At 46.8% G+C, this 57,671-nt stretch carries 53 protein-coding genes; 43 read left to right on the forward strand and 10 right to left on the reverse strand.

Going from position 1 to position 57,671, the window contains the following annotated elements; all coding sequences use genetic code 11:
- The 3 genes from ACWP87_RS08200 to ACWP87_RS08210 all read left to right on the forward strand — a co-directional run.
- On the forward strand, positions 1 to 201 hold a 201-nt coding region (locus tag ACWP87_RS08200), incomplete at its 5' end, for a 5-oxoproline transporter, DUF979 family subunit (RefSeq protein WP_031541766.1).
- 15 nt (positions 202 to 216) lie between these two features.
- Complete coding sequence (pcp, locus tag ACWP87_RS08205) at positions 217 to 864, forward strand: pyroglutamyl-peptidase I (protein ID WP_014568983.1); 648 nt, start codon at positions 217 to 219, stop codon at positions 862 to 864.
- Between the two features lie 154 nt (positions 865 to 1,018).
- The gene (locus ACWP87_RS08210; protein ID WP_014568984.1) at positions 1,019 to 1,639 is read left to right on the forward strand and encodes an NADPH-dependent F420 reductase; all 621 of its coding nucleotides are present in this window, start codon (positions 1,019 to 1,021) and stop codon (positions 1,637 to 1,639) included.
- A gap of 327 nt (positions 1,640 to 1,966) precedes the next feature.
- Here ACWP87_RS08210 and ACWP87_RS08215 read toward each other — a convergent pair whose 3' ends face one another.
- Both ACWP87_RS08215 and ACWP87_RS08220 read right to left on the reverse strand, forming a co-directional pair.
- Positions 1,967 to 2,641 (reverse strand): type 1 glutamine amidotransferase, encoded by a 675-nt coding sequence (locus ACWP87_RS08215; RefSeq protein ID WP_005685307.1) that lies wholly within the window; start codon positions 2,639 to 2,641, stop codon positions 1,967 to 1,969.
- A gap of 179 nt (positions 2,642 to 2,820) precedes the next feature.
- Positions 2,821 to 3,201 carry a hypothetical protein gene (locus ACWP87_RS08220; RefSeq protein WP_014568986.1) on the reverse strand — a complete coding sequence of 127 codons (381 nt, stop codon included), beginning with the start codon at positions 3,199 to 3,201 and terminating at the stop codon, positions 2,821 to 2,823.
- A 631-nt stretch (positions 3,202 to 3,832) separates the two neighbouring features.
- On the opposite strand from ACWP87_RS08220, the gene rsmG reads away from it, so the two are divergent.
- From rsmG to guaB, 8 genes are all read left to right on the forward strand, one after another.
- Positions 3,833 to 4,564, forward strand: a complete 732-nt coding sequence (rsmG, locus tag ACWP87_RS08225) for a 16S rRNA (guanine(527)-N(7))-methyltransferase RsmG (RefSeq protein WP_014568987.1) — start codon at positions 3,833 to 3,835, stop codon at positions 4,562 to 4,564.
- Between the two features lie 3 nt (positions 4,565 to 4,567).
- On the forward strand, positions 4,568 to 5,395 hold the full coding sequence (noc, locus tag ACWP87_RS08230) for a nucleoid occlusion protein (RefSeq protein WP_005685310.1): 828 nt from the start codon (positions 4,568 to 4,570) through the stop codon (positions 5,393 to 5,395).
- Between the two features lie 9 nt (positions 5,396 to 5,404).
- The gene (locus tag ACWP87_RS08235; protein ID WP_005685311.1) at positions 5,405 to 6,172 is read left to right on the forward strand and encodes a ParA family protein; all 768 of its coding nucleotides are present in this window, start codon (positions 5,405 to 5,407) and stop codon (positions 6,170 to 6,172) included.
- Positions 6,162 to 7,034, forward strand: coding sequence for a ParB/RepB/Spo0J family partition protein (locus ACWP87_RS08240; protein WP_014568988.1), 873 nt, complete (start codon positions 6,162 to 6,164; stop codon positions 7,032 to 7,034). Before ACWP87_RS08235 ends, ACWP87_RS08240 begins: the two co-directional genes overlap by 11 nt.
- A gap of 26 nt (positions 7,035 to 7,060) precedes the next feature.
- On the forward strand, positions 7,061 to 7,252 hold the full coding sequence (locus ACWP87_RS08245) for a DUF951 domain-containing protein (RefSeq protein ID WP_005685313.1): 192 nt from the start codon (positions 7,061 to 7,063) through the stop codon (positions 7,250 to 7,252).
- Positions 7,253 to 7,274: 22 nt separating this feature from the next.
- Complete coding sequence (ychF, locus tag ACWP87_RS08250) at positions 7,275 to 8,381, forward strand: redox-regulated ATPase YchF (RefSeq protein ID WP_014568989.1); 1,107 nt, start codon at positions 7,275 to 7,277, stop codon at positions 8,379 to 8,381.
- Positions 8,382 to 8,438: 57 nt separating this feature from the next.
- Positions 8,439 to 9,227 carry a DUF1129 domain-containing protein gene (locus ACWP87_RS08255; RefSeq protein ID WP_005685315.1) on the forward strand — a complete coding sequence of 263 codons (789 nt, stop codon included), beginning with the start codon at positions 8,439 to 8,441 and terminating at the stop codon, positions 9,225 to 9,227.
- Between the two features lie 392 nt (positions 9,228 to 9,619).
- A complete protein-coding gene (gene guaB / locus ACWP87_RS08260; RefSeq protein ID WP_005690053.1) occupies positions 9,620 to 11,107 on the forward strand; it encodes an IMP dehydrogenase in 1,488 nt (495 codons plus the stop codon).
- Positions 11,108 to 11,577: 470 nt separating this feature from the next.
- On the opposite strand, the gene ACWP87_RS08265 is transcribed toward guaB, so the two are convergent.
- Positions 11,578 to 12,267, reverse strand: a complete 690-nt coding sequence (locus ACWP87_RS08265; protein ID WP_014568991.1) for a hypothetical protein — start codon at positions 12,265 to 12,267, stop codon at positions 11,578 to 11,580.
- Positions 12,268 to 12,410: 143 nt separating this feature from the next.
- Between ACWP87_RS08265 and croR the strand changes: the two genes are divergently transcribed.
- From croR to ACWP87_RS08300, 7 genes are all read left to right on the forward strand, one after another.
- A complete protein-coding gene (gene croR, locus ACWP87_RS08270) occupies positions 12,411 to 13,097 on the forward strand; it encodes a response regulator transcription factor CroR (protein ID WP_005685318.1) in 687 nt (228 codons plus the stop codon).
- A gap of 3 nt (positions 13,098 to 13,100) precedes the next feature.
- On the forward strand, positions 13,101 to 14,291 hold the full coding sequence (locus tag ACWP87_RS08275; protein WP_005685320.1) for a sensor histidine kinase: 1,191 nt from the start codon (positions 13,101 to 13,103) through the stop codon (positions 14,289 to 14,291).
- Positions 14,288 to 15,598, forward strand: a complete 1,311-nt coding sequence (locus ACWP87_RS08280) for a D-alanyl-D-alanine carboxypeptidase family protein (protein ID WP_005685321.1) — start codon at positions 14,288 to 14,290, stop codon at positions 15,596 to 15,598. Before ACWP87_RS08275 ends, ACWP87_RS08280 begins: the two co-directional genes overlap by 4 nt.
- A 365-nt stretch (positions 15,599 to 15,963) precedes the next feature.
- Positions 15,964 to 16,461, forward strand: coding sequence for a transcription elongation factor GreA (gene greA, locus ACWP87_RS08285; protein ID WP_005685322.1), 498 nt, complete (start codon positions 15,964 to 15,966; stop codon positions 16,459 to 16,461).
- Positions 16,462 to 16,658: 197 nt separating this feature from the next.
- Positions 16,659 to 18,212, forward strand: a complete 1,554-nt coding sequence (locus ACWP87_RS08290) for a UDP-N-acetylmuramoyl-L-alanyl-D-glutamate--2,6-diaminopimelate ligase (protein ID WP_005685323.1) — start codon at positions 16,659 to 16,661, stop codon at positions 18,210 to 18,212.
- A gap of 5 nt (positions 18,213 to 18,217) precedes the next feature.
- Positions 18,218 to 18,970, forward strand: a complete 753-nt coding sequence (locus ACWP87_RS08295) for an aspartate/glutamate racemase family protein (RefSeq protein WP_005685324.1) — start codon at positions 18,218 to 18,220, stop codon at positions 18,968 to 18,970.
- A gap of 145 nt (positions 18,971 to 19,115) precedes the next feature.
- Entirely contained in the window at positions 19,116 to 19,976 is an 861-nt protein-coding gene (locus ACWP87_RS08300; RefSeq protein WP_014568993.1) for an aldo/keto reductase, read from the forward strand.
- Between the two features lie 156 nt (positions 19,977 to 20,132).
- Here ACWP87_RS08300 and ACWP87_RS08305 read toward each other — a convergent pair whose 3' ends face one another.
- Positions 20,133 to 20,927: a DeoR/GlpR family DNA-binding transcription regulator gene (locus ACWP87_RS08305; RefSeq protein WP_005685326.1), complete on the reverse strand. Its 795-nt coding sequence runs from the start codon at positions 20,925 to 20,927 to the stop codon at positions 20,133 to 20,135.
- Between the two features lie 422 nt (positions 20,928 to 21,349).
- On the opposite strand from ACWP87_RS08305, the gene ACWP87_RS08310 reads away from it, so the two are divergent.
- From ACWP87_RS08310 to ACWP87_RS08365, 12 genes are all read left to right on the forward strand, one after another.
- Positions 21,350 to 22,837, forward strand: coding sequence for a sugar porter family MFS transporter (locus tag ACWP87_RS08310; RefSeq protein WP_015764821.1), 1,488 nt, complete (start codon positions 21,350 to 21,352; stop codon positions 22,835 to 22,837).
- Positions 22,838 to 23,158: 321 nt separating this feature from the next.
- Positions 23,159 to 24,634 (forward strand): CoA-acylating methylmalonate-semialdehyde dehydrogenase, encoded by a 1,476-nt coding sequence (locus ACWP87_RS08315; RefSeq protein ID WP_005690034.1) that lies wholly within the window; start codon positions 23,159 to 23,161, stop codon positions 24,632 to 24,634.
- A gap of 33 nt (positions 24,635 to 24,667) precedes the next feature.
- The gene (gene iolB / locus ACWP87_RS08320; RefSeq protein WP_005685331.1) at positions 24,668 to 25,483 is read left to right on the forward strand and encodes a 5-deoxy-glucuronate isomerase; all 816 of its coding nucleotides are present in this window, start codon (positions 24,668 to 24,670) and stop codon (positions 25,481 to 25,483) included.
- A gap of 48 nt (positions 25,484 to 25,531) precedes the next feature.
- Positions 25,532 to 26,506, forward strand: coding sequence for a 5-dehydro-2-deoxygluconokinase (gene iolC, locus ACWP87_RS08325; protein WP_005685332.1), 975 nt, complete (start codon positions 25,532 to 25,534; stop codon positions 26,504 to 26,506).
- Position 26,507: 1 nt separating this feature from the next.
- Positions 26,508 to 28,469, forward strand: a complete 1,962-nt coding sequence (gene iolD / locus ACWP87_RS08330; RefSeq protein ID WP_005685334.1) for a 3D-(3,5/4)-trihydroxycyclohexane-1,2-dione acylhydrolase (decyclizing) — start codon at positions 26,508 to 26,510, stop codon at positions 28,467 to 28,469.
- A gap of 30 nt (positions 28,470 to 28,499) precedes the next feature.
- Entirely contained in the window at positions 28,500 to 29,540 is a 1,041-nt protein-coding gene (locus ACWP87_RS08335; protein ID WP_005685335.1) for a Gfo/Idh/MocA family protein, read from the forward strand.
- A 40-nt stretch (positions 29,541 to 29,580) separates the two neighbouring features.
- Complete coding sequence (iolG, locus tag ACWP87_RS08340) at positions 29,581 to 30,633, forward strand: inositol 2-dehydrogenase (RefSeq protein WP_005690025.1); 1,053 nt, start codon at positions 29,581 to 29,583, stop codon at positions 30,631 to 30,633.
- 1 nt (position 30,634) lies between these two features.
- Positions 30,635 to 31,531: a myo-inosose-2 dehydratase gene (gene iolE, locus ACWP87_RS08345; protein ID WP_005685337.1), complete on the forward strand. Its 897-nt coding sequence runs from the start codon at positions 30,635 to 30,637 to the stop codon at positions 31,529 to 31,531.
- A 29-nt stretch (positions 31,532 to 31,560) separates the two neighbouring features.
- Entirely contained in the window at positions 31,561 to 32,433 is an 873-nt protein-coding gene (locus ACWP87_RS08350; RefSeq protein WP_005685339.1) for a class II fructose-bisphosphate aldolase, read from the forward strand.
- Between the two features lie 96 nt (positions 32,434 to 32,529).
- A complete protein-coding gene (locus tag ACWP87_RS08355; protein WP_005685340.1) occupies positions 32,530 to 32,919 on the forward strand; it encodes a tautomerase family protein in 390 nt (129 codons plus the stop codon).
- 269 nt (positions 32,920 to 33,188) lie between these two features.
- A complete protein-coding gene (locus ACWP87_RS08360) occupies positions 33,189 to 34,076 on the forward strand; it encodes a TIM barrel protein (protein ID WP_005685341.1) in 888 nt (295 codons plus the stop codon).
- Positions 34,073 to 34,945 (forward strand): sugar phosphate isomerase/epimerase family protein, encoded by an 873-nt coding sequence (locus ACWP87_RS08365; RefSeq protein WP_014568995.1) that lies wholly within the window; start codon positions 34,073 to 34,075, stop codon positions 34,943 to 34,945. The genes ACWP87_RS08360 and ACWP87_RS08365 overlap by 4 nt, the downstream gene beginning before the upstream one ends.
- Before the next feature lie 128 nt (positions 34,946 to 35,073).
- Here the strand turns inward: ACWP87_RS08365 and ACWP87_RS08370 are convergent, their stop codons facing one another.
- Entirely contained in the window at positions 35,074 to 35,916 is an 843-nt protein-coding gene (locus ACWP87_RS08370) for a MurR/RpiR family transcriptional regulator (RefSeq protein WP_005685343.1), read from the reverse strand.
- A gap of 282 nt (positions 35,917 to 36,198) precedes the next feature.
- Between ACWP87_RS08370 and gnd the strand changes: the two genes are divergently transcribed.
- The 12 genes from gnd (at position 36,199) to ACWP87_RS08430 (ending at position 49,877) form a co-directional block, all read left to right on the forward strand.
- Positions 36,199 to 37,107 carry a phosphogluconate dehydrogenase (NAD(+)-dependent, decarboxylating) gene (gene gnd / locus ACWP87_RS08375; protein ID WP_005685344.1) on the forward strand — a complete coding sequence of 303 codons (909 nt, stop codon included), beginning with the start codon at positions 36,199 to 36,201 and terminating at the stop codon, positions 37,105 to 37,107.
- Positions 37,108 to 37,276: 169 nt separating this feature from the next.
- Positions 37,277 to 38,845, forward strand: coding sequence for a gluconokinase (gene gntK, locus ACWP87_RS08380; protein WP_014568996.1), 1,569 nt, complete (start codon positions 37,277 to 37,279; stop codon positions 38,843 to 38,845).
- A 335-nt stretch (positions 38,846 to 39,180) separates the two neighbouring features.
- Positions 39,181 to 40,533, forward strand: coding sequence for a gluconate:H+ symporter (locus tag ACWP87_RS08385; RefSeq protein ID WP_005685347.1), 1,353 nt, complete (start codon positions 39,181 to 39,183; stop codon positions 40,531 to 40,533).
- 450 nt (positions 40,534 to 40,983) lie between these two features.
- Positions 40,984 to 42,354, forward strand: a complete 1,371-nt coding sequence (locus ACWP87_RS08390) for an O-antigen ligase family protein (protein ID WP_005685348.1) — start codon at positions 40,984 to 40,986, stop codon at positions 42,352 to 42,354.
- 45 nt (positions 42,355 to 42,399) lie between these two features.
- Positions 42,400 to 43,221 carry a glycosyltransferase gene (locus ACWP87_RS08395; protein WP_005685349.1) on the forward strand — a complete coding sequence of 274 codons (822 nt, stop codon included), beginning with the start codon at positions 42,400 to 42,402 and terminating at the stop codon, positions 43,219 to 43,221.
- On the forward strand, positions 43,218 to 43,913 hold the full coding sequence (locus ACWP87_RS08400) for a glycosyltransferase family 2 protein (protein ID WP_005685350.1): 696 nt from the start codon (positions 43,218 to 43,220) through the stop codon (positions 43,911 to 43,913). The genes ACWP87_RS08395 and ACWP87_RS08400 overlap by 4 nt, the downstream gene beginning before the upstream one ends.
- A gap of 37 nt (positions 43,914 to 43,950) precedes the next feature.
- Complete coding sequence (locus ACWP87_RS08405; RefSeq protein ID WP_005685352.1) at positions 43,951 to 44,970, forward strand: glycosyltransferase family 2 protein; 1,020 nt, start codon at positions 43,951 to 43,953, stop codon at positions 44,968 to 44,970.
- A gap of 258 nt (positions 44,971 to 45,228) precedes the next feature.
- Positions 45,229 to 46,671 carry an oligosaccharide flippase family protein gene (locus ACWP87_RS08410; RefSeq protein WP_005685353.1) on the forward strand — a complete coding sequence of 481 codons (1,443 nt, stop codon included), beginning with the start codon at positions 45,229 to 45,231 and terminating at the stop codon, positions 46,669 to 46,671.
- A gap of 50 nt (positions 46,672 to 46,721) precedes the next feature.
- On the forward strand, positions 46,722 to 47,753 hold the full coding sequence (locus ACWP87_RS08415) for a WaaS/CpsH family glycosyltransferase (RefSeq protein WP_005685355.1): 1,032 nt from the start codon (positions 46,722 to 46,724) through the stop codon (positions 47,751 to 47,753).
- Positions 47,754 to 47,854: 101 nt separating this feature from the next.
- A complete protein-coding gene (locus ACWP87_RS08420; protein WP_005685356.1) occupies positions 47,855 to 48,199 on the forward strand; it encodes a hypothetical protein in 345 nt (114 codons plus the stop codon).
- A 164-nt stretch (positions 48,200 to 48,363) separates the two neighbouring features.
- Positions 48,364 to 49,083 carry a metal ABC transporter ATP-binding protein gene (locus ACWP87_RS08425; RefSeq protein ID WP_005685357.1) on the forward strand — a complete coding sequence of 240 codons (720 nt, stop codon included), beginning with the start codon at positions 48,364 to 48,366 and terminating at the stop codon, positions 49,081 to 49,083.
- Positions 49,080 to 49,877, forward strand: coding sequence for a metal ABC transporter permease (locus ACWP87_RS08430; RefSeq protein WP_005685358.1), 798 nt, complete (start codon positions 49,080 to 49,082; stop codon positions 49,875 to 49,877). Before ACWP87_RS08425 ends, ACWP87_RS08430 begins: the two co-directional genes overlap by 4 nt.
- Positions 49,878 to 49,989: 112 nt before the next feature.
- On the opposite strand, the gene ACWP87_RS08435 is transcribed toward ACWP87_RS08430, so the two are convergent.
- The 3 genes from ACWP87_RS08435 to pepF are packed head-to-tail and all read right to left on the reverse strand — an operon-like array spanning position 49,990 to position 53,512.
- Entirely contained in the window at positions 49,990 to 50,838 is an 849-nt protein-coding gene (locus ACWP87_RS08435) for a metallophosphoesterase family protein (protein ID WP_014568998.1), read from the reverse strand.
- Positions 50,835 to 51,716 (reverse strand): NAD(P)-dependent oxidoreductase, encoded by an 882-nt coding sequence (locus ACWP87_RS08440; protein ID WP_014568999.1) that lies wholly within the window; start codon positions 51,714 to 51,716, stop codon positions 50,835 to 50,837. Before ACWP87_RS08440 ends, ACWP87_RS08435 begins: the two co-directional genes overlap by 4 nt.
- Positions 51,713 to 53,512, reverse strand: a complete 1,800-nt coding sequence (gene pepF / locus ACWP87_RS08445; protein WP_005685361.1) for an oligoendopeptidase F — start codon at positions 53,510 to 53,512, stop codon at positions 51,713 to 51,715. Before pepF ends, ACWP87_RS08440 begins: the two co-directional genes overlap by 4 nt.
- A 128-nt stretch (positions 53,513 to 53,640) precedes the next feature.
- Here pepF and ACWP87_RS08450 point away from each other — a divergent pair, with 128 nt between their 5' ends.
- Positions 53,641 to 54,735, forward strand: coding sequence for an LCP family glycopolymer transferase (locus ACWP87_RS08450; protein ID WP_005685362.1), 1,095 nt, complete (start codon positions 53,641 to 53,643; stop codon positions 54,733 to 54,735).
- Positions 54,736 to 54,843: 108 nt separating this feature from the next.
- Here the strand turns inward: ACWP87_RS08450 and brnQ are convergent, their stop codons facing one another.
- Positions 54,844 to 56,223 carry a branched-chain amino acid transport system II carrier protein gene (brnQ, locus tag ACWP87_RS08455; protein ID WP_005685364.1) on the reverse strand — a complete coding sequence of 460 codons (1,380 nt, stop codon included), beginning with the start codon at positions 56,221 to 56,223 and terminating at the stop codon, positions 54,844 to 54,846.
- 652 nt (positions 56,224 to 56,875) lie between these two features.
- Complete coding sequence (locus ACWP87_RS08460) at positions 56,876 to 57,556, reverse strand: hypothetical protein (protein ID WP_005685365.1); 681 nt, start codon at positions 57,554 to 57,556, stop codon at positions 56,876 to 56,878.
- Between the last annotated feature and the right edge of the window lie 115 nt (positions 57,557 to 57,671).

The raw sequence follows: 57,671 nt of genomic DNA on the forward strand, positions 1-57,671 counted from the left end.
AATCCTGCGATCGTTGCGGCCATTGGGATGACTTCCGGTTATTGCGGCACCTTATTGACCCCTATGGCAGCGAATTTCAATAGTTTACCGGTTGCGTTGCTGGAAATGGAAGATCCATTGGGCGTCATTAAGCAGCAGGCACCCATCGCGATCCTGCTTTTGGTGATTCAAATCGGACTGATGTATTTCCTGGCGTTTTAGAAAGGACGATTAAGCATGAAGATTCTTGTGACAGGTTTTGATCCTTTTGGTGATGACAAGATTAATCCGGCGATTGAAGCGGTTAAACGTTTGCCAGATGAAATCGGCGGGGCCAAAATTGTGAAGTTAGAAATTCCCACTAAATTCAATGTTTCGGCAGAAGTGGTGCATGATGCGATTGTTAAAGAAAAGCCTGATTACGTTCTGAGTATTGGTCAGGCTGGCGGACGTTATGAACTGACGCCGGAGCGAGTGGCCATTAACTTGGATGACGGCCGCATTAAAGATAACGCTGGCTATCAGCCGTTAAACCATACGATCCATGAAGACGGCGAAAACGCCTATTTTACGCAATTACCAATTAAAGCGATGGCTAAGGCAATCAGAGAAGCCGGTGTTCCCGCGGCGGTTTCAAATACAGCCGGCACCTATGTCTGCAACCATATTTTCTATCAAGTGCAGTACATGCGGGACAAGGAATTCCCAACGATTAAAGCGGGCTTCATGCATATCCCGTTCTTGCCTGAACAAGTTGTTGCACGGCCAGAGACTCCGGCCTTGTCGCTTGAAGATGACATTAAAGGCATTACCGCAGCCATTGCCGCCATCGTCGCACATGATGGCAAAGGCGACCTTGAAACCGTTGAAGGCAAAAATCATTAATTGAAGATTCACGTTGATATTTTCCGCAAGCTCACTAGGGCGTGCGGATTTTTTAATGGCCGATTTTTCCGTTTTCTCCGGGTGGGCGATATAATAAAGGCAGAGATAAGGACACGGATACATCCTCAGTTTGGCAAAGGGAGGTTGTGACAACATGAGTATCGGAATTATTGGATCAGGTAATGTTGGACGCGCGTTGGGACAGCTTTTTAGTCATGTTGGCGAGCAAGTTATTTTGTCGCATCGACATGGGGTGGCATCACTGGCTCCGGTGATTGCGGAGATGCGATCAACAGTTGAAGCGGGTACAGTTGCCGAGGCGGCCAATCAGGATATTGTCGTTTTGGCAGTACCGTTCAATGCGTTAGACGAGCTGCCGGCGCAAGTGAAAGCTGATGCCGTGGTGATTGATGCTACGAATTATTTTCCTAGCCGTGACGGCGAACGAGCTGACTTGACGAGCCATCAAATCGCTTCATCGCAACTTGTGGCGCAACACTTTGGGACTAAGAAAGTCGTCAAGGCGTTCAATACGATTGCGATGACGAAAATTCGCAGCCTGGCTAAGCCGAATCAACCAGCCGGGCGGATTGCGATCCCTATTGCCGGGGATGATGCAACGGCGAAACAAACGGTGGCCGCATTGATTGAAAAGATCGGGTTTGATGTTGTTGATCTTGGTGATTTGGCCAACAGCTACCCGGCTCAAGCAGATGGCCCGTTATTCCTGTTCACCGGTAATGCTGATCAAGTTCGGGCGCAGGCAAATAAGTGACTGCAGCATGGTAGTTCACTTTGCACACAGGAGAAAAAATTGATGATTTTCTTTTATGGTATTTTGTTCATCATCGCGGTGACTTTCTTGTGGGTGATTAGCACCAATGAGTACGCGCAATTGGTTCAGAAAAAAAGTCGCGGCCAAGGGCGTTTGTTTCGGCCTTGTTGCTGGGCTGGATGAGTATTTTTGAAAAGCCGCTCGCTGCAATTGAAGACATGATAATCAAAAATCGGCCTTAGTGGAGAAGGTCTCTCACACTAAGGCCGATTTGTTTGGGGTTATTTTGTTACTGGCATTAACGCTGTCTCTAATTTTGATATGTGCTCATTGTACCGGCTGACCGATACGCTTTTTGTGATTTGCCACAATCATTTTGGCAATGGCTTTGGCGATGTTTTGGTTCTTAAGGACTGGACCGTGTGAATAACTGCCGATCGTATTCTTATAGCGCATGCCTTCAACACCGTCTTCCGGATTGTTACCGTAGCCTTCGATCATCTTTCCTAGAGGTTTTAGCTTATTTTTGTCGTCAAAATAAGTTCGGCCGCTATGGTTTTCAAATGCCTTGACGGTACCGAACTCGGTTTCGTATTTGGTGTCGCCGATCATACGACTGTCCGGTTTGAAGACGGTATGCAGCGGCAAAATACCGAGCCCTTTAATGACCGTCCCTTCACTAGTCTTGTAATAGTCACCGAGTAGTTGGTAGCCGCCACAGATAGCCAGCATCGGTTTGCCATTTTCGATGTAGCGGCCCAAGGTTTGGGCATAGCGCAGTAAATCCTTGGCGACAACGGTTTGTTCATAATCCTGACCGCCGCCAAAGAAAATGAAGTCGTAGTCATCGGCATTGAAGTCGTCACCAAGACTGATGTTATCGACTTGTACTTGATAGCCTTGTTGATTCAGCAAGTAACGCAGAATTTTAACATCCCCGCTGTCGCCATAAGTGTTCATGAGATCCTCATACAAATAAGCGATTTTGATCGTATCAGCCATGGACCGAGCGCCTCCGTTTTTTTGATTGGCAACAGCTTACCACAAGTGAAGGGAAAAAGAGAAGTGAGCTGATTGATTGGTGCTGAACAATTAAAGAAGGCGGGTAAAGTATCAGCTGGAACAACGCCAGACTGGTGCTTTATCCGCACTTAGTTGCCCTGCCATATGAATAGCAGGATTTAACGTTTATGTGCCTTGATCCAAGGTTGAGCCTTTTCCTCAATCGCTTGATAAATTGCATCCATATCCGAGTAGTCACTGATCTCAAACACGAATTCATCTGGCTGATCGTGAAAAGTCGGCTTGTTGTTTAAAATGATGTTCAGCTGGTCAAATTGGTTGTCACCAGTATCTTTGCGAATTTGGTATGTGAAAAACGCTGCTTCATAATCTTGAATATTGTCAGGCTCTTCGTACAACACTTCCATAAACTGGTGGTCAGTCTTGTAGTTGTCCTTTTTTAGCTTATCCCACAGCGCCTGATACTGCTGATGAAGTTCAGTTAACTGAGCATCCGTTAATTGTTCGTTTTCTTTAATTTCTTTACCGTCTAATTCCATTTTTTTCGCCTCTGAGTTGAATTACTTCCTTATTATCGAACTGTGTGGGGGGATTGTCAAAAGTAAGCGCGAGCCGGCGCGGTTAGAAGCCGGAGCATAAGTGGCCTTGGGCGTGATGGCCGGGCTTTGGCCATTGCGTCCAAGGTCCTTATGTGCAGGCTTCTGCGCCGGGGAGCGCGTTATGGGAGTATAGGCCAACTCTTTCTCAATTCTAGTATAATTAAGTGATTTCCGTTACTCCGAGCTGGCTACGCGGTGGCAGGCTGGCGACCGCGTAGCTAAAGTGGTGGGCACGACTTTGAACTCGCAAAGTGCGGTTTTCAAAGCTCGGCCTTGGTCTAAAGCGGAGAAGCCCACTCCGCTTAAGACCAATTTCACCACTGAGTCCGCCACCGCTCCGCCAGTTCTTGCTTTCCATCCAATTATCCAAACAAGATACTCAACATTTGTCAGGTAATATCCAAGATGGCTCGACTTCTTTAACGCCAGTGAAAACTAATTGTCTTGTTTCAAGTCGACACTTACCTCACTAAGAATACAGTTGAGCAGACGGCGCTTTTACGTTACACTTGACGGGTACGTGAAACCCTGTTTGTTCCACAAAATCAAACCCAAAAAAACGGAGGCAGACATGGATCCAACAGCTTTTGTCCACGCCTTGGCTGATCACGGTATCGTGTTGAATGACCACCAACAGGATCAGTTTGCGGCTTACTATCAGTATCTGATCAGTGAGAACGAGAAAATGAATCTGACTGGTATCACTGCTGAAGGGGACGTCTACCTCAAGCACTTTTATGATTCCCTAACATTAGGCTTGGTGGTGCCAAAATTGCAAAGCCAGCCATTGTCGCTGTGTGATGTTGGCGCCGGGGCGGGTTTTCCATCAATCCCCTTAAAAATTGCGTTTCCTCAGTTGAAGATCACCATTGTCGATTCGCTGCAGAAGCGGATTGGCTTTTTGGAACGTTTAACGGCGCGGTTAGAGTTGACCGATGTGCAGCTCTTTCATGATCGGGCCGAGACTTTTGGTGCCAAAAAATCGCCGCACCGTGGCCAGTATGATCTGGTGACAGCACGCGCGGTGGCGGCGCTGAACGTCTTAGCAGAACTCTGTTTACCACTCGCCAAGCAGCACGGGCAGTTTGTAGCGATGAAGGCCGCCGCAACTCCTGAAGAATTAATAGCGGCCAAACCGGCAATCAACCTACTTGGCGGTAAACTCGTTCAGGATGCAGCGCTGACCTTGCCGGAAACCGGGGATACGCGCCATTTGTTAGTGATTGAAAAAGTTAAACCGACACCGAATAAATATCCCCGAAAACCGGGCATGCCGAATAAACAACCATTGGGAGGTGCATAGCGCGTGGCATTATCATTTTTTGGCCATAAAAAGTCAGATGACGAGACGGTCGTGCAACAATTACCGCTTAAAGCTATTGTCCCCAATCAATTTCAGCCGCGAAAAGTTTTTACTTCCGAATCCATTCAGGAATTAGCTGCTACGATCAAAGAACACGGCTTGTTGCAGCCCATTATTGTGCGTGAATACGCGCCAGATCAGTACGAAATTATTGCCGGAGAACGACGCTACCGGGCAATGCAACTGCTGGGGTGGGAAAAAGCACCAGCCATTGTGCAAAAGATGGATGATGATGAAAGTGCGTCAATGGCTTTAGTTGAAAACCTGCAACGTGAAGGTTTAAGTGCGATTGAAGAAGGACAGGCTTATGTTGCGCTGATGAAACTGAATCACCTAACCCAAGGCGCATTAGCCCAACAATTAGGTAAAAGTCAGGCTTTTGTTGCCAATAAGATCCGGCTGCTGAAGCTTAGTGCGCCGGTGCAAGAAGCCATTATGAATGGTCAAATCAGCGAGCGTCATGGCCGTGAGTTGTTAAAACTCGATGAATCCGAACAAGTACCAGCCTTACAACAGGTTTTTGCGGAAAAACTGACAGTCAAGGAAACGGCTGCGTTAGTAAATGAACGGTTGCGCCCAAAGAAGCCCACACCAAAGCCTAAGCCAAAAGTTCGGCGATCAGCGGTGAGTCATGATACCCGCATCGCTTGGAACACGTTGAAACGTTCGGTTAAGATGATTCGGGATACGGGAATGACAGTCACGGCCAAAGAAGAAGATACCGATGACGCATACCGTATGATCATCGAGATTCCAAAAGAGAAGAGATAGGAGGAACTCATGACACATATCATTGCTGTTGCCAACCAAAAAGGCGGTGTTGGGAAAACAACAACGACCATTAATCTGGGAGCGTGTTTGGCTAACCTTGGTAAGAAAATTCTGATTGTAGATGCTGATGCTCAAGGCAATGCGACGAGCGGTGTCGGGATTCAAAAGGCCCAAGTCGAAAAAGATATCTATGACGTGTTAGTCAATGAGGATCCGATTACTGAAGCCATTTTACCGACAAAGCACAAGAATCTTTTTATTGTTCCGGCAACGATTCAATTAGCAGGAGCAGAAATCGAATTAACCAGTCAGATGGCGCGGGAGATGCGGCTAAAGTTAGGCTTACACCCGGTGGCGGATCAGTACGACTATATCTTGATTGATTGTCCACCATCTTTAGGCCAGCTTTCCATCAACGCGTTTACTGCAAGCGATTCGATTTTGATTCCGGTACAAAGCGAATATTACGCGTTGGAAGGATTGAGCCAACTGCTTAATACGGTGCGCCTTGTTCAAAAGCATTTCAATCCAAGCCTGGCAATTGAAGGCGTTTTGTTAACCATGTATGATGCGCGAACCAATTTAGGGGCGCAAGTGATTGATGAAGTGCGCAAATATTTTGGTGATAAAGTCTATACAACCGTGATTCCGCGGATTACCCGGCTGGCTGAAGCGCCAAGTTATGGCCTGCCGATCGTGGATTTTGATCCGAAATCACGGGGATCCGAAGTTTACGAGGCATTAGCCAAGGAGGTGCTGGCTGCTCATGGCGAATAAGAATAGTAAAGGACTAGGTCGGGGGATCGATGCGATCTTCAAGGATTTTGAAAGTCCCGATCTAAGTGCCAACAATACCGTTGAGGAACTGCCGCTGGTCGATATCCGTCCCAATCCCTACCAACCGCGTAAAACCTTTGATCAGGAAGGCTTAAAAGAACTAGCTGATTCGATCAAGCAAACCGGGGTTTTTCAGCCGATTATTGTGCGCAAAAGTGTTTCGGGTTACGAAATCATCACAGGTGAACGGCGCTTTCGGGCGTCAAAACTGGCCGGCAAGGAAACCATTCCCACCATTGTTCGCGATTTTAACGATCCGGAAATGATGGAAATTGCCGTGTTGGAAAACCTGCAGCGAGAAGATTTAACCCCGTTGGATGAAGCACAGGCATATGATACGTTGATCAAACGCTTAAATCTGACGCAAGCAGAGGTCTCAGCCCGGCTAGGCAAAAGTCGGCCCTACATCGCTAACTATCTGCGGCTGTTGACGTTGCCACAGCCGGTTAAGCAGATGTTGAGCGCCAATCAGCTGTCGATGGGGCAAGCCCGAACGCTGCTGAGTCTTAAAGATAAGACCAAGATGGTGGCAGTTGCTAAAAAGACAATCAGCGAAAATCTAACGGTTCGTCAACTTGAGCGGCTCATTAATCAAATGAATGCCGGTACCAATCGGCCAGCGACCAAGGAAAAACCGAAGTCGCCGTATGTACGCGCAACCGAAAATCAGTTAGGTGAGCGCTTCGGAACCAAGGTCAATATTAATGAAGGCAGTAAAGGCAAGGGCAAGATCGAAATTGATTTTAGCTCTGAAAAAGACCTGAACCGTATCTTAGCCATGCTTGACGTCAATATTGATTAACTGGCAAAACAGTTGGAGGTGGGCGCATGTATCAACTACATGATCTGGTGCAAATGAAGAAACCGCATGCGTGCGGCACAAATCGTTGGGAGATCATCCGCTTAGGGGCAGATATCAAAGTACGTTGCACCGGTTGCGGACATATCGTGATGATGTCGCGCCGTGATTTTGAGAAGCGACTCAAAAAAGTGTTGGGTCAGGCAGAACAAACAGACTAAATAGAAAGTGTGAAATAACCAAATGGCTTTAACAGCAGGTATTGTCGGACTTCCCAATGTTGGCAAGTCCACGCTTTTTAATGCAATTACTAAGGCGGGTGCGGAGATGGCAAATTATCCGTTTGCCACCATTGACCCGAATGTTGGGATGGTTGAAGTGCCGGATAACCGACTGGCACGCATCGATGAACTGATTCCCGCTAAAAAAATCATTCATACGACTTTTGAATTCACCGATATTGCCGGAATTGTCAAAGGTGCTTCTAAAGGGGAAGGACTGGGCAACAAGTTCCTGGAAAATATTCGGCAAGTGGATGCGATTGTTCATGTTGTCCGTGCGTTTGATGATGACAACATTACCAGCGTCACCGGTAAAGTCGATCCGCTAGAAGATATGGCCACCATTAATATGGAACTGGCCATTGCGGATTTGGATTCAGTTAACAAACGCTATGCCAAGGTCGAAAAAGTGGCGCGGACACAAACAAACGATAAAGAAGCTCAGGCTGAGTTTAAAGTGTTGCAAAAAATCAAGCCAGTGCTCGAAAACGGCGGCATGGTACGCAGCATCGACTTTGATAAAGACGAGCAAAAAATTGTCAAAGGCCTTTTTCTGCTCACGAGTAAGCCAGTTTTATATGTCGCTAATATTGCCGAAGAAGCGATGGCTGATCCGGATTCAGTCGACTATGTTAAGCAAATTAAAGCCGAAGCCGCTAAAGAAGGTGCCGAAGTTATCGCCATTTCCGCCAAGACTGAAGAAGAAATTGCGGAGTTGGACGATGACGAAAAAGCTGACTTTTTGGCAGCGGAAGGCGTGGATGAATCTGGCCTCGATAAGCTGATCAAAGCGAGCTATCATCTTTTGGGGTTGGCGACCTTCTTTACAGCCGGTGGCAAGGAGACTCGTGCGTGGACATTCCGTCGCGGCATGAAGGCGCCTCAAGTAGCCGGTATCATTCATTCAGACTTCGAGCGTGGGTTTATTCGGGCAGAAACCATGTCTTTTGCCGATTTGGATAAATACGGTTCCGTTCAGGCGGTTAAAGAAGCCGGACGTTATCGCTCCGAGGGTAAAGAATACGAAGTGCAAGATGGGGATATCATTGAATTCCGGTTCAATGTTTAAGCTGACTGGTCAAATAAGGCCCGCAGTGATGATGATTTTTTAAGATAGGAGTTTCAAATGGCAGAAAAGCATGAAGCAGACACGAGTCAAGCGGTAGACAGTGCTGCAGTTGATCAACAGCAAGCAGCAGGCGGTACTTCTGAAGCTTCGTCCGCAACCGATGCGGCAAGTAAGAATGCCCATGTTAAACAGGTGCGGCCGGCTTCAACAGTTCCGGAAATGATTGAACAACTCACCAAAAAGAATGATGAGTACGTGTTCAAGTTGCGGCGTGAATTGAAAGATGGCGGCATGTCTGCAACTGATGAAGAGACCTTACTTAAGACGATGTTGCCGGAAATGATTACGGCGCAACGTCAAGGCAAGCCCGCTACCCAGCTATACGGGCCGGTAACGGTGAAGGCAAACGAAATTTTGCATACGCCCAAGCCTGAACCCAAGAAGCCAATGTGGTTACTGATTGTCGATCAAAGCCTGTTCTTTATGGCGATTTTGGCGGTTATGTACGGTGCTTTGGCCTACTTCAATCCCAAGACCCAGAACACGGCTACTAGCGGTTTTCTTAGCCTCTTGCTGCTGAGTTTTATGGCCGGAATTTTCTTCGTGTACTACGCCGACTGGATGCAAAAAGACAAGAAAGAACGCCGCAGTGCCTGGTTGGTTCTTGGAGGCGGCGTCTTATTGGTCGTTGCGGTTACCTTCCTCAGCAGTGCGCTTGCGTTGCTCAATACGCCGCTGACTCAGCCGATGCCATGGTTTGCCAACATTATCGTTGGGGTTGTTGCTTACGGCATTCACTGGGTGTTGCAGCATCGGTATCATCTCAAGAGCTTTTTCCAACGGTAGACTTGGGAAATCAAAGGTTGTGGTTCTTGAACAACTAGGCTCAATAAACTCAACGGGTGCTAGAAGACAGGATGCATATGTCTTCTAGTGTCCGTTTTTTCTTTGCTGCCAAAGGAAATTAAGCGTGAGTAGCTTGAAAACTAAACGCCTCGGAGCTAATGCCGAATAATAACAGGTGATTTTATGAGCATGATTGCAAAAGACGAACATTAATTTCGCAAACTGGCAACCGTTTTTATTTTGTTCGGGTCTTAATGAACAATTATGAGATTTTCTTTCATTTTTAAGCCTATGATACCGGTCTTTTCAAAAAAATTAACGTCTACGTTTGACGAGGCCAATTTCCGGTAGTACATTAGTCAACAACTAAAATTGAAAGAGGGATTTACGCAATGAGTAATTGGGATACAAAGTTTGCCCGGCGTGGTTTTACATTTGATGATGTGTTGTTGATACCTGCAGAAAGTCATGTTTTGCCTCACGATGTCGATCTGTCTGTACAACTTGCGGACAATCTAAAGTTGAATATCCCAATCATCTCAGCGGGGATGGATACGGTGACCGAAAGTGCCATGGCAATTGCAATGGCGCGTCAAGGCGGTTTAGGTGTTATCCATAAGAACATGAGCATTGAGGCTCAGGCTGATGAAGTGCTTAAGGTTAAGCGCAGTGAAAACGGGGTCATCGTTGATCCGTTCTTCCTCACTGCTGACAAGCCAGTTAGTGATGCGGAAGCGTTGATGAAGAAGTATCGCATCAGCGGCGTTCCGATCGTTAATAATACAACCGATCGTAAACTGACCGGGATCATTACGAACCGTGACTTGCGGTATGTTGATGATAAGAGCGTTCTGATCGATACCGTGATGACCAAGGAAGGTTTGGTCACTGCTCCGGCTGGCACTTCAATTGAAGACGCTGAAGCCATCCTGCAAGCCCGTAAGATTGAAAAGTTACCACTGATTGATAAGCAAGGCCGGCTCAGCGGACTCATCACGATTAAGGATATCGAAAAAGTGGTAGAATTCCCGCATGCCGCTAAAGATGCACATGGTCGGTTGTTAGTCGCTGCCGCAGTCGGGGTTACCTCGGATACGTTTGAACGGGCCCAGGCGCTGTTGGATGCAGGGGTTGATGCGATTGTCATTGATACTGCTCACGGTCATAGCGCCGGTGTTATTCGTAAGATCAAAGAAATTCGCGAACATTTTCCATTAGCAACCTTAATTGCCGGAAATGTTGCAACGGCAGAAGCAACGGAGGCGTTGTATGACGCTGGCGTTGATGTTGTGAAAGTCGGCATCGGCCCTGGTTCGATTTGCACGACCCGAATTGTTGCCGGCGTTGGGGTTCCCCAGTTGACCGCCGTTTATGACGCTGCCAGTGTTGCTCGCAAGCGTGGTAAAACCATTATTGCCGATGGTGGGATCAAGTATTCCGGCGATATTGTCAAAGCGCTTGCTGCCGGTGGTAACGCCGTCATGCTTGGCTCACTCTTGGCTGGTACCGATGAAGCACCAGGCCAGTTTGAGATTTATCAAGGCCGGCGCTTTAAGACGTATCGCGGCATGGGTTCCTTGGGCGCGATGGCACAGGCTCATGGATCAAGTGATCGTTACTTCCAAAGCGGTGTCAATGAAGCTAACAAGCTCGTTCCTGAAGGGATTGAAGGCCGGGTTGCTTACAAAGGCAGCCTTGGCGATGTGATCTTCCAGATGCTTGGCGGCATTGAATCCGGTATGGGTTATGTTGGCGCACCGAACTTACAAGAACTACAGGATAATGCGCAGTTCATTCAAATTACCGGCGCCGGATTACGTGAAAGCCATCCACATGACGTCCAAATCACCCGGGAAGCACCAAACTACTCCGTTCAATAATCAAGATATTCAGTTTAAGAGCTTGCAGTTACCCACTTGAGGCAGCTGCAGGCTCTTTTTTAGTGAGCGCGAGCCGGCGCGGTTAGCAATCGGAGTGTAAGTGGCCTTAAGCGTGATGGCCGGGCTTTGGCCATTGCGCTTAAGGTCCTTACACGCAGATTGCTGCGCCGGGGAGCGCGTTATAGAAAGCGAGCGTGAACCAGCGCGGTTAGGGATCGGAGTGTAAGTGGCCTCAGGCGTGATGGCCGGTCTTTGGCCATTGCGCCTGAGGTCCTTACACGCAGATCCCTGCGCCGGGGAGCGCGTTATAGAAAGCGAGCGTGAACCAGCGCGGTTAGCAATCGGAGTGTAAGTGGCCTCAGGCGTGAAGGCCGGTCTTTGGCCATTGCGCCCAAGGTTCTTACACGCAGACTTCTGCGCCGGGGAGCGCGTTATGGTAATCGCGAGCAAGACAGTTTTAACGTGCGAGCTTACCGTTTTTGATAACGTGCCCGATGAAAAGCGGTCAGTATCGGTGTGCCAAAAGTGGTGGCTATTGCTAACGGCCAAGGAACGGGGCGCTCCGTGGTCGCCAACAATGTTTGCAGCCATTGCGCAGTCGGCAGTAGTTTTATCAACCGATGACTGGAAAACTGGGTGAATAACAGATTTTCACTATAAAAATGGATCAGATACCGCTGTAGAAGCGGGTCATGGATTGGCAACAGCAGATCGTTGCTATTATTGCGATTACCCAAAAACAGTGGCAGTCCCGCGAAGTCGCGTTGTAAATCAGATGTCCGGCTTTTATGAGCACTGGCCATTGCCGGCGTGAGTCGTAACATGAAAACCAGTTTATGTGCTGCTGCCCACAACAACATATTGGCAATAGCAGCATCGGTTGCCGTGAAATTGAAAGCAAGCTGCTGTGCTGCAGGACTGGCGAATGCTTGGCGTAGCTGTGACTGGAGCTCAGTAGCGGTTTGTTTATCTGAATAAAGCACCTGCAGCTGCCGAACACCGCGCAGCCAATGAAGGTGGGTTGCCAAGCGTAGGGTCAGCCATTCGTCTTGGTGGTGAAGCAGCCAATAGGTACTACCGCTTGAATGGGCAATGTTAATACCGGCAATTTGCATCGTTTGCGGCAAACTGGCAGCTACGAGGGTTGTTAATTTTGGCAAAAGAACACCTCCCACCTGAAATGCAAAGCACGCATGGCGCTCGTTTTCTTAGGGTTTTCGTAAAGAATTCCCGGTTCAATTTTGGTACAATGGACAGTGATGTTACAGTCCCTAACGATTGCCGTATAAATGGAGTCAAAATTATGAAGATATTAATTGTAGACGATGATAAAGAAATCGTCGAACTATTGAGCATTTATGTTAAAAACGAAGGCTATGAACCTATTCAAGCATACTCGGGCAAAGAAGCGATTACCAAGCTTGTGACCAATCCCGATATTGCGTTAATGATTTTGGATATTATGATGCCGAATATGTCAGGCATGGATGTGGTTAAGGAAGTACGCAAGGATTCGCAAATTCCGATTATCATTGTGTCAGCCAAAACAGCAGATATGGATAAGATTCAAGGATTGATCACCGGTGCTGACGATTACGTCACGAAGCCATTTAATCCACTTGAGGTGATGGCGCGAGTCAAGAGTCTTTTGCGTCGGAGTCAAAATGAGGTGACCAATTCGGAGCCGGATGTGCTGGAAGTCGGTCCTTTGACGATCAAAAAGGATAGCCACGAGGTCACAACTTTGACCGGCAAACAGATTCAGTTAACGGCTTTGGAGTTTGGAATTCTCTACTTGCTTGCCAGTCACCCGAATCGCGTCTTTTCCGCTGACGAGATTTTTGAGCGGGTTTGGCAACAGGAGTCAATTGTATCCGCCAAGACCGTGATGGTGCATGTTTCACACCTGCGTGACAAGATTGAAGAGGCAACAGATGGTGAGAAAGTCATCGAAACTGTCTGGGGCGTTGGCTACAAGGTCGAGGCCTAGTTCATGAGCGAAAAGGTCAAACTCACTGGTAAGGAAAAGTCCGAGTTGTGGATTGAAGGCATTGTGACAGTTATTTTGTTACTGATGCTGAACTTTGCGTTGTTAGTGCTGATTAATCAGATGATTGCGCATAATCCCGGGTTGGAGAATGCAATCTGGGGTGTGAAGACGAATTTGACTTTTGGCCGCGGCGGTTTTCATCTGTGGAGCTGGTCGAATCTTTTCCTTACCTTGATGGGCATTGCAGACGTCATTGTGGTGTACTGGCGATTGGCACGGCGATATCGGCAGATGCAGATGCGCCACGTGATTGCAGAGTTGCATTATATTGCGGATGGCCACTTGGATCACCGAATTAAATTTGAGGTGAATACCGAGCTGCAAAAAGTGGTTAGCAGCATTAATGCGCTGGTTGATTCTACCGTGAACTCTATGGAAGAGGAACGACGAATCGAACAGAGTAAAGATGAGCTGATTACCAATGTCAGTCATGATATCCGCACACCGTTGACCTCGATCATTGGCTACTTAGGCTTGATTGAGGATCATCAATACCGAAGTGAAGCAGAGCTACTCAAGTACACGCACACAGCGTATTTGAAAGCAAAGCAGATGAAGGTTTTGGTTGAAGATTTGTTTGAGTATACCAAGGTTAAATCAACCACGACCAAGCTGAATCCGGTCCGGTTCAATATGATTGCGATGTTGGAACAGCTTGCCGCGAGCTTTGAGTTGGAAGCCCATAAGAAACACATGCGGATCCTGGTCAGCGGCGAACCGAACCCATTAATGATGGAAGCTGACACTGAAAAGCTGGGTCGCGTTTTCAATAATCTGATCGTCAATGCGTTGAAATATGGGCAAGGCGGACGGCACATTTTCCTTGACGCCCAGCGGATTGGCAGCGAAGTCGTCGTGAAGGTTTCAAATGATGGGGCTCAGATTCCCAACGATGCCTTAAGCCAGTTGTTTGATCGCTTTTACCGGGTAGAAGAAAGCCGCTCCCAAGAAACCGGGGGCACAGGACTAGGGTTGGCCATTGCGCAAAGCATCATTGCGTTGCATGGCGGGTATATTTACGCAGATTCAAGTCCTGAATTAACCAGTTTTGTGATTCATTTACCATTAAAAGTTGGCGCTTCGCTGACGGATAAACAAACTAAATCTAATGAGGAAGCAGGAAAGACGAAATGAAGAAGTTGTTACGTGGGTTGGTTGCCGCAATGGTCGCGGTATTAATGATAGGCGGTGCTGCTCCAGCGGTGTCCGTTGCAGCTGCCGAAAGCAGTGATACAAATCTGGTTAATGCCAAAGCCGCGGTTGCAATTGAGCCCACAACTGGCAAGGTTTTGTATGCTAAGAATGCAAGCACGGTTTTGCCGATTGCATCCATGACCAAGATGATCAGTATTGAGTTAGTTCTCGATGCCATTAAATCAGGCAAGATCAAGTGGGACGACAAGGTGACGTTGGATCAGTCGATATGGACAATTAGTCAAGACCGTGATCTCAGCAATGTGCCGCTGCGACGTGATGGCTCATACTCAGTGCGCGAGTTATATGATGCCTCGCTCATCTACTCAGCCAATGCAGCCATGATGTTGCTTGCAAAGGCAGTAGCCGGCAGCCAGGAGAAGTTTGTTAATCAAATGGATGCCAAGCTCAAGAGCTGGGGCATTACAGACGCTAAAATTGTCAATGTGACAGGACTGAATAATAGTCAGCTGAAAGATGCCAAAGTACCAGGTACTGGCGACAATGCGGAAAACGAAATGTCAGCCAAAGATATGGCACAAGTCGCGCAACACTTAATTAAGGATCATCCGGAAGTTTTAAAAACAACCAGTATTGCCAGGCAGACCTTCCGTAAAGGGACCGATGATGCGATCAATATGGAAAACTGGGATTGGATGCTCAAAGGTTTGGTTTCCTACGATAAGAACCTGCCAGTTGACGGGCTAAAAACCGGGACTTCCGATGCGGCTGGCGACTGCTTTACCGGGACGGTTGAAAAGAATGGCATGCGGATCATCACCGTGGTGTTACACGCAAATGGCGATGCCAAGACACGGCGGTTTGATGAAACCAAAAAGCTGATGACCCATGTTCTGGAAAACTGGAAGACCATAACGCTTGCGAATGCCGGCCAAAGTATTAAGGGCTACAGTAAGGTCAATGTCAACCGTGGCGCATCACGGACAACACCGATTGCACCAAGCGCAAAAGCCGTTGCCGTTGTTCCCACTGATGCAAGTAAAAAGACACTTAAGTATACTTACACACCGGCTAAGGGTGTCAAAAAGAACACAATTGAAGCCCCCGTCAAGAAAGGTACCACGATCGGTAATTTGAAGGTAACCGCAAAAGACGATCAACTTGGCTTTGTGGGTGATAACGCACAAGAAGGCATTACCCTTAAAACGACCAAGTCCAATCAGAAAGCTAATTTCTTTGTCCTGATTTTCCGTGGTATTGGTGATTTCTTCAGTCACATTTTTTAGTCGGTACTGCTGACATCATGAGGTGAATGTTTTGGACTCCCGGTTGGAGGTCAACGCGTTCGCCTTTTTTGTGAGCGCGAGCCAGCCCGTTTAGAAACCGGAGTGTAAGTGGCCTTAGCCGTGATGGCCGGGCTTTGGCCATTGCGGCTAAGGTCCTTACACGCAGGTTTCTGGGCTGGGGAGCGCGTTATGGTAAGCTGAGCGCGAGCCGGCGCGCTTAGAAGTCGGAGTGTAAGTGGCCTCAACCGTGATGGCCGGGCTTTGGCCATTGCGGCTAAGGTCCTTACACGCAGGTTTCTGGGCTGGCAATCGCGTTATGATGGAACAGGATCACGAAGCACTGAATTTCATGGGAGGCTTGTAACATGGTAACGTATCATGAAATTACCCCGGCTGGTTTGGCTAATCTTAAACAAGAAGTTGCGGATCTCAAGGCGATTCGGCCAGCTAAGATTAAGAACCTGGCTGAAGCAGCGGCTTTGGGCGATCGTTCAGAGAATGCAGAATACAGCGCCGCTAAACGCGAATTACGGCAGTTAGAGGGTCGCTTGCGATATTTGGACAAGTTGATTCGGTATGCCAAAGTGACGACGCCGGCCGCGGCCAACCTTGCTGATATCGGTAATTGGGTGACACTTGAATTTGACGATGATCAGGATGAAGACACTTATGAGTTGGTCGGGCCAGCAGAAGCGGGGATGGGGGCAGCTAAACTTGCCATCAACTCACCACTGGGAGCAGCCGTTCGTCGCCATCATGTTGGCGATACGGTCACCGTCACGGCACCGAGTGGCACTTATCAGGTAACGGTTATGGCCATTAGTCCGCATGCGCCCGGTAAGTCAGTCGAGCAGCACGACTGAGCAAACTCCTCGATTTATGGGCGGAAATTTCCAATGCTGATGCGAGGATCATGGTAGCCGTAACCGAATGTCAGAAGAGCAAGCACCTGAGGCGTGTTTTTCATCATGGTTTCAAATAGATCAAGATGAAAGCTGCCACAGTGCTTATGCTATAATGAAGCTTGAATTCACGGCATATAAAAAGGAGTAGCAGCCCAATGGCACTATCACTTAGAGCTTGTATTTTATTATTAAAGGAACATCACTTATTAAAAAGTGCGGCAATTCAGACCACTGAAGATGTCGATATGACCGGCATTGCCTATGATTCACGAAAAGTTTCCGGGCCGACTTTGTTTTTCTGTAAAGGAGACAAATTTCGGCCGATTTATCTGTCCATGGCCAAAGATAACGGCGCCAGAACCTATGTTGCCGAAAAGCCTTACGTGGAAGGTAATGGTTTAAATGCCTTAATCGTCCGGAACATCACGAAAGCAATGGCGATTCTCAGTGCGGCCTTTTTCGATTATCCGCAAGATGATTTGTTTGTGATTGCTTATACCGGTACTAAGGGCAAAACAACCGCCGCTTATTTCACCGAGGCGATTTTGAATGAGGCTCGGCCACGGCACATCGCCTTGTTCTCCACCATTGATACGGTGGTTGGTCCCGAGCCGGATCAACGGTTCAAATCGAACTTAACCACACCGGAAAGTTTAGATTTATTCCGGGATATGCGCGAAGCAGTTGAAAATGGTATGACGCATTTGGTGATGGAAGTTTCCAGTCAGGCTTATTTACGTAATCGCGTCTTTGGGCTGACTTATGATGTAGGCTTCTTCTTAAACATTACCCCTGATCACATCGGACCAAACGAACATCCGACTTTTGCCAATTATCTGCATAATAAGCTGCAGTTGTTGGTCAATGCGCGCAAAGTAGTGATTAACGCGGAAACCGAGCATTTTGATCAGGTCTATGCGGCAGCGACCACCACGACTTATCCGGAGAGTATTTATTTGTTCGCCAGTGCTGGATTCAAGCCTAAGCGCGATGACATTGATATTGATTTCCGATTTGATAGTCAAGAAGCTGATGTCGCCGAAAGCCGCTTTACGTTGGTGCCGGTAACGGAAAAAGCAGCGGCGCTTAATATTGGCGGCCATTATTCGCTTGCTTTAATCGGCGACTTCAATGAAAGTAATGCGACAGCAGCGATTATCGGCGCCGGCCTGGCAGGTGTGGATGCATCTGCTGCGGTGCCTGGCATCGCCAAAGTCAAAATTCCGGGACGGATGGAACATTTTCAGGTTCCGGGTCACGGTACGGTTTATGTGGATTATGCCCACAATTATGCTAGTATGAAGGCTTTGTTATCGTTCCTGAAACGTTCCTACAAAGATCCGCGCTTGCTGGTCGTTGTCGGCTCCCCTGGTGATAAAGGGGTTTCGCGGCGCCCGGGCTTTGCCAAAGTATTAACTGAGTTGGCAACAGAAGCCTTTTTAACAACAGATGATCCCGGCTATGAGGATCCAGCCAATATTATCAATGAAATTGACCTTAAGATTGATCACACCAAAGTTAAGGTTCACAAGGTGCTTGATCGTAAAGAAGCGATCACGGAAGCGATTAAGGCTAGTGGTCCCAAAGATGTTGTGGTTGTTGCCGGTAAAGGCGCAGATCCGTATCAAAAAATTCGGGGCGTCAACACACCTTGGCCGACTGATATGGCCGTTGTCAAGGAAGTCGCCCAATCGTTACAGGAAGGCTGATTTGAATGCGTCAATTTTTCACCGTTATTGGTGGCATGGGGACACCGGCAACCGAGAGTTATGTGCGTCTGCTGAATCAACGCACGCATGCTCATAGCGATCAGGAATATCTCAATTATATTTTGGTCAATGATGCCACAGTGCCGGATCGAACCGATTATATTCTGGATCACAGTAAACCGAGCTTCTTCCCGGATCTACTAGAAGACGTTCGGGCACAAAGCCTGTTGCAGCCTGAATTCATCGTAATCGTCTGCAACACGGCGCACTACTTTTATGATCAATTAGCTGCTGCATCGTCTGTGCCACTGTTACACATGCCGCGGCTGGCCATTCGCGATATGTGCGAGCGATTCCCGAATGAGGAGCGGATCGGTCTTATTGCCACCCAAGGTACGATCAAAGATGGCATTTACAGTCATGAAATCGAAAATACAGGGCGCAAGGTTATTTTAGGAGATCAGGCGTTGCAGGACATGGTGACAGAGCTCATTTATAAGTACGTCAAAGAAAAGGGCGAAGTCAATGCCGAGTTATATCATCGCATCTTGAAACGGATGCACGATGATTTTCAGGTTAACGTCATTGTTCTTGGCTGCACCGAGCTTTCGTTTGCTCAGGAAAAAGCCGGTGATCATCCATATCATGTGATTGATGCCCAAAGTATTATCGTGGACAAGACCATTGCACTCGGTAAGGCTTTTCGGAAAAGTGAGGCAACGGGTAAGGCATTGCTGAATCAAATGATGGTGCGTTAGTGTGCCGGAAAAAGGCGTCGGAAGTAGCTGGTTCATATCAGTAACTTCCGGCGCTTTTATGACTATAGGCATCGAGCGGGTCATGCAAAATAATACTTACTTGTGGTAAGCTTTAAATAGTACCCAATAAAGGAGATGGCATATTTTGGCACATTTAACCAAATTAACTGACACATATACCTTGAGCAACGGGGGCAAGATTCCAATCGTTGGTTTTGGAACTTGGCAGACACCGGATGGGGAAGTTGCCAAGCATAGTGTGGAAGCTGCGTTGGCTGCCGGTTACCGTCACATTGATACCGCAGCTGCCTATGGTAACGAAGAAAGCGTGGGTGCCGGAATTAAGACGTCGGGCGTTGCACGTGATCAAATTTTCTTGACCACGAAGCTTTGGAATGCTGATCACGGTTATGACGCAACTAAGGCAGCGATTGACCGTTCGCTTCAAAAATTAGGTGTAGATTACGTTGATTTATATTTGATTCACTGGCCAAATCCAGTTAAGTTCCGTGACAATTGGGAAGAGGCCAATGCCGGCTCTTGGAAAGCGATGGAAGAAGCTTATAAAGACGGCAAGTTGCGGGCGATTGGGGTTTCAAACTTCCGCGCCAAGCATTTGGATGCATTGCTGAAAACCGCTAATGTCAAGCCGATGGTGAACCAGATCTTCTTAAATCCTAGTGATTTGCAGCCGGAAGTGGTTGCTTATAATGATGCGCATGATATTTTGAGTGAAGCATACAGTCCACTGGGTACAGGCAAGATTTTCCAAGTTGACGCACTTAAGAAGATTGCCGCACGGTATAACAAGAGTGTTGCTCAAGTCGTTCTTCGCTGGTCGCTGCAGCATGGCTTCCTGCCGCTGCCAAAATCGGTACACGATGACCGCATCAAGGAAAATACCCAGCTCTTTGACTTTGAGTTGAGTCATCATGATATGACGTTAATTGATGCTTTACATGGTGAAGCTGGTTTAGCGACAGACCCGGACACCACGAATTTCTAGCGTTAAGTCGTCAATCATGATTTTTTGCGATTAAGTACACGACAGCTGTCAGGTCGATGACAATTAAATAATCCAGCATTAAAAAATTCCCGCAAACGCTCATTGCGGGAATTTTTTTGCCAAATAAGTGCGTGCGGCTGGCGATGGCGAACTGTATTAAGGTAGGGTCTTAGCGCCGGTTTTGGCATTGATTAGCTGGATGTTGTTCTCGGTTAAAAATTCGTGGTACTTGGCGGCGATATCGCCATAAGTGACAATCGCATCGATATCTTGCACGGTACCATATGTGAGCAACGATACCCGGCCGAATTTCGATTGATCAATCAACAGAATTTTGCGATGCGCCTTCTTGAAGATCTCCGACTTAATTAAATATTCGTTGTACTCCGAGTTGGATAATCCGCGAGTGAGCGAAATTCCGGTTGCTGCCATAAAGGCTTTACCGATATTGAACCGGCTGAAAATGTTCATGTTATCAATGCCGGTAAACGATTGGGTGCGGCGATCAAAGTTCATGCCGATGATGACAAGCTTAATATTGGCAAGCGGCGCGGCTTGGTTGATGATTTGAAGATTGTTGGTTACCAACGTAAAAGGAAAATCGGTCGGCAGAAATTCGCCCATCTCCGCAGTCGTTGTGCCAGAGTCAATAAAAATTAAGTCTTCAGGTTCAATCAACTGTGCGGCAGCCCGGCCAATTTGTCGTTTTTCGCTGGGTGCGGCTAATTGACGCTCGCTGTAAACGGTGAGCGGATTGTCCTTTGTGCTATCGGGAGTGGTTGTGACCCCACCATAGACTTTTTTTACCGTACCGTTTGAAATTAAGGTTGCTAAGTCACGCCGCAAAGTGCTTGGCGCAATCGAGAACTTATCTTCGAGCTCTTTCATTGACGCGGTTTTAACTTCGCTGATATAAGCCTGCATCGCATCAATTCGTTCTTTTCTAAGCATGAATGTCACCTTCTTTAAGCCGTCTTCGCTAATCTGATTATAGCACGTTATGAATATATTTTGGACATATTATGACCATGTTTTAAGCTCGATGCCGAAGCATATAGCAGTAACCTGATTTCCGTAGACTCGTTGATAAGTTGGAACGTCATCCAAAGCGAGTCATTTGGGGAGCTCGTGAAAAAATAGACATCACTCGTGAGGCTAGCAAGTACCTGACTAGTTACTTTTATCATATCATTTTACTACATGCCACTTCATTTATTTTGGCGAAGTCGCTCACAAGTGAACATCTAATGATTAAATTATGAACACTTTTTAGTTGACTTTGACCATATCTGCTTATATGATGACAATGTAATCGAAAAGTAAGCGCTTAACCGATACGTGGAAAGACTCTTGAAAGTTTGGAGGTTAATAGCATGCGTAAAGCAGGGGTTGTTAGTAACAAAGGCGATGCTGCACTGGCTCCCCAGCCGGATTTGGGGGTTAAATCCGAAAAATTGCCAAAATCGGCTCGTCGTCGTTTGCGGGTTATCTCGATTATCGCAACATTTGGCGGGATGCTTTTTGGATATGACACTGGGGTTATCAACGGCGCGTTACCGTTTATGACCAGAGCAGGCGAACTGAATATGTCGCCTTCCATGGAGGGCTTAGTGGCCAGCTCGTTAACATTGGGGGCGGCCTTTGGTGCTGTTTTGACCGGGCGCATTTCGGATCGGCGTGGGCGGCACAAGGTCATTACCGGACTTGCTATCTTGTTCGTCGTTTCGACCATCGCCTCAGCATTATCACCGACCGCACCAATCTTGGCGTCCGTGCGCTTCGTCTTGGGCTTAGCGGTGGGCGGTGCTTCGGTTATTGTGCCAACATTTCTAGCTGAAGTCGCACCCTCGAATCTTCGCGGACGAATCGTCACACAAAACGAGTTCATGATTGTTTCTGGGCAGTTGTTGGCGTTTGTGTTTAACGCGATTTTGGGGACAACGTTAGGTCATATTCCTGGCATTTGGCGGTGGATGCTTGTTTTGGCAACGGTGCCCGCAGTTATTTTGTGGATTGGGATGAATTTTGTTCCGGAATCGCCGCGCTGGTTAGCCGCTAATGGCAAATTGGATCAGGCGTTAACGGTGTTGCGGCAAATTCGGACAGAAGACCAAGCGCAAGACGAAATGGAAAAAATTCGAATTTCCTTAAAATCGGAACAAGAAGTGCAAAGTGCCTCGATTAAGGATTTAAAGATTAGATGGATTAGACGACTTGTTTTAATCGGCATTGGCTTGGGGATTATGCAGCAGATCGTCGGTATCAACGTCATGATGTATTATGGCACCACGATCTTACAGACAACTGGATTTGGCCAAAATGCCGCTTTGATTGCCAATATTTTAAACGGTGTAACTTCAGTGGTCGCAACGATTGTGACGATGCATCTCATGGGTAAGTACAAACGCCGGCCAATGTTGCTGACTGGGATTATGGGGACCTTATTCTCGTTGATCGGCATCACGTTGACGAGTCATTTTCTCGCTGGCAGTCCAATGCTACCGTACTTCACGATATTATTGACCGTCATCTATCTGGCTTTCTTCCAAGGAGCATTGGGTCCGCTCACCTGGTTACTGCTTTCCGAAATTTATCCAGCACGTATTCGTGGCTTAGGTATGGGTTTTGCCGCCTTCTTCTTGTGGATCGGTAATTTCTTTGTTGGATATTTCTTCCCAGTTATGTTGGCAAGTATAGGCATGTCGAACACGTTCCTTGTATTTGTCGGAGCCAATATTATTTCACTGATTTTTGCTTGGAAGTTTGCATCGGAAACAGCAGGCAGAACATTGGAGGAAATCGAATTGGACAACAAGTTTGACGATAAGTTCCCTGAAAAGAGCAAGATTAATAAGAATTAAGTTTCCTAAGTCAATTTATTTGAAAATGTAAGCGCTTCATACCATTCTTGAATTGGACAGGAGCGTGTGTAAACGGGTGATGGAGCCAGCGTGAGGACTTTGGACGCAATGACCAAAGGGCGGTCATCATGTCTGAGGCCACTTACACTCCGGTTCCTAACCGCACCGGCTCACGCTCATAACGCGTTCGCCAGCGCAGAAGTCTGCGTGTAAGGACCTCAGCCGCAATGGCCAAAGGGCGGCCATCACGTTTGAGGCCACTTACACTCCGACTTCTAAGCGCGCTGGCTCACGCTCACTATACGAAAGGGGTTTGTTTTCATGACAACGCAACAAGCAGTTAAGACCTTGAAGAATTTTATTAATGGTCAATGGGTTGATGCTAAGACCGATACTTTTGAAGATGTTTATAATCCGGCGACGGGTGAGGTTTTGGCACGGGTGCCGCATTCGACTAGCGAGGATGTGGCAGATGCAGTTGCAGCGGCCAAAGCAGCGTTTGAAACGTGGAAACGGGTGTCGATTCCTAAACGTGCCAAGATTCTTTTCAAATATCAACAACTGCTGGTGGAGCATCAAGAAGAGTTGGGACGTATTGTCACGCAGGAAAATGGTAAGAGTCTCAGTGAAGCGATTGCCGAAGTTGGCCGCGGGATTGAAAATGTTGAGTTCGCGGCAGGCGTGCCGACTCTGATGATGGGGGATTCGCTCTCGGCGGTTGCGACTGATGTTGAGGCCACGAATTATCGTTATCCCATCGGTGTTGTTGGCGGGATTACCCCGTTTAATTTTCCAATGATGGTTCCGTGTTGGATGTTCCCGATGGCGGTTGCAACAGGTAATACGTTTGTGTTGAAACCGTCAGAAAAGACACCGCTTACCAGCCAGCGTCTGGTTGAGTTATTCCAAGAAGCTGGTCTGCCCGATGGCGTTTTGAACATCGTCAACGGGGCGGTTGATGTCGTCAACGGTCTGTTGGATCATCCCGATGTCAAGGCAATTAGTTTCGTGGGATCCGAACGAGTTGGCGAATATGTCTATAAGCGCGGCAGTGATCATTTGAAGCGCGTCCAGGCATTAACTGGCGCTAAGAATCACACGATCGTTTTAGCCGATGCTGATCTCGATGCTGCAGTTAAAGGCATTATCAGTTCGTCATTTGGATCCGCCGGCGAACGCTGCATGGCGACGTCGGTTTTGGTGCTGGAAGAAAGTATTGCTGACAAGTTTATGGCGAAATTTACGCAGGCAGCTAAAGACATCAAAATCGGTAATGGTCTGGATAAAGATGTTTTCCTTGGACCAGTGATTCGTCAGGAGAATCAGGAACGGACGTTGAACTATATCAAGACCGGGGTTAAGGAAGGCGCCAAGCTGGTCTTAGACGGGTCAGCAGAAGCCGAGAAGCGTGATGGTTATTTCGTTGGGCCAACTATTTTTGAAGATGTCAAAACCGACATGACCATTTGGCACGATGAGATGTTTGCCCCGGTACTGTCCGTGATGCGTGCAAAAGATTTACCGGAAGCGGTTGCCATTGCCAATCAGTCCGAACTAGCCAATGGCGCTTGCCTGTTTACGGATTCGGCCGCATCTATTCGCTACTTCAGAGAAAATATTGATGCGGGCATGCTGGGTATTAACTTGGGCGTTCCGGCACCGATTGCTGTCTTCCCATTTTCTGGCTGGAAACATTCATTCTTTGGCACCTTACACGCTAACGGCAAGGATAGTGTGGACTTCTACACGCATAAGAAGGTTGTGACGGCAAGATATGACCAGCATCGTTTTAATTAGAAATTCCAGATGTTTGACGAGGAGGCATTAACGATGAGCTTGTTGTATCCAAAGCAAAATCAGGAAATACAGCCGGGCGTTCATTTGATTCAAGACGTCAATGCAACGAATTCTCCCATGAAATACACCGCAGTGAAAGTCTTGGAGCTTGATGCGCAACGTTCATTTGCCGAGACTTTAGGTAACTTCGAGGCCGGTATTGTTATTCTGGCGGGTAAAGTGACCGTCACTGCCGGTGATCAGCGTTTTGAAGGTATCGGTCAACGGCAATCAGTCTTTGACAAAATTCCGACAGACAGTGTTTATGTTGGAACGGGCTTATCCTTTAAGCTTGCCGCACAAACTACCGCGAAGGTTCTGATTGCATACTCGCCGACCACGACTTCATTTCCGGTTCGGTTGATTAAGGGCGATATTCATCAAATCGAACATCGCGGCAGGTATCAAAATAAGCGTCTGGTTCAAAACATCTTGCCGGATGATCTCCCATTTGCGGATAAGTTATTGCTGGTCGAGGTTTACACGGACTCCGGAAACTGGTCCAGTTACCCGCCACATCGACATGATCACGATAATTTACCGACAGAATCGCTGTTGGAAGAAATCTATTATCACGAAATGCAGCCGAAGCAAGGATTTGTTTTTCAGCGGGTGTATACCGATGACTTATCGCTTAACGAGACGATGGCAGTGCAAAACCAAGACGTTGTGATTGTTCCTAAAGGCTATCATCCTGTTGGTGTGCCGGATGGGTATGACAGTTATTACCTCAACATTATGGCGGGACCGATACGAGTTTGGCATTTTCACAATGCGCCAGAACATGCCTGGATTATTGATCGAAAGTAATGAAAAAGGATAGCTTTGCAGCTAAGTTGACGAGGGGGAACATTTCAAATGTCACAAAAATTCGATTTGATTGCTATTGGTCGAGCAGCAGTTGATTTAAATGCGGTTGAATATAATCGACCTTTAGAAGAAACTAAGAGCTTTGCAAAATTCGTTGGCGGATCGCCGGCAAATATTGCAATCGGGTCAGCCAAATTAGGCCAAAAAGTAGGATTCATCGGGAAGGTGTCTGATGATCAGCTGGGTCATTATGTGACGCAATACATGGCAGACGTTGGCATTGACACAACGCAAATGGTCAAGGATGATGCGGGCCACAAAATTGGCTTAACGTTTACTGAAATCATTAGTCCTGAAGAAAGCGATATTTTGATGTATCGAAATGAAGCCGCCGATTTATATCTGACAACGGCTGATGTTTCAGAAGAATATTTAGCGCAAGCCAAGATGTTGGTGATTTCCGGGACCGGATTAGCCCAAAGCCCGTCGCGAGAGGCGATTTTAAAGGCACTCACAGTTGCAAAGTCACTTGGGGTTGAAGTGGTGTTTGAACTGGATTATCGCCCGTATACCTGGAAAAATGCCGAGGAAACGAGTCTTTATTATCAATTAGTTGCCCAGCGTGCAGATGTGATTATTGGCACGCGTGACGAATTTGATGTTCTGGAAAATCATCACGGTAACACGAACGAGCAGACAATTGCGACACTTTTCAAATATGATCCTAAGCTAATTGTCATCAAAAGCGGGGTTCAAGGGTCAAATGCGTATACAAAAGCCGGCGATCATTATCATTTTGGAGTTTTCAAGACGAAGGTTCTTAAGAGTTTCGGCGCTGGCGATTCATTTGCTGCCGGGTTCCTATATGCTTACAGCCACGACTTGGGAATAGAAACTGCCTTGAAGTATGGCAGTGCTGCAGCGTCTATTGTGATTAGTCAATTAAGTTCTTCAGAAGCGATGCCGGATTTGGCGAAACTCACGGCATTTATTCACGAAGCAGAGAGGCAGGAGGTGCATTAGGATGAGCGCAATGGAGTTGAAGTCGCAAGGACGAGAAGCAGAGTCAGCCGCGGCAGATACAGTTCGATTGACAACCGCGCAGGCCCTCGTGCGCTTTTTAAACCAACAATATCTTGATGTTGATGGTGAGGTCACCCCGTTTGTCGAAGGGATCTTTGCAATTTTTGGCCATGGCAATGTACTGGGTTTGGGGGAAGCCTTGCAGGAAGACCCGGGGCACTTAAAGGTTTATCAAGGGCATAACGAACAAGGAATGGCCAGCACTGCGATTGCCTATAGCCGTCAGTTGTATCGCCATAAGATTTTTGCGGTGACTGCTTCGGCAGGTCCGGGTTCGGCTAACTTTGTCACGGCGGCGGGAAATGCATACGTGAACAACATTCCGATTCTCTTTTTGCCCGCGGATACATTTGCCACACGTCAACCGGATCCGGTTTTGCAGCAAATTGAAGTGGATAGCAGCGCAACTACTACCACGAACGATGCGTTGAAGCCGGTGTCGCGGTACTGGGATCGCATCGAACGGCCTGAGCAGCTGATGAGCGCACTTTTAAAAGCCTTTGAAGTACTGACAAATCCTGAAACAGCGGGTCCGGTCACGATTGCGTTGCCACAAGATACCGAGGGTGAAGCTTATGATTATCCGCGTAGTTTCTTTAATAAGCGCGTGCATGTGATCAAGCGGATTCAACCGAGCGCGGCGGAAGTAACGGAAGCGGTTCAACTCATTAAGGCCAGTCGCTATCCTGTCTTAATTGTGGGTGGTGGCGCCAAGTTCAGTGAAGCCGGTTCGGCAATTGAAGCTTTCTCGGATAAGCTAAATATTCCGATTGTTGAAACACCAACTGGCAAGTCCACTATTTCGGCAACGTTTGCCAATAATATGGGCGGTACCGGGATTCTAGGAACAGCAGCGGCTAATGAAGTGGTCGCAAAAGCGGATCTCATTATTGGTGCTGGAACTCGCTATACAGACTTTACAACAGCTTCCAAGACGGCTATTCATCCGGAGAAAACCCGCGTGCTTAACATTAATTTGAATCGCATGCAGTCGTATAAGTTTGACGGCTTTCCGATTGTGGCAGATGTCCGGGATACACTGACCCAACTGACTAGTGAATTGTCCGGATATCAAAGTGACTTTACCAACCTCGCAGACCTCAAAGCTGCTTGGCAACAGGAACGGCAGCGTTTGGCCCATACAAACTATGATGCGCCAGATTATACGCCTGAGGTTAAGGGTCAATTCAGTGCGGCAACATTAGCTGAGTATGCCGAGAAGTTACAAACCCATTTCACTCAGACGGAAGCGGTTATTGCTGTGAATGACACGATTGCGCCGGATAGCATTATTGTTGCTGCAGCGGGATCGTTGCCAGGGGATGTTCAACGAATCTGGGATCCAGTTGTACCCAATACCTATCACATGGAATATGGGTATTCCATGATGGGTTACGAGGTTCCGGCAGCATTGGGGATTAAGTTGGCACAACCGGATAAAGAAAGTTATGCCTTGGTTGGTGACGGCAGCTTCATCATGTTGCATTCAGAACTTGTCACCGCGCTGCAATATCATAAGAAGATCAACATTTTAGTCTTTGATAATTCCGGATTTGCTTCCATCAATAACTTACAAATGGCTCAAGGCAGCAACAGCTATCGAACCGAATTTAGAACTGCCGACCATGATATTTTAACAATCGATTTTGCCAAAATTGCGGAAGGATATGGGGCTAAAACTTATCACGTCAATGATCGTGACAGTTTAGTCGCTGCCTTGGAGGATGCCAAGAAGCAAACAGTTTCGACATTAATTGATATTAAAGTGCTGCCTAAAACGATGACACAAGGATACGGCCAAAGTTGGTGGCGAGTGGGGGTTTCCGAGGTATCCGACAATCCAAACGTCCAAAAAGCGTATCAAGACATTCAGACAGGTATTGATCAGGCATTTAAATACTGAGGAAAACAACAATACAAAGGAGCGATTGACATGGTTGTCAAAGTTGGGGTTATCGGTACGGGCGCAATGGGACGTGCACACATTGATCGGCTAACCAATGTTTTAACCGGAGCTGAAGTCATTGCCGTCACGGATATTGATCAAGAAGCTGCCCAAGCCGCTGTTCGGGACTTTAAGCTTAACGCAAAGGTTTATCCGGATGACACGAGTTTGTTAAAGGATCCGGACATTGATGCCGTTTTTGTTGTTAGTTTTGGCGGTGCACATGAGGCGACTATTCTCAAAGCCTTAGACACCGATAAATTCATTTTCACCGAAAAACCGTTGGCAACGACCCTTGAGGGAGCTAAACGGATCGTGGATAAGGAAATAGGCAAACCGCGAAAAGTCATTCAAGTAGGCTTTATGCGCCGGTATGATGAGGGTATCCATGCCTTGAAGACTAAGCTGGATTCGGGCATCATCGGAACGCCGTTGGTTGTGCGCGCCAGTCATATTAATCCTAATGTTGCGGCCAATTATTCCAATGAAATGGCCATTACGGATACATTGATTCATGAAATCGATGAAATGCATTGGTTACTTGATGATGATTATGCATCGATTCAAATCACCTATCCGCGCCAGTCAAGTCAGGTGACCAATGAAGGGTTGCGGGATCCGCAATTAGCCACATTGACCACCAAAAAAGGAACGGTCATTCAAGTGTTGGTTCATGTGACGGCGCAGTACGGTTATGAAGTCAAACTCGAAGTTGTCGGCGAAACCGGAGAATTAAAGCTACCGGATTACGGATTCGAGCCAATCGTTCGCACCCAAGCAACTCAGCAAACCGCTATGGAAACAAGTTGGGTAAACCGCTTCTTGCAAGCGTACAACACCGAAGTTCAGGAATTTATCGATCACGTGGCTAAGGATCAGTCACCGGTCGGCCCGAGTGCTTGGGATGGGTATGTTGCAGCGGTGACGGCCGAGGCCGCGATTCGTTCGCAAAAGGATCAAGAACCGGTTTTGATCAATGTTGCCGAGACGCCAACATTTTATCAAACGAATCAACCGGTAAAGGCTTAGCCATCTAGTCAAGCAATGTAAAAAAGAGGGGGAAAACGCGATGGTTCAAAGGGAAGTTAAAATTGGCATTGTGGGGTTAGGACGACTTGGTAAAATCCATGCAACCAATCTAGCCACGAAGATTCCACATGCTAAGTTGCAAGCGGCAACGAGTGTGGTACCGGAGGAGTTAGCCTGGGCACGTCAAGAACTCGGAGTTGAAGAAACCTATGAAGACTTTGATGACATGGTTCAACATGCCGATATTGACGCTGTCTTTATCGTGTCACCGTCTGGGTTTCATTTGCCGCAAATAGAAAGTGCCATGCAAGCAGGCAAGCATGTTTTCAGTGAAAAGCCGATTGGGTTAGATCTGGATGCCATTAAACACACTCAGGCAGTGATTGCCGATCACCCGGAGTTAAAATTCCAACTTGGATTTATGCGGCGCTTTGATGATTCATATGTTTATGCCAAGCAATTAGTTGATGCAGGCAAAATTGGTGATATCACGCTTATTCGCAGTTACAGTATTGACCCTGCAGCCGGGATGGAAAGTTTTGTCAAGTTCGCAACTTCAGCCAATAGCGGTGGCTTGTTCCTGGATATGTCGATTCATGATATTGACGTTATTCGCTGGTTGACCGGTAAGGAAATTGATAAAGTCTGGGCTATCGGCTTAAATCGCGCCTATCCGGTTTTGGATCAGGCAGGCGAGCTTGAGACAGGTGCTGCACTGATGCAACTTGAGGATAAGACGATGGCGATCTTAGTAGCCGGACGCAACGCTGCTCATGGCTATCATGTCGAAACGGAGATTATCGGAACCAAGGGCATGCTGCGGGTTGCGCAAGTGCCTGAGAAGAATCTGGTGACGGTCATGAATGAAGAAGGCATCATTCGGCCAACCTCACAAAACTTCCCAGAGCGTTTTGCCCAGGCATTCTTAAGTGAAGAACAGGCTTTTGTCGACAGTATTTTGACTGGTGAGACAGTCGGCATTACGGCGGAAGATGGCCTTCAAGGGACCAAAGCCGCGCTGGCACTGCAACGCGCGTACGAAAAGAACGATATTGTCAAGGTTACCGATGTTGATAAAAAGGTAGGTGCTTAAAGTGACGATTGCATTAGGAATTGCCCCGATTGGCTGGACGAATGATGACATGCCCGACTTGGGCAAAGAAGTGACGTTCGAACAGGCCATTGATGAGATGGCGCTGGCAGGGTATCAAGGAACGGAAGTCGGGAATAAATATCCTAAAGATCCAGTGGTTTTAAAGCATTACTTGGATCTGCGACATCTGAAAATTGCTAGTGCCTGGTTTAGCGCCTTTTTAACGACCAAGCCCTATGAAGAAACCGAAGCAGCGTTTATCAAGCATCGTGATTTTCTACACGCCATGGGGGCCAAGGTAATCGTGGTAGCAGAACAAGGCCATAGTGTTCAAGGCATGTTGGATAAGTCGGTCTTTGATGATAAACCGCATTTTACCGATGAAGAGTGGCAACGCTTGGCCACTGGTTTGGAACGGTTGGGGGATCGCGCCCATGAAGTCGGGATGCAGATTGTTTACCATCATCATATGGGTACCGGGGTTCAAACAACGGCAGAAATTGATAAATTAATGGCCATGACAGATCCGGATAAAGTGTCTCTTTTGTTTGATACCGGACATTTGGTGTTATCCGGTGAGGACCCATTAACAATTTTTGATCGCTACTATGATCGGATTAAGCATATTCACTTCAAGGATGTTCGTCCTGAACAAGCCCAGCAAGAACGTACTGACCACTTAAGCTTCCTTCAAGGCGTTAAAAATGGCATGTTTACCGTGCCTGGCGATGGCATGATTGACTTCAAGCCGATTTGGGAAGCCATTCAAAAGCAACACTATGACGGCTGGATTGTGGTTGAAGCTGAACAAGATCCAGCAAAAGCAAATCCATTTGAATATGCGCTAAAGGCTAAGCATTATCTAGATACGATCATGACGATTCCCCAAGCAGTTTAAGGGTTCTGTTTGAGAAGGGATATGGTTTTATGGCGTTGATACCGGCAACAAAACTGATTCAAGCTGCACTGGCAGATCACGCAGCAATCGGTCACTTTAATATTAATGGTGCCGATTGGTTGGAAACGTATCTTAAAGTTGCGCAGAAAACCGGAACGCCGATTATTGTTGCTACCTCTGATCGAATTATTGATTTTCTTGGCGGATTCGATTTCATTGCCGGCTATGTACGCTTTATGGTGCAGGCATTGCACATCACCGCACCGGTCGTATTGCATCTGGACCACGGCTTGTCAGTTGAACATGTTTATCAGGCTATTGATGCGGGATATACCTCTGTTATGTTTGATGGCTCTAAGCTGCCCATTGAAGAAAACGTGGCTTTAACCGACGAAGTAGTTCGTTATGCGCACCAGCATCATGTTTCGGTTGAAGCAGAAGTCGGCAGTGTCGGTGGCAATGAAAATGGCTTAATCAATGGCATCCGTTATGCTAGTGTCACCGATGCCGTTAAAATGGCCGCAACCGGGATCGATGCCCTAGCTGCAGCATTGGGATCGGTTCATGGCGATTATGTGGGCCGTCCGAATCTGAACTTTGAACGGATGGCTGCTATTGCCGCCGCTACCAAGTTACCACTCGTTTTGCATGGTGCATCTGGCATTCCTGATGATCAGATTCAACAGGCGATCCAAACCGGAACGGCTAAGATCAATATCAATACAGAAGTGAACACGGTGTGGACTGCAGCTATCACAAAAGCGGTGCAAGCCAAACGTTCCGGTCATGATCCGCAACCGATTCTTTTGGCAGGCAAAAAGGCGATTGCGCAATTAGTTGAAACCAAAATGAAGGCATTTCATATTCTTGGAAAGAGTAAACGCTCAGTGACCTTTGAATAATTGTCCGGTCACATGGCGATTGAATTGGCTCATGTCGGTCATAGTCTAATAAGAATACTGATTGTCAGTTACCGCTGCGTATGAGGAGGGGGAACGATGCCATTAGTTCGATTTGACATGTTAAAAGGGCGGTCACCCGAGACTATTAAAGCTATTTTGCAAATCACCCATGAAGTGATGGTTGCAGCGTTTGAGGTACCCGAGCGTGATCGTTATCAAATTGTCCACCAACATGAGCCATATGAAATGGTGGTTGAGGATACCGGGTTGGGCATACCACGAACGGATCAGGTGGTTGTGATTTCGTTAGTGAGTCGCGTTCGTACGGTTCACCAATTAGAGCAGTTTTATGAAAGTTTGGCAAGGCGCTTATCCGAAGCGGGATTAGTGGATAAGAACGATCTCATGGTCAATGTTTCGTTTAATCATGATCAAGGCTGGAGTTTTGGTCAAGGCAAAGCCCAATTTTTGGATGGCAGTTTATAAAGAGAATATCAAGTAAAGCAGGATGCCTTGGCCGCTTCTGGAACTTTGCCAGAGGAATCGACCAAGGTATTTTTGTGAACGCGAGTCGGTGTGGTCAGAAACGGGAGCATAGAGGCGTTTGGTCATGGTGCTCAAAGTTCGTATATGTGCAGGTTGCTGCACCGAGGCGTCTGTATCGGTGGCGGGCAACTGCTTTAGTTGACGCCATAATTGCGATCACACTAAGTCGCAGATTGTTTGGGTAGGCGAAGAGAAGTGGGGGAGTCGTGATGGGGATAGAACTGACACAAATGGCTTTGAATCGAAAAATTGCTCAGAAGCGGCCACTGGAAAACTTTTTTCAATTAGCCGAAGCTGCTGGCATTCATCAAGTCGAGTTACGCAATGATATGACCACTTCTGATGGCTCAGAGACTGTCATTGATGGCATGCAGGTTGCAGAATTTCAGACGTTAAAGCAAAAATACGACCTGCAGATTTTAACGATTAATGCGATTCAGCAATTCAATAATCCAGCCAAATTAAACAAAAATCGCGATCTTTTGACCAAACTGGCGGAATTGTCGGCGCAAATTGGCAATCAGGCGATTATCTTTGTACCGGAAGTTAACGCACAGGACAAGCGAACCGAGCAACAGCGACTTGATGATGCCGTTAGCAGTTTACAGGTGTTTGGGGACATTCTGTCTGCTTATCATTTGACGGGATTCATTGAACCGTTGGGCTTTAGGGCCAGCACAATGCGGTATCCGTGGACAGCGCTGGACGCCATTAATTTATCTGGCCGGACCGAGTTTAAGCTGACGATTGATACGTTTCATTTCTTCTTGGCACATCTAACAGCCGAACAATTCAAAGCAGGTGTTGATATTAACCGCGTTGGATTAATTCATCTGTCGGGAATTGAGCCGATCCACGCATTGCGAGAAGTTGTGGATGAAGATCGGATTCTGATTACCGAGCGGGATATCATGCAAAACATTGAGCAGGTTCATTTGTTTGAGGCAATGGGTTATCGGGGCCATTATTCATTTGAGCCATTTTCAAGCCGGTTGGCAGCCGAAACCAACCAGCAACTTACTCAGCAGATATTAGCAAGTATTGAACGGTTGAATCAGCCAACTGCAGTGTTTAGTACGGAGGTGACGCAACCATGAAGTTAGCCTATGATCCTTCTATGTTCCGCGACTCAATGACCTTGAAGCAAATGTTTGATGAGGTTGCGCGGTTAGGGTATGAGTATGTTGAATTGTCGCCACGCCGCGATTTTATTTGGTTCTATGAGCACCCAGTAGCTGATCACACGCTAATTAAGCAAGTAAAAAAGTACGCTAAGGATGCCGGCGTAAAAATTTCGTCGATACTGCCGGTACAGCAATGGTCTTCTCCTGATGAACAGGAGCGCGAGTTTGCGGTTCGCAATTTGAAACGTACGATTGAAATTACCGCAGAGCTTGAGGTGCCGGTTTTGAATACTGAATTTGCTGGCGATAAGTTTCAGCCGCTTGTTTCTCAGGGACAGTGGTATAAGTCTATGGCAGAATTAGCGCCGGTGTTTGAAAAAAATAATATCGAGCTGGAAATTCAACCGCATCCCAATGACTTCATCGAATCTAATCTTGCTGCCACACGCTTGATTCGTTCGTTGGATTTGGATTGGGTGCATCAGGTTTGGTGTAGCGCGCACGCATTTTATATGGACGACGGGCGTGGAGATATTCGTCAGCAGTTTGCTGAGTCGGGGGAGCGGATTACCCATGTTTTAATCGCGGATACATTTAACCACAAAGGTAATTTTGGCTTGCGGTATATCATCAATCCGCCTGGGGCTCCGGTAACGATTCACCAACACTTGAACCCAGGGGAAGGAGAAGTCGATTTTACAACGCTTTATCAGGTGTTGAATGAGCGCCATTTTGACGGGATCATCACCAACAATGTGTTTGCGTGGCCTGATCGCGTTGATTGGTCAAATGACGTCACCTTACAATCAATTCAGTCTGGTTTGCATTTGTTGAAAACGTGACAAGCCAGTTGCGGTAATTGAATCAGATTTAGCTTTTTTCTGAAAAACGGCACCTCGAAAAAGAAATCCGAGCTGCCGTTTTTGTATACTTGGAATGGCGTCTTTGGGTAATACGATGTGTCCTATTGTTACTGCCGGGTTGCGTCAATAGTGGATCTGACGCGACGGAAAAGCGGTGCAGTTTGACTGTTGGTTTGAATCGCGCTGATCATGAACAAAGTGTCCATAAGACTGAGCTCAGCGATCAAGGCGTGAAGGGCTTCGGTGCGATAGCGGGATTCTTCAGCCACGGCAACAAAGGCAGCATCGGCCATTTTGGCTAAGTGTGAGCCGGGAGCGCCGGTGATGACGATTAAGGGTACGTTTTGCTTTTTTGCCAGTTCGGCCAAAGCAATTGCATCTTTGTCTTTGCCGGAGTGGGAAGTCAAAATCATCGCATCGGCAACAGTAAGATGTGTTGCAGCCATCAGTTGCATATGGTAATCCGCCGCGTAAACGACCGGAATAGCGGTTCGTAAAAACTTGTGATAACCATCCAAGGCCACGAGATTGCTGGCGCCCAATCCAAAAAGGCCTAACTGATTTGCATGGGTGATCCAGTCGACCGCTTTGGTTAAAGCAGCCGAGTCTAAATTTGTCAGCGTGGTACGTAATGCATCTATATTGGAGGTGAAGATCTTATGAGCCAGCGTTTCGACCGAATCAGCGGGACTAAGCTCAGCAAACAGCGTGTGATCTGGTTCAGGTGTTGATTGGACCAGTGCCATTTTCAAGGCTTGAAAACTTGGATACCCTAGGGCCTTGGCAAAACGCGAAATTGTGGCCGTACTGACACCGGTGATGGCGCTTAGTTCCGCAATATTCGCGTGGCTCGCACGATCAGGGTGCTGCTGCAAATAATCAGCCAGTTTTTTTTCTTGGCGACTTAGATTCGGTTTATAAATCTGCAATTGGACCAGAAAGTCGTGCATGTTGCCCCCTCCATTTCAAGATTATTATAGCATCATTCGTTTGAATTGAAAATTATTTACGAACAAATTGCTTGATTTTTGTAATTATTTTACATACAATGGCACCGTAATCAAGAAAGATGGCTTCCAGGAAGAATGATTCGTTGTTGCTATCTAAGATGAATCGGCGGTGTCTTGAAGATGCACAGAAGTTAAATAATGGTAGATTCATTGGTGCAGAAATTGATTGATGCTCGCGTGGTAGCCACGCCGGCTCACGCGCACGCACAGGAGGTTGCAAACATGCAAGTAGGTATGGTTGGTTTAGGCAAAATGGGAATGAATCTGGTTGCAAATATGCGCGATCATGATATTGAGGTTGTGGCGTTTGATTTGAATGATCAGGCGCGCACGGAAGTTGGTAAGTATCAGGTTAAGGCGGTTGCAAGTCTGGATGCCTTGGTAATGAGCTTGGCCTCACCGCGGATTATTTGGAGTATGGTACCAGCTGGCAAACCAACCGCGGCAACGATTCAGCAGCTGGCTAAGCTACTGAGTCCCGGCGATGTGGTCATTGATGGCGGGAATTCTTATTATCAGGATTCAATTGCGCATGGTAAGTTGTTAGCGGCGGAAGGCATTCACTTTTTCGATGTCGGCACTTCAGGCGGCATGGCTGGAGCCCGCGCAAATGGTAACTTCATGATCGGTGGTGATGAAGAACAGTTTGCTCAGATCGAGCCGCTTTTTAAAGCCATCGCAGCTCCAGGCGGGTATCTCTACACCGGTCCGGTTGGCTCAGGTCATTATTTGAAAATGGTACATAACGGGATTGAATATGGAATGATGCAGGCAATCGGCGAAGGCTTTGATGTCTTAGCCCACAGTCCCTATGCCTATGACAATGCGGCGGTTGCCAAAATGTGGAATCATGGTTCCGTGATTCGCAGCTGGTTGATGGAACTGGCCGGTGACGCCTTTAGTGAAGATGCTGACTTGGCGAAAATTCAAGGGATTATGCATAGTTCCGGTGAAGGTGCCTGGACAGTTGAAGAAGCGTTACGTTTGCACGTTGCCACGCCGGTTATTGCCAGCGCGCTCATGATGCGTTATCGATCGGAAGAGGCCGATACAATGACCGGTAAAGTCGTAGCCGCATTGCGTAATCAATTTGGTGGGCATGCAGTTGATCTCACAACTCAACGTCACTGAGCCGATCTATGCGTTATGGTGCTGGATGAGAGCAACGTTTTGGAGAATGGACGGCTACGATCATTGCCGCTGAAACTTCATGTCGCGAAAACGGATCAGGTAAAAGTTGTTCGAAGTGATTTCAGCATGTGACGCTGGCGGATACAGATTGAAAAAGGAGAAGATGATGATGACGGTCAAATACATGATCGGGGTTGATTTAGGCACCACCAGCACTAAAGTTGTTTTATTTGATCTAAAAGGCAACGCCATTGCGACTGCTAATAACCCATATCCGTTGTATCAGGATACGCCGGACATGGCGGAGGAAGACCCAGAAGAAATTTTTGCCGCAACGGTTGGTGGTTTAACCGAGGTCATGCATCGTGGCAATGTTCAACCTGGCGAACTAGGTGGTGTCTCATTTTCTGCGGCCATGCATAGTTTAATCTTGATGGATGAACATGATAAGCCGATGACGCGGGTCATTACCTGGGCGGATAATCGGGCTGCGGCGTATGCGACCAAACTGAAACAAAGTGATTTAGGGATGACGTTGTTTAAGGCTACCGGCGTACCGACTCACCCGATGTCGCCGTTGGTTAAGTTATTGTGGTTGAATGATGCGCATCCGGAGTTAATGGCGCGGGCGACCCATTTTATTGGCATTAAAGATTATATTTTATTCCGTTTCTTTGGCCGCTATGTTCAGGATTACTCGCTTGCTAATGCGACTGGGCTGTTTAATATTCACACGATGGACTGGGACGATCAGGCGTTGAGTGTTGCCAAAGTTCGCCGCGATCAGTTGCCTGAGCTTGTGGATACCAGCTATCAACTAACCGGTTTGAATGCCAATTATGCTGCGGTGACCGGTATTGACGATCAGACGCCGTTTATTCTCGGCGCGAGTGATGGTACCTTGAGCAATCTGGGTGTAGGGGCCATTGATCCAGGTGTCCTTGCAGTGACGATTGGGACCTCAGGCGCAGTGCGGGTTGTGACGGACAAACCTGTTGTCGATCCACAAGGGCGTTTGTTCACGTATTACCTCGCGCCTAATCAGTGGGTCGTTGGGGGTCCCGTTAATAATGGTGGGATTGTATTTCGATGGGTTCGCGATCAACTTTTTGCTCCGGAAAAGTTGACCGCCGAACAATTGAAGGTTGATTCTTATGAGATCTTGACGGAAATCGCGAGCAAGATTCCTGCCGGGGCAGATGGCTTATTATTCCACCCGTACCTTGGCGGCGAACGTGCACCGATTTGGGATGCAAACGCCCGCGGGAGCTTCTTCGGCTTAACCCGTCAGCATACGCGCGCACACATGGTTCGGGCAGCACTGGAAGGCATTGTTTATAACCTGTATATGGTCATGCTCATGATTGAAGGTATCACCGGAAAACCCCGGGCAATTCAGGCAACTGGCGGGTTTGCCCGCAGCGCGTTGTGGCGCCAAATGCTTGCCGATGTCTTTGAGCAGGAAGTCAATATTCCGGAAAGTTTCGAAAGCTCAGCGCTAGGGGCGGTCGTCATCGGGATGATGTCATTGGGTTTGATTGATGATCTTAGTGCGGTTAAGGATATGATCGGGGTGACGAATACCCATGAACCTAACGAAGCGAATTTCGCGGCTTATCGAGCGTTATTGCCAATTTGGATTCGTTTGACACGCAAATTGGGTAGTGAATATCAAGCCATTGCGGATTATCAGCGGGCGCATCCTGATCCGGCGGCACGCAATCAGGCGCAGGATTAGGCTTTAAGTTTAAAGAGTGGACAGTTTGTGTTTATGTCTTGCAATTATTAGGTGACCGGTTTTAAAGCACTAACTGATGAACGGTTAGGTCGACAGACGCATTTTGAGTTTAGACGCGGCTGCCGTTTTTTATAAACGATATTGTAAGCGGTTTCTGTTGCCGGGATGCGAGATTTTGGTTGGCTCGCGCTCATAACGCGCTCCCCGGCGCAAAAGTCTGCGTGTAAGGACCTCAGGCACAATGGCCAAAGCCCGGCCATCACGCCTGAGGCCACTTACACTCCGACTTCTAACCGCGCCGGCTTGCGCTTACTAAATCCTGAGGAGGAAATTAAATGGACTTACTTGTCTTGATACTAGGTATTTTGTTGTTATTGGTACTCATCATCAAATTTAAGTTTAATACGTATGTTTCCCTGATTATTACTGCAGTTGTTGTCGCGCTTGGTTTGGGGATGGCGCCGGCTAAGATTGCTACGAGTATACAAACAGGCATTGGGTCACAGCTTGGCGAGTTGGCACTTGTCTTTGGGTTTGGGGCAATGCTTGGTCGGTTGGTGGCTGATGCTGGGGGTGCGTATCGGATTGCCCATACCCTGATTAACGCATTTGGTCGGCGGGGTTTACAGCTGGCTGTTGTTTTGGCGTCATTCATTATCGGGATCGCGTTATTCTTTGAAGTGGGGATTGTCTTGTTGGTGCCGATCGTGTTTGCGATTGCGGCTGAAGCAGGGGTCCCGATTCTGACACTTGGCATTCCGATGGCGGCGGCGTTATCGGTTACCCACGGATTCTTGCCGCCACACCCAGCGCCAACAGCAATTTCCACAGCACTAGGAGCGTCTGCTGGTTTGGTGCTGGCATATGGGGTTATCGTAGCGATTCCGACTGTTTACATTGCTGGTCCATTATTTTCAAAACTTGCGCATCGGTTTGTTCCTGATGCGTTTGAGCGGCGCGGTAATTTAAAAGCACTAGGCCCGCAAAAGACCTTTAAACTGGAAGAAACCCCAGGCTTTGGGATCTCAGTTTTGACCTCGTTGTTTCCAGTCATTTTAATGGCAATTGCAACGATTTATGAATTGGTGATTTACGGTGGCAAAATGCCAAAGACCCCGTCAGGCATGGATAATGTAATTGCTTTTATTGGGTCACCAAGCATTGCCATGTTGATTTCGCTTCTGTTTGCGATGTGGGCAATGGGTTATGCACGTCAGTTACCGGCTAAGGACATCATGACCACACTTGAAGAGGCAGTGAAGTCGATTGCGATGTTGCTACTGGTCATTGGTGGTGGCGGTGCCTTCAAACAGGTTCTGATAGATGGTGGCGTTGGTGATTCCGTGAAAAATCTTTTCGTCGGGTCATCAATTTCACCATTAATACTCGGATGGCTAATTGCGGTTGTACTTCGGATTGCCCTTGGCTCGGCAACCGTAGCTGCAATGACCGCTTCCGGACTAGTGCTGCCGCTGATGCAAAGCGCAGGCATTCAACCGGCATTAATGGTGTTAGCAATCGGTGCCGGTTCGTTAGCTGCCAGTCACGTGAATGATGCCGGATTCTGGATGTTCCGTGAATATTTTGATCTGACTATCAAGCAAACATTGTTGACATGGACATTGCTGGAAACGATTATCTCCGTAGTCGGTCTCGGCGGGGTGTTGTTGTTAAGCTTGGTTGTCTAAGCAACTGGTGGAAAACGCCAATATTTAACACTGACAGAGTCGCTCTAACGCCTAAAGTTGGAGCGGCTTTTTGGATCACCGCACCAGTTGTTGCTGTTGACAATGCTAAAAAATCTGTGAATAAAAATTAACTTAATTTGGTTTACATCAGTCAACAATACTTTAGTTCTCATTTACGTCATTCAATCGAAATAATGAAAATTCATAAAAAGGTTTTAAAATTCAAATGATTCGTCTAGTACGTGCGGGCTCGACCAACAAAAATGTTAAATTTACGTGTAAATCGTGATAACATAAATGCGCGTGTGCTAGTTTATCGAGGATAAGAGTCATGGTAGTGATGCGGTCAAATTAGGGGACGCAAAGGCAAAGGTTGAAACGGAGGGTTGTGATTGCTAAACTTGGTGAAGCTAGTTTAGCTGTCATAATATAGAAGCGATCGGAGTTAAAATGAAAACCAAAGAAATTAGCAAATTTGAGCGTTATTTTCTGTACATATTGTTTTTTGAACTGTTTGCTGGCGGTGGTGGCCGACTTATTGCAATCGGGCCGTTGTCGATTCGGCAGATTTTGTTTGTTGGCGTGATGGCAGTATTCCTTGTGCGCTTTATTTTGAACGCTGATACTAGAAACGAGATCTGGGGATATTTTAGGCATCCGAATACAGCGGTTTTCTGGTTATCACTTATCATGTTGTTTTGGGTCGGTATTTCAAGTGCTATTGGAGTCATGCACGGGCATGGTGTGGGATTGGTTGCGACTGACTTCTTCCGGACGATCTACGTTATTATGATCCTGCCGTTTATTTACTACATTGGTAAGGATCGGTTTTCACTTAAAGATCTCATGCGTTGTTTGTTTGCAGCCGCTGCGTTAGTTTCTATTGTTACGGTTCTTATCAGCCTTATCGGTAAGTTTGCAAGTGACATGAGCTTTCATCACTTTTATGATTGGATTAATGGTGTGATGCCAGGAGATTTATTCTTCCGACCTTCAAGGGGCGTGTTTTATAAGTCAGACTTTTTAGTCATGTTTGTTGTGATTATTTCGCTAATTAAACTCGCGGAAAAGAAAATCTCCTGGATTGAGGGAGGCGTTCTGGTTGTTGGATCGCTTTCCATTATATTGTCAGAAAGTCGAGGCCTTTATTTAGGCATCTTAACCGGCATTGGTACTTATGTTGCCGTTAAGGTAGTTGTTTATTTCTGGGGTGATCGTCATTCTTTAAATTTGAACAAAAAAATGAATTTCCGGCGAGTTGCGGTGATACTGCTTACGGTTGTTTTGTGCGGCTTTTTTTACAGTAATGCCACCATTGCTCGTTTTAGCAAGCCAACTAATGCAGATTTGCGCGAGGAGCGTAAATTTAAGTGGCGTGATGCCAATGGGGGAGGGAACGACACGAGTTTGCGCTCGCGGTTTGTTCTTCTTACTGATGCCACGAAGATTATTGAAAAAGGTTCGATTGTCAACAAGGTGGCTGGAAATGGTTATGGAACAGTCATTGGCGATCGTAAGGATGGCATCGAAATGAGCTTTGTTGATATCTTGGTGGAACAAGGCGTTATTGGGCTTGCCATCTGGTTGGCGTTCTCATTACTTCCGCTATATTATTTCTTCAGGAGTTTCTTGCTAAGTCGGCAATTAGCGGATATTTATATTGGCCTTTTGGGAAGTTCACTCTCAATGATTGTTGTGACAAACATTAACCCATTTTTGAATAGTCCAATTGGATTAGGGTTCTTGTTACCTGTTATTGTGATTGCGTATAAATCGTTCATCGCTACCAAAGATAGTCAATTGACAATTAGGCAGGCTTAAGAAGATAAGAACTGCAATTTTAGACTGAAAAGTTGGAGGCAAACGATGAATCGAGACGGCCACAGTTTCTTAATCGTATTGTATCGCCAGAAGCTAAGCAAAAGTAAGACCTTTCAAACACTGAATTCGCAATTAATGGAGAATGATCACTTAATTATTTATGATAATTCTCCGGAGTCGATGTTAGATGTGAAGCCGGCCAATTTAACCTATTTCCATGATGAAGGCAATACCGGGCTTGCAGCTGCGTATAATTTTGCGGTGCAACAAGCACGAAAACGTGGCGATCAGTGGCTAACGATTTTCGATCAAGATACAACACTTCCTGCCGATTTCAACCAAATAGTCAAAACGTCTATGCGCCAAACCGCAAGCGCTGTTGTCTTGGCTCCCGAAGTCGTGCTGGCTGATGGAAAACAGATTTCGCCATTTTGGATCGAAGACGCATTGTTTTTTCATTTCCCCGCTGCGGTTTCCAAAACGCGTGCTGCAATTAATTCGGGCATGTCGCTTAACTTGGCGGCGTTCGAAGGGACAGCACCAATTTTTGATCGCCGATATCCTCTGGACTTTCTAGATTACGTTTTCTTTAAACAGTTACAAAAGGCCGGGAAAGAGCTTAAAGAAATTCCGGTTCGATTGACTCAAGAACTTTCGCTAAACGATTTTCGCACGATGAGCCAAGTTCGATTTGAAAATTTTCAGCGAACGGAAGCAAGGTTTGTGGCTGAATTTTATCCGCGCTTTATCCCACAATATCGCAGGCGCCTATGCTTTAGGCTGATTAAGCAGTTATTGAAGCGCGCCCAGTGGTCGAAACTGAAGGTGATTATCCAGGTGATAGGAGGAGGAATAGCTCCATCATGATTTCTGTTTGTATGGCAACTTATAATGGTGCTGCCTTCATTGATGCGCAGCTCGAATCAATCTTGATGCAGCTCGATGCGGAAGATGAGGTCATTGTTGTTGATGATGGGTCGACGGATGAAACAATCGCGCGAATTAACCAACACAATGATTCCCGAATCTCCTTGATTGAAAATGCGACTAATCGGGGTCCAGTGGGTAGTTTCATGGTTGCGATGACCCATGCTAAAGGTGATTATTTATTTTTAGCTGATCAAGATGATGTCTGGCATTTGGATAAGGTTAAAAAGGTGCGCGCGGCCTTTGAGGATCAAGATGCAATGGTGGTTGTCCATGATGCGATTGTGACCAATCAAAAGCTTGAAACGATTGACTCATCGTGGAATCACTACAATCATAGCGAACCCAATCAGTCGCTGCTGAGAACCTTGCTTAAAAATGGTTATACAGGAGCAATGATGGCATTTCGGCGCGAATTGTTAGCACTAATTTTACCTTTTCCGGCAAAGTTGCCGATGCATGATTGGTGGATTGCGTTGATTGCCTTAAAACATCGGGAAAAAATTGTTATTTTGCCTGACCGACTTATGGATTATCGGCGACATACCGGTAGCGTCACGGGTAAACGGCGAAATCTGGGTGCTGTTATTACCGATCGCGTGCGCATGCTGCAAATGTTGCATGGACGTTAATGAAGAGTTAACGCGACTATCGAAGTGAGGAAGGCAAATGGACACTAAAACAAGAATTGCGGTTTTGATCTCAACTTATAACGGACAAGCATTTGTCGAAGAACAGGTACAAAGCATTTTGTCTCAGGCGATTGATCCGTTGAAAATTGAGCTTCATGTCTATATACGAGATGACGGTTCATCTGATCGTACCCGGGACATACTCGCTAAACTTGCAGACGCACATCCAGACATCATCAGAATTCAGACCAAAGCACCAGGCAACATTGGCGTCAAAAGATCCTTTTTCGTTTTAGTTCAAGACCCGGAAATTGATGCTGATTATTTTTTTCTAGCTGATCAAGATGACATTTGGGAACCGGATAAAATAACCAAGACCCTGGCGGCGTTTCAACCGGAAAAATCTTCGCTACCACTGGGTGTTTATTCAGATCTTTGGCTTGCTGACGCGAATGGGCATTCAACCGGTAAAAGTATGAGTGAGCAGGCACGGTGGCCCAAGAATCTGGCAGTAGATTATCAGTATCTATCATTTGATTATCGGGTCACTGGGGCGGCTTTTGCGTTTAACCGAACTGCAAAAAAACTTTTTACACAAATTCCCAACGCTTTTATTCCGCTGGTAAATATGCATGACTCGTTTATGGCTCTGATCCTTTCTGTCTGTGGTAAACTTATCCAAATTGACGAACCGCTTGTCTTATATCGGCAGCATGGCGACAATCTAATCGGTGGGTTAAAAAAGAAGCGGAGCCTTATTGAGACACTTAACAACAAGAAGCGCGAAGAAGGTCAGCTTATTGTTGACAACCTATTACTTGATGCGTTTCTTAAAAAGCAACATCTTACTATTCGACAAGATCAGCGGGCTATAATAGATTTGTATGTTGATTATTTTAATAACGTACACCATGCATTTAAACGGGTTGCAACGAGTGTTAAGATTTACCACATCATGCATCATCCAAGAAAAAGAGTTTCATTTATATTGATCGCTTTTTTTGATGTTATTGACATGATTGCACCATATGATGAAATAAAAGCTGCTTTGGCATGAGTTATCAGAAACCTTTAATTGTGTGCGGTTTTAGAAAATTCTTAAGATGCTCTTTAACTGGAGCATCTTTTTAGCATGTTGCTAGCCATTCAGGCAACGGGTTATTAGCGTGTCAGCAGTTTGGATGACGCGAACTTGCTAAGTTTGCTGTCGGGGTTGGTTGAAATCTGGTAGAATCACATGGTATTGGTAAAATTGCGGTGATTGGCTCTGAAGTAGTTTCTAAGCTGTCTATCGCTGTTATGAGTGGAGATTTTTATGAAGGTCATTAAGAATTTTTTTTGGAACGCTGGCTATCAAGTATTCGCACTTTTGGTTCCATTGGTGACGGTGCCATACATTAACCGCGTGTTAGGCCCTACTGGTGTCGGCATCAATGCTTTTACAAACTCAGTCGTCCAATATTTTGTCCTCCTGGGCAGTTTGGGGATTAATCTTTATGGTAATCGCGGTACTGCATACCGGCGCGATGACAAACAGGCGATGACGACTTATTTTTGGGAAGTCACCATTTTGCGCTTCCTAGCGATTGGCCTATCAGTGGGCGCATACCTTGTTTTTATTATGATGGTTGATAAATACCGCGTTTTTTACTTGGCACAAGGTTTGCTGTTGATCGGAGCGGCGTTTGATATTTCTTGGTTTTTCCAAGGGCTGGAGAATTTTCGAGTCACGGTTGTGCGGAATGTTCTGGTCAAAATTGGCTCAGTTATTTTGATTTTTTTATTAATCCACAAACCTGAAGATACGATGCTTTATATTTTAATTCTATCTGGCTCGCAGTTGATCGGGAACTTAACATTTTGGCCGTACTTGCGCAACAGCTTAGCACACTTTCCAAAACTCCGGACCTTGCATATTTGGCAGCATGTTCAACCGGCATTTTTGTTACTAGTGCCCCAGTTAGCAATTCAAATTTATGTGCAGCTGAATAAAACGATGCTCGGTATTTTGCAAGGAGTTGCAGCATCGGGATTTTACGAAAACTCAGATAAAATTATCAAAATGCTACTGGCGCTTGTGACTGCTACTGGAACGGTTTTACTACCACACGTTGCCCATTATTTTGCAAAAGGCGATCATGATGCGGTAAAGCGTTCTTTGGAAAGTTCGATGCATGTGATTCTGGTCATGGCATTTCCGCTTGCATTTGGGATTGCAGCCGTTTCTAAATCATTTACCTTTTATTTCTTTAGTGCTAAATTTATGCCAGTTGCGCCGTTAATGGCAGTGGAGGCAATAGTTGTCATTCCGATAGCCATTGCCAGTGCCATTGGGATGCAATACTTACTGCCGACCAATCAGATAAAGTCATACACAACGTCGGTCATCCTGGGATCAATTGTGAACATCATCGTTAATGTGCCGCTCATTCTTTGGTTAGGAACAATGGGGGCGGTTGTTGGCACTATTCTTTCAGAAACGGTTGTAACCGGGTATCAGATTTATTCCGTGCGTCATCAGTTATCACTCGGGGGGCTGTTTAGTGAGTCATGGAAATATTTACTTAGCTCTGTAGTTATGTTTGGTGTGGTGTGGGCTCTTGAGCAGCTGTGGTCGCGTAGTTTAATAAACTTAGCGCTCGAAGTGGTTATCGGAATAGTTGCCTATTTTGTCACTTTATTAGTATTACGACCACACATTGTTTTTAGCTATGTCAAGCCATACCTTGATCAAGTTCGACATCGCTTAGGACATTAGCTTGATTCACGAAAAGTTGTGTCGTGCATTGGTCAACAGAAAGGAATAAAATGTCGATTCAAAAACAACTCAATGCTTTTAAAGGCAAACGCGTGCTTCTCCTAGCACCAAAATTTTTTCACTACATTGGTGAGATTCTTGATGCTATGAAAGATGCTGGTATTGATTGCGATTTTCTTGATGAGCGCCCGTTACCTGGCTTCACAGGCAAAGCGATTGCGCGTTATGTACCGGTGGTTAATGAACGCAAGGTACGAGAAAACATTAGACAGCGGCTTAGCGAGAATCATTATGACTACTTATTAGTCATAAAAGGGGAATCGCTGAGCACCAAGCTTTTGTCTGACTTCAAGCAAGCTAATCCGGGTGCAAAAACGGTGCTTTTCCTATGGGATTCGGTGGCTAATTCCAAGCATGCCAAGGCGTTTTTCCCGGACTTCGACAGTGTGTATACCTTCGATGCCAATGATGCGGCAAAATATAAAATCGAGTTCTTACCTCTGTTTGTCGGATCCCAGTTTGATCCGCGTCTCACGGCAACTGATCAGCAGCCGAATATTGACCTTGCTTTTATTGGGACCGTACATTCGAATCGCAGTGAATTGTTGAATGTGATCGAAGAGCTGGCTCATGAAGAGGCGCTTTCTTTTTATGACTTTCGCTATGTCCAGAGTAAATTGATTTATGCGGTCCGTTATATGCAAGATTCGGCGTTTAGAAAGTCCCCAGAAGGCACGATACACTTTGACAAGATTGCCGCCAGTGAGATGCTTAAAGTATTGCGACAAACGCGGATCATTGTGGACGTGACGCATCCCAAGCAGACTGGCTTGACTGGGCGTGTAATTGAAGGCTTGTCAATGGGGCGGAAGGTGCTGACGACCAACAGCAAGGTTTTGGACTATAGCTTCATTAACCAAGAAAATGTTCAAATCTTTGATGAGCATTTGGCACACCTTGATAAAGATTTCATTACATCGCCGTATGTTGGCAATCCGCTGACGGTTTATCATAACTTTTCGGTGTATAACTGGCTTGGAACGGTTTTGTCCGGTTCACCATACGCGCCAGTTAGCGATTAGTAGATTTATCAATCGCGAGACTTTTTATCTAGGAGTAAACTGCGAGAAAAGAATGATGAACCGATAACGTTCATAGATACAGAAACGGAGATTATAAAATTATGTACGAACCAACCAAAAAACGGCGCGTTGCCGAAGATGTTGCCAAGATTTTTCCTGAAGAAGTGACAAATCAGATTTTTGATGTGATTGCGGTGATGCGTAAGGCCAAACAGATTGTGACGGCGCCGGTTGCGATTGCTTTTTCCGATGATTATACCGATGACGAAATGTATGCGATGATTATTCAAGGCAATTTGGCACCGGCGCAGGAGTTTCCGCTCACTTACAAAGGCGACAAGCCATTCTTAGGTCATGGCTATATCTTAGTGGTCAAGGACAAGCCTAAAACGATCCGAATTGACTTCAGTGCGGCCAATCCATTCAAAACTGCGGAAAAGGACTGATCTGCGGGTGGCCACAGAGGCGTGATTTCACACTCATGGCTGCTCGTATACCGATCATCCACGGATACCGGCTTTTGTGTGATCTAAATAGCACTGGTCTTTTCATGAAAACTTCGGTACAATAGTAAATCGTAATCGTTACCGTTTGCTATTGGGAGGCAGCTATGAGTGAACCAATTTTGACCGTGGACCATCTTCGTTTCGGGTTCCGGGATCAGCAGCTTTATCAGGATTTGAGTTTTCATTTGGATGTTGGCTCCATGACGAGCTTGGTCGGGCCGAACGGGGTGGGTAAAACGACTTTGATTCGCCTGTTGATGGGCCAGTTGAAGCCGCAAGCCGGGACCATCCGTTTTCGTAAGCAACCTTCAGTTCGATTGGGATATGTGCCGCAGTTTCGAAATGTGGATGCCGAGTATCCGCTGTCGATCCGTAGTTTTATTCAGTTGCGCCAGTTGGATCACCTTTTTTTCTGGCATACTGCCAAGGAAAAGGCGGCTTTAGCTCGGGTGATTGAGGCGACACATTTAACTCAAATCGCGAATACACGGCTGGGCATGGCGAGTGGTGGCGAAAAGCAAAAGGCGTACTTAGCTCAGGCGCTGTTAGATGAGCCTAATTTTCTGATTCTTGATGAATCGACTGCTAGCTTAGATGTTAATACGAAGCACGAGTTAATGGACTTGGTACAAGAGCTTAACCAAACCCAAAAATTAACGGTCCTGTTTGTCACCCATGATCTCAGTTTAGCCAAGCAATATACCAACCAGTATTTATTGCTGACGGGGGACAGTTACGAAATGAAGCCGACTGCGGAAATGAATTTGGCTTCAATGCCGGAAGAGTTACGCAACGATGCCGAGAATCGCGGGGTGATCGCATGAATCTATTTGCCTATGCTTTTATGCAAAATGCTTTTATGGCCAGCACCTTTATTGCGATTACAACGGGGATTGTCGGGGTCTTTGTGGTGGCGCGTAACATGTCCTTTTTGGCGCATACCTTGTCTGAGGTTGGTTTTGCCGGGGCGGCGTTTGCGGTGTTTGCCGGCATTAGGCCATTGGACGGGATGCTGCTCTTTACCGCGATTAGCAGTATCAGCGTTGGGCGCATGTCGGTTCAAGCCTCACGTCGGGAAGCATCGATCAGTGCGGTTTCTAGCTTGTTTATCGGTTTAGGGATTCTGTTTTTATCACTTTCGAGTGCGAATGCCAGTTATGCCACAACGATTTTGTTCGGCAGTATTATTGGTATTTCCCAGGGTGACGTGTGGCAGCTGGTTGCATTAGCCGCGGGGGTGTTGTTCACCTTGTATTTTGGTTATCGGCGGTTGGCGTTTGATTCGTTCGATTCGGTCGGTTCTGCCGCACAGGGGTTGAAGAGTAAGTATATCTCGATTTATTTCCTACTTATTCTGGCAGTTTCGGTATCAATTGGAGCGCAGATTGTCGGGAGTTTGCTCGTGTTTATTCTTTTGACGCTGCCGCCAAATGTTGCCAAGTATCTGGGTAAAACGTTGCCGCAGATGATTGTCATCTCGGTTGTGACCGCATTGATCGGTGTCTGGAGCGGCCTTTACCTTGGCTTTTTGACAAACTGGCCGGTTACGTTCTTCATTGCTGCGATTGAGTTTGGTTTTTACTTTTTGGCATTGTGGTATCACCAAAAGACAAACTAAAAGCTGCTTGTTTGTTTTCAAATAAAAATGGCCCTAGAGCGACGAGAATCTCGTTGCTCTAGGGCTATTTTGATATCTGAGGCTGTAAAGAACCATTGTTGGCGCCAGTGGGTTATCGATGCGGTTTAAGTTGACGCAAAAAAGTCGTTACTTCTGCGCGATAATCGTGCTTTTGCTCGAATTGTGCCAGATAAGGAGCATTATGGGTGCTAGTGGCTCCGGTATGCCGCAGCTTCGTATATACCTCTAAGTAAGGCAAGGCAGCTTGTTTGGCTTGGGCTAATTCGGCCGCTGCGTCATATGGAACCTGACGTAAATCCAGATCCGTCATTGCCCCATGATGAAGGCTCAGCAAAGCATAGTCTGCATAAGTCGTGGTTTGTAAATGTGGCCGCGGTGAATACGCTTGACCAATTGAGCCGGGATTCAGTATCACCTGACCACTGCTGGTGTAGCGCAGTAATTGCTGATGGGTATGCCCGTAAAGGGCAATGTCGATTTTGGGGTCAGGCGCGATCTGGTCGAAATTGCTTTGTGGTTGATCCGGATAAAGTCGATGGCCGTGGTTGCTAGTCGGCAAGTTGTGGGCGAGACTGATCGTCAGACCGTCTTGTTCAAAGATTTCGTGTAATGGCCAGTGGCGAATGGCGGTCAGTATATCGGCATTTAGCTGCGGCCATAAATAAGCAACGAGCCGACTAAAGTAGACATCGGTGGGCTGGTTTAAGTCTACCGGGCCGTCCAATACCCAGAATAGGTCATCATCCCAGTTGCCCTTAACCAGATGTGTCAACGGCAGTGCATGCAGTCGGTCCCAAAGCTTAGCTGCCCCCGGTCCCGGTAGGAATAAGTCGCCAAGGAACCAGTATTCGTCAGCGTGATGTGCCTGTGCGTCTTTAAGCACTGCTGAAAAGGCGGTCATATTGCCGTGAATATCTGATAAAATGGCGATTTTTGTCATGCGTTCCTCCAGTGATCGTTCATTGTGACTAAGCCTTGCGTTCCCAGATCGCCTTTACCGGTTGCCACCATGTTAGCGTATAGCTGTTCAGCCAGTTGGGTTGCCGGTAACTGCAGATGCATTTTTTTGGCTTCGTCTAGGGCAATTCGGAGATCCTTGAGAAAATGTTTCGCAAAAAAGCCAGGGGTATAATCGCCCTGCAACATGCGAGGACCGTAATTGCTTAAGCTCCAGTTGGCGCCGGCCCCACTGCCGACCACCGTGAGCATTTCATTTAAATCAAGTCCGGCCGCTTTGCCATAAACCAGCATTTCAGTAAGCCCGGTCATGGTTCCGGCAATCATAATCTGATTGGCCATCTTAGCATGTTGGCCAGATCCAGCTGGGCCAAAATAGTTAACCGACGTTGCGATCGGTGCAAATAAATCCTTCAATCGGGGCAACAGAGATTTTTCGCCGCCTACCATGATCGTCAACGTGCCGTTCTTAGCGCCAATGTCGCCTCCCGAAACCGGCGCATCAATGGCATGAACCCCTTTGTCTGCAGCTTTGGAAGCAATGCTTTTGGCTAGTGTTGGCGTACTCGTGGTCATGTCGATGATTAAATCACCGGCGTGGGTGCCAGCAAGAACCCCGTCACAGCCATAATAAACGGTTTCAACGTCCTGAGGAAAACCGACCATGGACATGACAACATGACACTGTGCCGCCACCGCATGCGGAGATTCCGCCCAAGTGGCCCCGGCATCTAGCACTGTTTGCGCGTGGGCTTTTGTGCGGTTGTAAACGATGACCTCGTGACCGGCATTAAGAAAGTTTTTAACGATCCCGGTACCCATAACACCGGTACCAATAAATCCGAGTTTCAAACGACTCATCCTTTCTGCAAGATTTTTTCCAATTCCGTCAAGCGCTGTTCAAATACTGAAAAGGCGGCTTCAAGATAATCGGGTTTGGTCATATCAACGCCAGCTGTTTTCATGGTGTCAATGGCATACTTAGAACTCCCTGACTTCAAATAGTCTAAGTAATGGGCAGCCGCGTCAGGTTCACCGCTACTGATGCCCGCTGCTAAGGTTGAGGCAGCAGCAAAGCCGGTTGCATACTGGTAAACATAGTAATTGTAATAGAAGTGCGGAATGCGGGCCCATTCAAAGGCAATTTCCGGATCGCGTGCAACTTCCGGTCCATAATACCGGGCGTTGAGATCGGCGTAATATTGTGACATGCTGGTGGCCGTCAACGGTTCGCCTTGCTGATCCTGTTGGTGAATCCAGTGCTCGAACTCGGCAAATTGTGTCTGACGGAAAACAGTTCCTTTAAAACCATCGAGATAGTAATTCAAAATGTAGGCTCGTACTTTGGGATCATCCGAATGTGTCAGGAAATAATCAGTTAACAGGTTTTCGTTGGTTGTTGAAGCAATTTCGGCAACAAAGATCGGATAATCACCATAGACATACGGCTGATTGTGACGCGTGTACCAACTGTGGACGCTGTGGCCGGTTTCGTGAACCAACGTATAGAGTTCATCAACGGCATCGTGCCAGTTCAATAAGATGAACGGATTGGTATCATAAGCACCACCGGAATAGGCACCTGAACGTTTGCCTTTATTTTCGACAACATCAATATAGCGATTGTCAAAAATTTCGCGAACATGCTCAAGATAATCATCGCCTAGTGGGGCTAAAGCTTTTAAGGCCTCTGCTTTGGCTTGTTCAAGCGTATAAGTCAACGGCGGCTGGCCAGTCAGTGGTGTGTAAATGTCATACATGTGTAACTGATCGACTGCCAACACCTTTTTACGCAAGGCGACATAACGATGTAAAAGCGGCAGGTGGGTGTTAACCTGGTCGATAAGCGTCGTGTACACACTTTCCGGAATGTGATTACTTGCCATAGCGGCAGCACGCGCATTTTTGTAATGATGCGCTGTCGCGTTGAAATTATGGGCTTTCACTTGACCACTTAACGTTTGCGCAAACGTATTTTTTAAACTTTCGTAAGCACGCAGAAGGGCCTCGAAAGCCTCCTTGCGTAATTTACGGTTAGTCGAGCGAATCAACTGACCGTACAAACCGTTACTAAGCTGGACGGTTTCGCCATCTTCATTTTCAACAAACCCGAATTGCAGATCAGAGTTGTTTAATACATTGAAGGTCGCGTGACTGGCATTTAAGGCATCGCCCGCACTTGCAATCAAGGCCTCGGCAGCGGTTGTCAAGACGTGTTCTCGATTTACCGTGATGGCATCAATAAAATGTCCGAATGGCTTCAAGCTTTCAGTGTCACGCCAGGCCGTTAATTTGTCGCTTGGGATCGCCAGAATTTCCGGATCCAAAAACGCTAACTGACTGGCTAATTCAGCACCCAGGCTTTCAGCTTTGGCATTCATCGCCTGATAAGTGGCGTTACCGGTATCTTGATCGCTTTTTAAACTTGAATAGACGTAAACCTTCTCGAAGCGTCGAAAAACTGCAAGTACGGCTTTAATGCCGGTAACAAGGGCGTCTGCCGAGTTGCCTAACGTTCCTTTCAATGCGACGGCCGCTTTGGCTTGGGCACGGACAGCTTTAAAGTCGGTTTCCCAAGCTGAATCATCTGGATAAATCGTTGTCAGGTCCCAGGTCAATTGCGTTGGGACATCCTCTCGTGCTGGTAAATGTTGCATCTAATCAGCTCCAATTTCTAATATTTCTTTAATGTTACCATATCAAGCCGATTTTTGAGCTAATTCCCTTTTTTCTTCATAATTATCTGATACACTACCGTGGAAACTAAAACTGGAGTGAAGCACATATGTCCAAGCAACAAAAATCTGATCTACGAATCAAAAATCGCAAACCCAAACGGCGCCATCCGATTTTACGTGCGGTGGTTCTCATTGTGCTCGTGGCCCTTTTTCTGGCGGGTGGCTATGCAGCCAGGTTCTACTCACAAGCAAAAAAAGCAGTTGCGAAGACTTATGACCCGGTTAGCACGAAAACAGTCAATTCCGACCTCAATGGCAAAAAGCCAATCAGTATTCTTTTGATGGGTACCGATACCGGTGCTTTTGGCCGCACGGATACAGGTCGTTCCGACACGTTGATGCTTGTGACCATCAACCCTAAAGAAAAGAAAACAACGATGCTCAGTATTCCCCGCGATACGTTAGCAGAAATGGTGGGGACAGGCGATCAATCACCTACCTATGAGAAAATCAATGCGGCATACTCATATGGCAAGTCAGACGCGGCGATCAAAACCGTTGAAAAATTATTGAATGTTCCGATCAACTATTATGTGACCGTCAACATGGAAGGACTACAAAAGATTGTCGATGCTGTCGGTGGAGTGGACGTTAATGTGCCGTTTACCTGGACGGATGCAAATACAGGCGGGCAAACCTTTAAAAAAGGTAAGGCGCATCTTAACGGTGAACTCGCTCTTGCCTATGCCCGGATGCGTGATGAAGATCCAGAAGGCGATTATGGCCGGCAAAAACGTCAGCAGGAAGTCATCAATCAGATTGTTAAACACCTGATGTCAGTTAAATCACTGACGAACTATCAGAAGGTTATGGACTCGCTGTCATCTAGCATGCGAACCAATCTTACTTTTGATGACATGATGGCAATCGCCCAAAATTATCGCAGTTCGGCTTCAACGATTGAGCGCAAACAGCTGCAAGGCATTGGTGTTTATATTGATAACGCGGCTTATCAGGTTATGAAGACTGATACGCTTCAAAAAGCATCTGATGAAATGCGTGCTCAGCTAGGCTTGTCAAAGAAGACATTGAATAATTTCAATACCCACCAAAACGAAATTAACAATTCGCTTGGGTTCGATTGGACTGGCAATAATCCGGTTTATACGGTTTCACTTGATGGTGTGACCACAGGACCTTGAAGCGTTTGATAAAGTTAGTGTCAAAAAGCATGGCCACTTCGGTATTTGAAGGCGACCATGCTTTTTTGTGTCTTATGGAAATGATGATGAAGGTGGCATTTAAAATGGTTACTCTGGATCAGGTAAATCAGGTGCCAATTTTGCGCCGCTTAATTTAGCAGCAGCAAGACCACTTAAGAAGCCAATGATAAGGAACGGTACAAAGTCCATGCCAACTGAGAACCAAGGAATAAAGGTGGTAGCAAAGTGCTGAATGGCTGCGAAGAATGGCAGTTGCGCTAAGCTCGTCGGCAGGGCATGAATCGCATCAAGCAATGCGGGAACCAGCGTGAAACCGATCGTCGTTTTGTAAATCCGGGTATTTTTGCCAATCCAAGGATGAAGCAAGCCTAACATAATCAGCGCAATGGCTAATGGATAAAGCAGCATCAAGATCGGCGTGGAATAGGCGATAATTTGATCGAGCCCAAAATTGGCAATCAGAAAAGCACCAATAGTTGTGATCGGAAGAAAGAAATGATAGCCCAGTTTCGGAAAGCGATGTCCCAAATCCTGTGAAAAAGAGGTGACCAGACCAATGGCGGTGGTTAAGCAAGCCAGCAGCGTCATCGCTCCGAGCAAGGCAGTACCTATAAGGCCGGTGTAATGCGTCATAATTTGATTAAACGCGGTGCCGCCATTTGCGGTGATCTTAGAAAAGCCGAGACTAATGGCCCCTAACATAATCAGCAGGATATAGATGAGTGCTTCAAGTCCCATTGCCAATGAGCCAACCTTGGCAACGGCTTTAGCCCGACTGGAAGCATGATGTAATCCCATCAATTTCAGCGCGGTAATGATGGTAACGCCAAAGCCCAACCCGGCAAGTGCGTCCATCGTGTTGTAGCCTTGTAAGAAACCATTGGTGAGATTGCCGGTGATAAGTTTTGCATTGGCAGTGAAGCTAATAGCTCGAATGTCGCCTTTAATTAACAAGGCCCAGAAGAAAATAATGGCCAGTAAAAGCAACAATAGCGGATTCAGCAGCTTACCGATGTAGGTCGTGATTTTACTTTCATTGCGGGCAAGCAGAAATGTTATCAAAAAGAAAATAAACGAAAAAATCAACAAACCGATTTGCTGCTGCCCCTTGTTTAGAAAGGGTGCGATACCAATAGCGTAAGTAACAGTGGCGGTTCTTGGCGAAGCAATTAGCAATCCGAGACTGGCATGGGTGGCAAGCAGGAAGAATAAGGCGAATCCATGGCCTGCTGGACGAGCGAGATCGTACATACTACTCGCACGGGTAAGACTAATGGCCATGATGGATAGCAGCGGCAGTAAAACGGCCGATAGTAAGAACCCGATGGCAGCCGGTAGCCAAGCCGCTCCGGCTAGCTGCCCCATATGAATCGGGAAGATTAAATTTCCGGCTCCAAAGAACATGCCGAATAACAAAGAACCGAGTGTGAGGTATTGACGTTTGGTGAGCTTAGCTTGAGTTGACATTGTAGATCCCTCCATGTTTATAAAATCACTGCGACACTGAATGCTGACTGTCGGGTATTTTTTCCATAAGAAAAGCCCTTAACAGTCAGAACTGTTAAGGGCGCGGATCACGCTGTACCACCTTACTTTACCGCCAACGTCACCGAAAGCGGTCTCGCCGCGTACGGCCTGATTCGGCGATACGCGATTGCTGTAATGGGCGCAATCCCAGCCATTACTTCCGAAGTCGCAATGGCAACTCGTAGACTACTTTCCACTAGATAATCAGAGGTCTCTTCCCACCAACCGAGACTCGCTGACACTGACAATCTAGGTACTCTTCTACTCATCGTTTTTGAAAATCTGTTGAATTGATCTTTATTTTACGAAGAAGTGGGAAAAAGTCAAATACTTTTTTAAAAATATGAGTTAGTTTGATGAGAAATATGAGGGCTAATGGGGAAGCAGTACCCGTTAAAATGCCCATATAAAGGCAATGGTGCTGCTGACATCCAAACAGTTGGCTAGTCATTTTTCCTCATATCAATCATGACATGGCCTGAAGTTCACGATAGTCACGACTGGCTGAAAAAATCCCGCATTTAACCAATGAACAGAAAAAAGCCCTCTCGCTCACACATAGCGAAAGGACTTTCTGATTTTAGCTAATAAATTAGCCAACAACTTCAACTGTGGCTGTCATGACGCCAGCTGAAGGAATCTGTGAGTTAGGCATCGCGACATCCAGCTGATTAGGATTGCCGTTAGCAAAACTACCGGTGTCATTAACGGTTCGATACCAAACCGTGCCATCGGATAATGTAATCTTCAGGCGAGTCCCCTTTGGAAAGACGGAGAGATTAGCTGCGACACCATCGTAACCCATGCTTGAACCCAAGACGGCCGGATCATAGAAGCTTAACTTAAAGGTCCCTTTGTTAGTCGTGGTTTGGGTTGTGGTTGCACTAGCCGCAGCTGCACTTGCGCTAGCCGCCTGCTGGGCTGCTTGTGCCTGAGCCTGTTCCTGGGCAGCCTGTTGAGCAGCTGCCTGTTCTGCTGCAGCTTTTTCGGCTGCGGCTTTTTCAGCTGCAGCCTGTTCCTCGGCAGCCTTAGCAGCGGCCGCTTTTTGCTCAGCAATTTGATGCGCTGCTTCGGCGATATCGTTTGTGCCGACTGTGATGGTATTTTCTTTCTTCGGGTTGATCAGTGAATAAGTATCCGCTTGGTCAGCCTTTACTTCATTCTTTGCCTCGTTGCTTAACACAATTGACTTAGCTCTAACTTGACTATTGTCACTATCATTATTGGCGTGATCAGCGATGGCTTCTACTTTTTGTGAATGATTACTTGTCATTCCTAATAGAGGCGCCACACTGAGTAACGCGATGATGGATAATTTGATTTGCTTAGTAAAGATAAAAATTCACTCCTATATTTTGAATAGTCGTCATTTTGTTCCCCCGAGAACA

It is taken from the genome of Lacticaseibacillus sp. 22, from assembly GCF_055413445.1.

Coding starts and splice junctions, on each gene's coding strand:
- pcp (WP_014568983.1), top strand. CDS start 217: ATGAAGATTCTTGTGACAGGTTTTGATCCTTTTGGTGATGACAAGATT.
- ACWP87_RS08210 (WP_014568984.1), top strand. CDS start 1,019: ATGAGTATCGGAATTATTGGATCAGGTAATGTTGGACGCGCGTTGGGA.
- ACWP87_RS08215 (WP_005685307.1), bottom strand. CDS start 2,641: ATGGCTGATACGATCAAAATCGCTTATTTGTATGAGGATCTCATGAAC.
- ACWP87_RS08220 (WP_014568986.1), bottom strand. CDS start 3,201: ATGGAATTAGACGGTAAAGAAATTAAAGAAAACGAACAATTAACGGAT.
- rsmG (WP_014568987.1), top strand. CDS start 3,833: ATGGATCCAACAGCTTTTGTCCACGCCTTGGCTGATCACGGTATCGTG.
- ACWP87_RS08235 (WP_005685311.1), top strand. CDS start 5,405: ATGACACATATCATTGCTGTTGCCAACCAAAAAGGCGGTGTTGGGAAA.
- ACWP87_RS08240 (WP_014568988.1), top strand. CDS start 6,162: ATGGCGAATAAGAATAGTAAAGGACTAGGTCGGGGGATCGATGCGATC.
- ACWP87_RS08245 (WP_005685313.1), top strand. CDS start 7,061: ATGTATCAACTACATGATCTGGTGCAAATGAAGAAACCGCATGCGTGC.
- ychF (WP_014568989.1), top strand. CDS start 7,275: ATGGCTTTAACAGCAGGTATTGTCGGACTTCCCAATGTTGGCAAGTCC.
- ACWP87_RS08255 (WP_005685315.1), top strand. CDS start 8,439: ATGGCAGAAAAGCATGAAGCAGACACGAGTCAAGCGGTAGACAGTGCT.
- guaB (WP_005690053.1), top strand. CDS start 9,620: ATGAGTAATTGGGATACAAAGTTTGCCCGGCGTGGTTTTACATTTGAT.
- croR (WP_005685318.1), top strand. CDS start 12,411: ATGAAGATATTAATTGTAGACGATGATAAAGAAATCGTCGAACTATTG.
- ACWP87_RS08275 (WP_005685320.1), top strand. CDS start 13,101: ATGAGCGAAAAGGTCAAACTCACTGGTAAGGAAAAGTCCGAGTTGTGG.
- ACWP87_RS08280 (WP_005685321.1), top strand. CDS start 14,288: ATGAAGAAGTTGTTACGTGGGTTGGTTGCCGCAATGGTCGCGGTATTA.
- greA (WP_005685322.1), top strand. CDS start 15,964: ATGGTAACGTATCATGAAATTACCCCGGCTGGTTTGGCTAATCTTAAA.
- ACWP87_RS08290 (WP_005685323.1), top strand. CDS start 16,659: ATGGCACTATCACTTAGAGCTTGTATTTTATTATTAAAGGAACATCAC.
- ACWP87_RS08295 (WP_005685324.1), top strand. CDS start 18,218: ATGCGTCAATTTTTCACCGTTATTGGTGGCATGGGGACACCGGCAACC.
- ACWP87_RS08305 (WP_005685326.1), bottom strand. CDS start 20,927: ATGCTTAGAAAAGAACGAATTGATGCGATGCAGGCTTATATCAGCGAA.
- ACWP87_RS08310 (WP_015764821.1), top strand. CDS start 21,350: ATGCGTAAAGCAGGGGTTGTTAGTAACAAAGGCGATGCTGCACTGGCT.
- ACWP87_RS08315 (WP_005690034.1), top strand. CDS start 23,159: ATGACAACGCAACAAGCAGTTAAGACCTTGAAGAATTTTATTAATGGT.
- iolB (WP_005685331.1), top strand. CDS start 24,668: ATGAGCTTGTTGTATCCAAAGCAAAATCAGGAAATACAGCCGGGCGTT.
- iolC (WP_005685332.1), top strand. CDS start 25,532: ATGTCACAAAAATTCGATTTGATTGCTATTGGTCGAGCAGCAGTTGAT.
- iolD (WP_005685334.1), top strand. CDS start 26,508: ATGAGCGCAATGGAGTTGAAGTCGCAAGGACGAGAAGCAGAGTCAGCC.
- ACWP87_RS08335 (WP_005685335.1), top strand. CDS start 28,500: ATGGTTGTCAAAGTTGGGGTTATCGGTACGGGCGCAATGGGACGTGCA.
- iolG (WP_005690025.1), top strand. CDS start 29,581: ATGGTTCAAAGGGAAGTTAAAATTGGCATTGTGGGGTTAGGACGACTT.
- ACWP87_RS08350 (WP_005685339.1), top strand. CDS start 31,561: ATGGCGTTGATACCGGCAACAAAACTGATTCAAGCTGCACTGGCAGAT.
- ACWP87_RS08355 (WP_005685340.1), top strand. CDS start 32,530: ATGCCATTAGTTCGATTTGACATGTTAAAAGGGCGGTCACCCGAGACT.
- ACWP87_RS08360 (WP_005685341.1), top strand. CDS start 33,189: ATGGGGATAGAACTGACACAAATGGCTTTGAATCGAAAAATTGCTCAG.
- ACWP87_RS08365 (WP_014568995.1), top strand. CDS start 34,073: ATGAAGTTAGCCTATGATCCTTCTATGTTCCGCGACTCAATGACCTTG.
- ACWP87_RS08370 (WP_005685343.1), bottom strand. CDS start 35,916: ATGCACGACTTTCTGGTCCAATTGCAGATTTATAAACCGAATCTAAGT.
- gnd (WP_005685344.1), top strand. CDS start 36,199: ATGCAAGTAGGTATGGTTGGTTTAGGCAAAATGGGAATGAATCTGGTT.
- gntK (WP_014568996.1), top strand. CDS start 37,277: ATGACGGTCAAATACATGATCGGGGTTGATTTAGGCACCACCAGCACT.
- ACWP87_RS08385 (WP_005685347.1), top strand. CDS start 39,181: ATGGACTTACTTGTCTTGATACTAGGTATTTTGTTGTTATTGGTACTC.
- ACWP87_RS08390 (WP_005685348.1), top strand. CDS start 40,984: ATGAAAACCAAAGAAATTAGCAAATTTGAGCGTTATTTTCTGTACATA.
- ACWP87_RS08395 (WP_005685349.1), top strand. CDS start 42,400: ATGAATCGAGACGGCCACAGTTTCTTAATCGTATTGTATCGCCAGAAG.
- ACWP87_RS08400 (WP_005685350.1), top strand. CDS start 43,218: ATGATTTCTGTTTGTATGGCAACTTATAATGGTGCTGCCTTCATTGAT.
- ACWP87_RS08405 (WP_005685352.1), top strand. CDS start 43,951: ATGGACACTAAAACAAGAATTGCGGTTTTGATCTCAACTTATAACGGA.
- ACWP87_RS08410 (WP_005685353.1), top strand. CDS start 45,229: ATGAAGGTCATTAAGAATTTTTTTTGGAACGCTGGCTATCAAGTATTC.
- ACWP87_RS08415 (WP_005685355.1), top strand. CDS start 46,722: ATGTCGATTCAAAAACAACTCAATGCTTTTAAAGGCAAACGCGTGCTT.
- ACWP87_RS08420 (WP_005685356.1), top strand. CDS start 47,855: ATGTACGAACCAACCAAAAAACGGCGCGTTGCCGAAGATGTTGCCAAG.
- ACWP87_RS08425 (WP_005685357.1), top strand. CDS start 48,364: ATGAGTGAACCAATTTTGACCGTGGACCATCTTCGTTTCGGGTTCCGG.
- ACWP87_RS08430 (WP_005685358.1), top strand. CDS start 49,080: ATGAATCTATTTGCCTATGCTTTTATGCAAAATGCTTTTATGGCCAGC.
- ACWP87_RS08435 (WP_014568998.1), bottom strand. CDS start 50,838: ATGACAAAAATCGCCATTTTATCAGATATTCACGGCAATATGACCGCC.
- ACWP87_RS08440 (WP_014568999.1), bottom strand. CDS start 51,716: ATGAGTCGTTTGAAACTCGGATTTATTGGTACCGGTGTTATGGGTACC.
- pepF (WP_005685361.1), bottom strand. CDS start 53,512: ATGCAACATTTACCAGCACGAGAGGATGTCCCAACGCAATTGACCTGG.
- ACWP87_RS08450 (WP_005685362.1), top strand. CDS start 53,641: ATGTCCAAGCAACAAAAATCTGATCTACGAATCAAAAATCGCAAACCC.
- brnQ (WP_005685364.1), bottom strand. CDS start 56,223: ATGTCAACTCAAGCTAAGCTCACCAAACGTCAATACCTCACACTCGGT.
- ACWP87_RS08460 (WP_005685365.1), bottom strand. CDS start 57,556: ATGACAAGTAATCATTCACAAAAAGTAGAAGCCATCGCTGATCACGCC.